General features: G+C 43.7%; 56 protein-coding genes (1 of these 56 running past the window's edge). 36 read left to right on the forward strand and 20 right to left on the reverse strand.

Going from position 1 to position 57671, the window contains the following annotated elements; translation table 11 throughout:
* On the reverse strand, positions 1 to 566 hold a 566-nt coding region (gene folE, locus PQR79_RS11360), incomplete at its 3' end, for a GTP cyclohydrolase I FolE (RefSeq protein ID WP_274408498.1).
* 18 nt (positions 567 to 584) lie between these two features.
* Positions 585 to 947, reverse strand: a complete 363-nt coding sequence (gene folX, locus PQR79_RS11365; protein ID WP_238106627.1) for a dihydroneopterin triphosphate 2'-epimerase — start codon at positions 945 to 947, stop codon at positions 585 to 587.
* Between the two features lie 168 nt (positions 948 to 1115).
* On the opposite strand from folX, the gene PQR79_RS11370 reads away from it, so the two are divergent.
* Both PQR79_RS11370 and PQR79_RS11375 read left to right on the forward strand, forming a co-directional pair.
* Positions 1116 to 1505 (forward strand): thiol-disulfide oxidoreductase DCC family protein, encoded by a 390-nt coding sequence (locus PQR79_RS11370; RefSeq protein WP_238106626.1) that lies wholly within the window; start codon positions 1116 to 1118, stop codon positions 1503 to 1505.
* An 11-nt stretch (positions 1506 to 1516) separates the two neighbouring features.
* On the forward strand, positions 1517 to 2359 hold the full coding sequence (locus PQR79_RS11375; protein ID WP_238106625.1) for an SDR family NAD(P)-dependent oxidoreductase: 843 nt from the start codon (positions 1517 to 1519) through the stop codon (positions 2357 to 2359).
* 67 nt (positions 2360 to 2426) lie between these two features.
* Here PQR79_RS11375 and mdh read toward each other — a convergent pair whose 3' ends face one another.
* A complete protein-coding gene (mdh, locus tag PQR79_RS11380; protein WP_238106623.1) occupies positions 2427 to 3362 on the reverse strand; it encodes a malate dehydrogenase in 936 nt (311 codons plus the stop codon).
* 484 nt (positions 3363 to 3846) lie between these two features.
* On the opposite strand from mdh, the gene PQR79_RS11385 reads away from it, so the two are divergent.
* Positions 3847 to 4296, forward strand: a complete 450-nt coding sequence (locus PQR79_RS11385) for a GNAT family N-acetyltransferase (RefSeq protein ID WP_238106622.1) — start codon at positions 3847 to 3849, stop codon at positions 4294 to 4296.
* 99 nt (positions 4297 to 4395) lie between these two features.
* Here PQR79_RS11385 and PQR79_RS11390 read toward each other — a convergent pair whose 3' ends face one another.
* The gene (locus PQR79_RS11390; RefSeq protein WP_238106621.1) at positions 4396 to 5532 is read right to left on the reverse strand and encodes an endonuclease/exonuclease/phosphatase family protein; all 1137 of its coding nucleotides are present in this window, start codon (positions 5530 to 5532) and stop codon (positions 4396 to 4398) included.
* Positions 5533 to 5808: 276 nt separating this feature from the next.
* On the opposite strand from PQR79_RS11390, the gene PQR79_RS11395 reads away from it, so the two are divergent.
* From PQR79_RS11395 to PQR79_RS11405, 3 genes are read left to right on the forward strand one after another with little or no spacing between them, the layout of a single operon-like run.
* Positions 5809 to 6390: a CIA30 family protein gene (locus PQR79_RS11395; RefSeq protein ID WP_238106620.1), complete on the forward strand. Its 582-nt coding sequence runs from the start codon at positions 5809 to 5811 to the stop codon at positions 6388 to 6390.
* A 31-nt stretch (positions 6391 to 6421) separates the two neighbouring features.
* The gene (locus PQR79_RS11400; RefSeq protein WP_238106619.1) at positions 6422 to 7009 is read left to right on the forward strand and encodes an HAD family hydrolase; all 588 of its coding nucleotides are present in this window, start codon (positions 6422 to 6424) and stop codon (positions 7007 to 7009) included.
* Positions 7010 to 7055: 46 nt separating this feature from the next.
* Positions 7056 to 7271, forward strand: a complete 216-nt coding sequence (locus PQR79_RS11405; RefSeq protein WP_238106618.1) for a TIGR02450 family Trp-rich protein — start codon at positions 7056 to 7058, stop codon at positions 7269 to 7271.
* 75 nt (positions 7272 to 7346) lie between these two features.
* Here the strand turns inward: PQR79_RS11405 and PQR79_RS11410 are convergent, their stop codons facing one another.
* From PQR79_RS11410 to slyA, 4 genes are all read right to left on the reverse strand, one after another.
* Positions 7347 to 8231, reverse strand: coding sequence for a tetratricopeptide repeat protein (locus PQR79_RS11410; protein WP_274408499.1), 885 nt, complete (start codon positions 8229 to 8231; stop codon positions 7347 to 7349).
* 158 nt (positions 8232 to 8389) lie between these two features.
* Positions 8390 to 9421: a DUF2955 domain-containing protein gene (locus tag PQR79_RS11415; protein WP_238106616.1), complete on the reverse strand. Its 1032-nt coding sequence runs from the start codon at positions 9419 to 9421 to the stop codon at positions 8390 to 8392.
* A gap of 96 nt (positions 9422 to 9517) precedes the next feature.
* Positions 9518 to 10576 carry an HlyD family secretion protein gene (locus PQR79_RS11420; RefSeq protein ID WP_238106615.1) on the reverse strand — a complete coding sequence of 353 codons (1059 nt, stop codon included), beginning with the start codon at positions 10574 to 10576 and terminating at the stop codon, positions 9518 to 9520.
* A 30-nt stretch (positions 10577 to 10606) separates the two neighbouring features.
* On the reverse strand, positions 10607 to 11071 hold the full coding sequence (gene slyA / locus PQR79_RS11425; protein WP_238106614.1) for a transcriptional regulator SlyA: 465 nt from the start codon (positions 11069 to 11071) through the stop codon (positions 10607 to 10609).
* Between the two features lie 297 nt (positions 11072 to 11368).
* Here slyA and PQR79_RS11430 point away from each other — a divergent pair, with 297 nt between their 5' ends.
* The 3 genes from PQR79_RS11430 (at position 11369) to PQR79_RS11440 (ending at position 16446) form a co-directional block, all read left to right on the forward strand.
* Positions 11369 to 13651 carry a nitric-oxide reductase large subunit gene (locus tag PQR79_RS11430; protein ID WP_238106611.1) on the forward strand — a complete coding sequence of 761 codons (2283 nt, stop codon included), beginning with the start codon at positions 11369 to 11371 and terminating at the stop codon, positions 13649 to 13651.
* Between the two features lie 193 nt (positions 13652 to 13844).
* Positions 13845 to 15395, forward strand: a complete 1551-nt coding sequence (gene norR, locus PQR79_RS11435) for a nitric oxide reductase transcriptional regulator NorR (RefSeq protein WP_238106610.1) — start codon at positions 13845 to 13847, stop codon at positions 15393 to 15395.
* A 133-nt stretch (positions 15396 to 15528) separates the two neighbouring features.
* Positions 15529 to 16446: a L,D-transpeptidase family protein gene (locus PQR79_RS11440; RefSeq protein WP_238107194.1), complete on the forward strand. Its 918-nt coding sequence runs from the start codon at positions 15529 to 15531 to the stop codon at positions 16444 to 16446.
* 56 nt (positions 16447 to 16502) lie between these two features.
* Here the strand turns inward: PQR79_RS11440 and PQR79_RS11445 are convergent, their stop codons facing one another.
* Positions 16503 to 17282, reverse strand: coding sequence for a bactofilin family protein (locus tag PQR79_RS11445; RefSeq protein ID WP_274408500.1), 780 nt, complete (start codon positions 17280 to 17282; stop codon positions 16503 to 16505).
* A 344-nt stretch (positions 17283 to 17626) separates the two neighbouring features.
* Between PQR79_RS11445 and zapE the strand changes: the two genes are divergently transcribed.
* A complete protein-coding gene (gene zapE / locus PQR79_RS11450; protein WP_438270818.1) occupies positions 17627 to 18814 on the forward strand; it encodes a cell division protein ZapE in 1188 nt (395 codons plus the stop codon).
* On the opposite strand, the gene PQR79_RS11455 is transcribed toward zapE, so the two are convergent.
* Complete coding sequence (locus PQR79_RS11455; protein ID WP_238106608.1) at positions 18807 to 19112, reverse strand: DUF3081 domain-containing protein; 306 nt, start codon at positions 19110 to 19112, stop codon at positions 18807 to 18809. The genes zapE and PQR79_RS11455 overlap by 8 nt on opposite strands.
* Before the next feature lie 149 nt (positions 19113 to 19261).
* Between PQR79_RS11455 and PQR79_RS11460 the strand changes: the two genes are divergently transcribed.
* Positions 19262 to 20215, forward strand: a complete 954-nt coding sequence (locus PQR79_RS11460) for a sodium-dependent bicarbonate transport family permease (RefSeq protein ID WP_238106607.1) — start codon at positions 19262 to 19264, stop codon at positions 20213 to 20215.
* A 61-nt stretch (positions 20216 to 20276) separates the two neighbouring features.
* On the opposite strand, the gene PQR79_RS11465 is transcribed toward PQR79_RS11460, so the two are convergent.
* Positions 20277 to 21245, reverse strand: a complete 969-nt coding sequence (locus tag PQR79_RS11465) for a GGDEF domain-containing protein (protein ID WP_238106606.1) — start codon at positions 21243 to 21245, stop codon at positions 20277 to 20279.
* Positions 21246 to 21319: 74 nt separating this feature from the next.
* The gene (glnE, locus tag PQR79_RS11470) at positions 21320 to 24175 is read right to left on the reverse strand and encodes a bifunctional [glutamate--ammonia ligase]-adenylyl-L-tyrosine phosphorylase/[glutamate--ammonia-ligase] adenylyltransferase (protein WP_238107192.1); all 2856 of its coding nucleotides are present in this window, start codon (positions 24173 to 24175) and stop codon (positions 21320 to 21322) included.
* 158 nt (positions 24176 to 24333) lie between these two features.
* On the opposite strand from glnE, the gene PQR79_RS11475 reads away from it, so the two are divergent.
* From PQR79_RS11475 to PQR79_RS11510, 8 genes are all read left to right on the forward strand, one after another.
* Positions 24334 to 25302, forward strand: a complete 969-nt coding sequence (locus tag PQR79_RS11475; protein WP_238106605.1) for a hypothetical protein — start codon at positions 24334 to 24336, stop codon at positions 25300 to 25302.
* Between the two features lie 13 nt (positions 25303 to 25315).
* Complete coding sequence (locus PQR79_RS11480) at positions 25316 to 26215, forward strand: DUF350 domain-containing protein (protein ID WP_238106604.1); 900 nt, start codon at positions 25316 to 25318, stop codon at positions 26213 to 26215.
* Positions 26216 to 26218: 3 nt separating this feature from the next.
* Positions 26219 to 27979 carry a polyamine aminopropyltransferase gene (locus PQR79_RS11485; protein WP_238106603.1) on the forward strand — a complete coding sequence of 587 codons (1761 nt, stop codon included), beginning with the start codon at positions 26219 to 26221 and terminating at the stop codon, positions 27977 to 27979.
* 79 nt (positions 27980 to 28058) lie between these two features.
* The gene (locus tag PQR79_RS11490; RefSeq protein WP_188920223.1) at positions 28059 to 28472 is read left to right on the forward strand and encodes a YjfI family protein; all 414 of its coding nucleotides are present in this window, start codon (positions 28059 to 28061) and stop codon (positions 28470 to 28472) included.
* 10 nt (positions 28473 to 28482) lie between these two features.
* Positions 28483 to 29172, forward strand: a complete 690-nt coding sequence (locus tag PQR79_RS11495) for a PspA/IM30 family protein (protein ID WP_238106602.1) — start codon at positions 28483 to 28485, stop codon at positions 29170 to 29172.
* Positions 29173 to 29177: 5 nt separating this feature from the next.
* Positions 29178 to 29831: a hypothetical protein gene (locus PQR79_RS11500; protein ID WP_238106601.1), complete on the forward strand. Its 654-nt coding sequence runs from the start codon at positions 29178 to 29180 to the stop codon at positions 29829 to 29831.
* A 23-nt stretch (positions 29832 to 29854) separates the two neighbouring features.
* On the forward strand, positions 29855 to 30190 hold the full coding sequence (locus PQR79_RS11505; RefSeq protein WP_188920229.1) for a hypothetical protein: 336 nt from the start codon (positions 29855 to 29857) through the stop codon (positions 30188 to 30190).
* 109 nt (positions 30191 to 30299) lie between these two features.
* Positions 30300 to 31127 (forward strand): potassium channel family protein, encoded by an 828-nt coding sequence (locus tag PQR79_RS11510; RefSeq protein ID WP_238106600.1) that lies wholly within the window; start codon positions 30300 to 30302, stop codon positions 31125 to 31127.
* Positions 31128 to 31222: 95 nt separating this feature from the next.
* Here PQR79_RS11510 and mrcB read toward each other — a convergent pair whose 3' ends face one another.
* The 3 genes from mrcB to PQR79_RS11525 form a co-directional block, all read right to left on the reverse strand.
* Positions 31223 to 33520 carry a penicillin-binding protein 1B gene (gene mrcB / locus PQR79_RS11515; protein ID WP_238106599.1) on the reverse strand — a complete coding sequence of 766 codons (2298 nt, stop codon included), beginning with the start codon at positions 33518 to 33520 and terminating at the stop codon, positions 31223 to 31225.
* 60 nt (positions 33521 to 33580) lie between these two features.
* Positions 33581 to 36145 carry an ATP-dependent helicase HrpB gene (gene hrpB, locus PQR79_RS11520; RefSeq protein WP_238106598.1) on the reverse strand — a complete coding sequence of 855 codons (2565 nt, stop codon included), beginning with the start codon at positions 36143 to 36145 and terminating at the stop codon, positions 33581 to 33583.
* A gap of 66 nt (positions 36146 to 36211) precedes the next feature.
* The gene (locus PQR79_RS11525) at positions 36212 to 38527 is read right to left on the reverse strand and encodes a putative bifunctional diguanylate cyclase/phosphodiesterase (protein WP_238106597.1); all 2316 of its coding nucleotides are present in this window, start codon (positions 38525 to 38527) and stop codon (positions 36212 to 36214) included.
* Positions 38528 to 38713: 186 nt separating this feature from the next.
* Between PQR79_RS11525 and PQR79_RS11530 the strand changes: the two genes are divergently transcribed.
* Positions 38714 to 38905 (forward strand): hypothetical protein, encoded by a 192-nt coding sequence (locus PQR79_RS11530; RefSeq protein WP_274408501.1) that lies wholly within the window; start codon positions 38714 to 38716, stop codon positions 38903 to 38905.
* 372 nt (positions 38906 to 39277) lie between these two features.
* Here the strand turns inward: PQR79_RS11530 and pepB are convergent, their stop codons facing one another.
* Positions 39278 to 40555: an aminopeptidase PepB gene (gene pepB / locus PQR79_RS11535; RefSeq protein ID WP_238106596.1), complete on the reverse strand. Its 1278-nt coding sequence runs from the start codon at positions 40553 to 40555 to the stop codon at positions 39278 to 39280.
* Between the two features lie 159 nt (positions 40556 to 40714).
* Here pepB and sfsA point away from each other — a divergent pair, with 159 nt between their 5' ends.
* The 8 genes from sfsA to PQR79_RS11575 all read left to right on the forward strand — a co-directional run bounded on the left by sfsA (position 40715) and on the right by PQR79_RS11575 (position 47971).
* The gene (sfsA, locus tag PQR79_RS11540) at positions 40715 to 41419 is read left to right on the forward strand and encodes a DNA/RNA nuclease SfsA (protein ID WP_238106595.1); all 705 of its coding nucleotides are present in this window, start codon (positions 40715 to 40717) and stop codon (positions 41417 to 41419) included.
* Between the two features lie 138 nt (positions 41420 to 41557).
* The gene (dksA, locus tag PQR79_RS11545; protein WP_238106594.1) at positions 41558 to 41998 is read left to right on the forward strand and encodes an RNA polymerase-binding protein DksA; all 441 of its coding nucleotides are present in this window, start codon (positions 41558 to 41560) and stop codon (positions 41996 to 41998) included.
* A gap of 127 nt (positions 41999 to 42125) precedes the next feature.
* Positions 42126 to 43013, forward strand: a complete 888-nt coding sequence (gluQRS, locus tag PQR79_RS11550; protein WP_238106593.1) for a tRNA glutamyl-Q(34) synthetase GluQRS — start codon at positions 42126 to 42128, stop codon at positions 43011 to 43013.
* A gap of 235 nt (positions 43014 to 43248) precedes the next feature.
* Positions 43249 to 44559 (forward strand): polynucleotide adenylyltransferase PcnB, encoded by a 1311-nt coding sequence (locus PQR79_RS11555; protein WP_238107191.1) that lies wholly within the window; start codon positions 43249 to 43251, stop codon positions 44557 to 44559.
* Positions 44560 to 44561: 2 nt separating this feature from the next.
* The gene (folK, locus tag PQR79_RS11560; RefSeq protein ID WP_238106592.1) at positions 44562 to 45047 is read left to right on the forward strand and encodes a 2-amino-4-hydroxy-6-hydroxymethyldihydropteridine diphosphokinase; all 486 of its coding nucleotides are present in this window, start codon (positions 44562 to 44564) and stop codon (positions 45045 to 45047) included.
* A 66-nt stretch (positions 45048 to 45113) separates the two neighbouring features.
* Positions 45114 to 45908, forward strand: coding sequence for a 3-methyl-2-oxobutanoate hydroxymethyltransferase (gene panB, locus PQR79_RS11565; protein ID WP_238106591.1), 795 nt, complete (start codon positions 45114 to 45116; stop codon positions 45906 to 45908).
* Between the two features lie 77 nt (positions 45909 to 45985).
* Complete coding sequence (gene panC, locus PQR79_RS11570; RefSeq protein WP_238106590.1) at positions 45986 to 46840, forward strand: pantoate--beta-alanine ligase; 855 nt, start codon at positions 45986 to 45988, stop codon at positions 46838 to 46840.
* Positions 46841 to 47452: 612 nt separating this feature from the next.
* Positions 47453 to 47971 carry a DUF4124 domain-containing protein gene (locus PQR79_RS11575; RefSeq protein ID WP_238106589.1) on the forward strand — a complete coding sequence of 173 codons (519 nt, stop codon included), beginning with the start codon at positions 47453 to 47455 and terminating at the stop codon, positions 47969 to 47971.
* 19 nt (positions 47972 to 47990) lie between these two features.
* On the opposite strand, the gene PQR79_RS11580 is transcribed toward PQR79_RS11575, so the two are convergent.
* The gene (locus tag PQR79_RS11580; protein ID WP_188920256.1) at positions 47991 to 48188 is read right to left on the reverse strand and encodes a YheV family putative zinc ribbon protein; all 198 of its coding nucleotides are present in this window, start codon (positions 48186 to 48188) and stop codon (positions 47991 to 47993) included.
* A gap of 148 nt (positions 48189 to 48336) precedes the next feature.
* Here PQR79_RS11580 and PQR79_RS11585 point away from each other — a divergent pair, with 148 nt between their 5' ends.
* Positions 48337 to 50253 (forward strand): ABC transporter ATP-binding protein, encoded by a 1917-nt coding sequence (locus PQR79_RS11585; protein ID WP_238106588.1) that lies wholly within the window; start codon positions 48337 to 48339, stop codon positions 50251 to 50253.
* Between the two features lie 33 nt (positions 50254 to 50286).
* Positions 50287 to 50733: a TIGR02444 family protein gene (locus PQR79_RS11590; protein WP_238106587.1), complete on the forward strand. Its 447-nt coding sequence runs from the start codon at positions 50287 to 50289 to the stop codon at positions 50731 to 50733.
* Between the two features lie 16 nt (positions 50734 to 50749).
* Here PQR79_RS11590 and PQR79_RS11595 read toward each other — a convergent pair whose 3' ends face one another.
* Complete coding sequence (locus tag PQR79_RS11595; protein WP_238106586.1) at positions 50750 to 52336, reverse strand: GMC family oxidoreductase; 1587 nt, start codon at positions 52334 to 52336, stop codon at positions 50750 to 50752.
* Positions 52337 to 52361: 25 nt separating this feature from the next.
* Positions 52362 to 52874, reverse strand: coding sequence for a TAT leader-containing periplasmic protein (locus PQR79_RS11600; protein WP_238106585.1), 513 nt, complete (start codon positions 52872 to 52874; stop codon positions 52362 to 52364).
* Between the two features lie 112 nt (positions 52875 to 52986).
* Between PQR79_RS11600 and PQR79_RS11605 the strand changes: the two genes are divergently transcribed.
* The 3 genes from PQR79_RS11605 to PQR79_RS11615 all read left to right on the forward strand — a co-directional run bounded on the left by PQR79_RS11605 (position 52987) and on the right by PQR79_RS11615 (position 55287).
* The gene (locus tag PQR79_RS11605) at positions 52987 to 54000 is read left to right on the forward strand and encodes a hydrolase (protein ID WP_238106584.1); all 1014 of its coding nucleotides are present in this window, start codon (positions 52987 to 52989) and stop codon (positions 53998 to 54000) included.
* A 2-nt stretch (positions 54001 to 54002) separates the two neighbouring features.
* Entirely contained in the window at positions 54003 to 54260 is a 258-nt protein-coding gene (locus tag PQR79_RS11610) for a YheU family protein (RefSeq protein WP_238106583.1), read from the forward strand.
* Positions 54261 to 54390: 130 nt separating this feature from the next.
* The gene (locus PQR79_RS11615) at positions 54391 to 55287 is read left to right on the forward strand and encodes a phosphoribulokinase (protein ID WP_238106582.1); all 897 of its coding nucleotides are present in this window, start codon (positions 54391 to 54393) and stop codon (positions 55285 to 55287) included.
* A gap of 182 nt (positions 55288 to 55469) precedes the next feature.
* Here the strand turns inward: PQR79_RS11615 and PQR79_RS11620 are convergent, their stop codons facing one another.
* A complete protein-coding gene (locus PQR79_RS11620) occupies positions 55470 to 56249 on the reverse strand; it encodes a tetratricopeptide repeat protein (protein WP_372940894.1) in 780 nt (259 codons plus the stop codon).
* Between the two features lie 310 nt (positions 56250 to 56559).
* On the opposite strand from PQR79_RS11620, the gene crp reads away from it, so the two are divergent.
* From crp to PQR79_RS11635, 3 genes are all read left to right on the forward strand, one after another.
* Positions 56560 to 57195, forward strand: a complete 636-nt coding sequence (gene crp, locus PQR79_RS11625) for a cAMP-activated global transcriptional regulator CRP (RefSeq protein ID WP_130598440.1) — start codon at positions 56560 to 56562, stop codon at positions 57193 to 57195.
* Positions 57196 to 57297: 102 nt separating this feature from the next.
* Complete coding sequence (locus tag PQR79_RS11630; protein ID WP_238106581.1) at positions 57298 to 57648, forward strand: PepSY domain-containing protein; 351 nt, start codon at positions 57298 to 57300, stop codon at positions 57646 to 57648.
* Positions 57629 to 57671: the start of a response regulator transcription factor gene (locus PQR79_RS11635; RefSeq protein WP_188920281.1), read on the forward strand. 632 nt of this gene lie beyond the right edge of the window; the window shows 43 of its 675 coding nt (coding positions 1–43); its start codon is at positions 57629 to 57631; its stop codon lies beyond the right edge, outside the window. The genes PQR79_RS11630 and PQR79_RS11635 overlap by 20 nt, the downstream gene beginning before the upstream one ends.

A 57671-nucleotide genomic window follows, 5' to 3' on the forward strand; every position in this document is an offset into this window, starting at 1 on the left:
ACGCAATAATGGGTCGCATTGATGCTCACTGCAACGTCGTCGGTTTCGAGCAAGGTTTGCAGCGCCACTAAAATTTGTTGCGTGAGGCGCTCTTGCACCTGCGGCCGCTGAGCAAAAAAGCGCACTATACGGTTAATTTTAGATAAGCCGATAATGTTGCCTTTAGGGATGTATGCCACTTTGGCTAACCCATCGATGGTAATAAAATGATGCTCGCAGGTACTCACCACACTGATGTTGCTAATTTTAACCATTTCTTCGACACCCATTTTGTTGTCAATTTGGGTGATTTTAGGAAAGTTAGCGTAATCAAGGCCGGAGAAAATCTCATTGACGTACATTTTTGCAATACGGTGCGGCGTTTCGGCTAAGCTGTCGTCGGTTAAATCAAGCCCAAGGGTTGAGACAACTTCGGTCATTAAACCTTTAATGCGCTGATATTTTTGCTCGCTGGTCATCTCACTTGGGATAAGAGGCGTTTCAAGACCATGGGCAAGCAACGCTTGTTGAACTTTTAGTGCCTCGGCAGACAATTCTGCGCGAGTTATGTCATTAATGGTGGTCATAATAACATCCTTAATAAATTAGGCTTGATACTCTAAAGACAAAGAAACAGAGTCGGCAAAACGCAATGCATGGGGTTTATCGATAGTGACTCGGGCTAAGGTTACGCTAGGGTGCTCACGACAAATGTCGAGCACGTCAGCCACCAGTTTTTCAAGTAATAAGAAACGACCTTCTTCGACATGCTGGATCACTTTTTTGGTGATCACTTTGTAGTTTAGCGCATCTGCGACATCGTCGGTTTGAAACGATCGATCTGCTGGGTAGTGGATCTCTATGTTGATCACCACATCCTGTTGCTTTTCGCGCTCTTCTTGATTAAACCCAATAAAGGTACGTAAACGTAAGTTGGTGACGTTAATAATAGCTTGGCTTAATGGCATGATTTAGCCCTAGTGGATTGTTTTTAAGCTATACGCCAAGATGAAATAAAAAGATCATAAATCTAAAACGATCATGCCGATCGCTAAAGGCCACTAACAAAAAGGTAAACTAGTTTGCGAGCTAATGCGTAGAATAGTCATAGCAACGCTAATGGCATGAGGTAAATAATGGAACTGACAATATTTTACGATGGCACCTGTCCGCTGTGCCTTAACGAAATGAAGCAATTAAAGCGTCACGACAGCTTAAACCGCATCGCCCTTGAAGACATTAACGCTGCAGATATTAATCAGCGTTTTCCTGACTTAGATGTAGCGCAAGCCAATACCCTATTACATGGCCTGCAAGCCGATGGCACTTGGCTATATGGTTTAGATGTTACCGCTAAGGCGTGGGGATTAACCGGTAAACACGGTTGGGTAAAACTGCTACGTCTGCCCGTGATTAAACCTGTGGCAGACCTCGCCTATTTGGCTTTTGCCCGTAATCGCTACCGGATATCGTATTTACTGACCGGTAAAAAGCGCTGCGACACAGGCAGCTGTAACATTAAATAAGAGCAAAGCGCATGAGCGATTCAACCTCAACAGAAACCATGATCGTCATTGGGGCGTCATCCTTTATTGCTAAGGCCTTTATTGAGCAAGCCTGTCATCAACACGCGCAACAGCAGCTAAACTTACCTGTCGCAGTGCCGTTACAAATCATCACAATTAGCCGTCAGGCTAGCATTAAATTGCCAGAACTCATGGGCAGTGAACTAACGGGAAGTGTTAGCCACCAGCACTTTAGCTGCGATTATCAACAAAGTTCAATAACGCAATGTGTAACCGATATTGCGGCCATTGCAGGAAAAGTCACACGCATAGTGATGTGTAATGGCGTTTTGCACAGTAAAAACCAACACCTCACAACAGCAGATCCTGACCTAATGCCAGAAAAACGCATAGAAGACATTGATGCTCACTCGTTAGAGCAACTGTTTTATGCCAACAGTATTGTGCCCATGCTATGGCTCAGCGCCCTCACCCCATTGTTGTCGCAGCCACGAAATAAAGTAAGCAGCCAACAAAAATGTGTCATCAGTATATTGAGTGCCAGAGTGGGCAGTATTTCAGATAATCGCATCGGCGGTTGGTATGGCTATCGCGCCTCAAAAGCAGCATTAAACATGCTCATTAAAACCACGGCAGTAGAATATGCTAGACGCCTTAAACGCGTGAAGCTGATTGCGTTTCACCCCGGCACCACCGACACGCCATTATCAAAACCTTTTCAAGCCAATGTGCCTCAAGGCAAACTCTTTACCCCAGCCTTTGTCGCCAGCCAACTTCACCAAATTATGGACCACAGTGAACCCGATGGCGAAGCCAGCTACCTCGACTGGCAAGGCAAGCCGATTAACTGGTAATTTTTGGGTTAGCAAAAAAAAACGCGAAGCCATTAGCTTCGCGCTTTTTATCGCATTGCTTTGTTAATTACTTAACAAATTCAACGCCTAATTTAATGTCACCTTTAAGGGTATCTAGCATTGCATCGCGAGCGTTAGCTTCAAATGCGCTGATTTCACCGTAAGGTAATACTTTTTCTACGCCGTTTTTACCAAGTAATACTGGCTGAGCGAAGAATTCAGCGTGCTCGCTGCCGCCGTCAACATAGGCACATTCAATCACGTTGGCTTCGCCTTGTAGACCACGTACCAATGATAAACCAAAGCGACATGCAGCTTGGCCCATTGATAATGTTGCGCTGCCGCCACCGGCTTTAGCTTCAACAACTTCAGTACCCGCGTTTTGAATACGAGTGGTCATTGCTGCAACTTCTTCATCAGAGAAAGTCACGCCTTCAACTTGAGAAAGTAATGGCAGAATCGTCACACCGCTGTGGCCGCCGATAACGTTAACTTTAACGTCAGCAACGTTTAAGCCTTTAAGCTCAGCAATAAAGGTTTCGCTACGGATTACGTCTAGAGTTGTGATACCGAATAAACGGTTTTTGTCGTACACACCAGCATTTTTTAATACTTCAGCAGCAATGGCTACTGTGGTGTTAACTGGGTTCGTAATAATACCCACTAATGCTTTAGGGCAAGTTACAGCCACTTTTTCCATTAGGTTACGCACGATGCCAGCGTTGATGTTGAATAGATCTGAACGATCCATACCAGGCTTACGCGCTACACCAGCAGACATTAATACGACGTCAGCATCAACTAATGCAGCAGTTGGATCTTCACCAGCAAAACCTTTTACTTCTACGTCTGTTGGGATGTGACTTAAGTCAACCGCAACACCCGGAGTAACAGGAGCTATGTCATATAGAGACAACTTTGAACCCGCAGGCAGTTGAGTTTTTAACAGTAAAGCTAGCGCCTGGCCGATACCACCAGCAGCACCTAATACAGCAACTTTCATAATTATCTCCATCAATTTATGCAGTTTGTGACATTGATCTAAATTGTCGTGGCGTCACATTACTGCATCGTCACAATAATTTCAATTATACGTTAGTGGACAGTGGTAAATAAGTGAGCGCTAATAAGGTTTAAGCGAAAGCGTGTGCATGAATAATATTCAAGATTAGCCTCACAGCAGAGTGAAATCCCTTATCTATACTTTCGCTTTTATTGACTACAACCAGTCATTTTTTGTGTATAAATATGCACCAACTGTTCGATTTAGGCTTAAAACAAAGGCACGGTAAGCCATTGTTGCCCGCGCAGTGTTTACTTTCTCAAGCCATCAACCCCATTACCGCTGATTTTATCCCATGAGTTTGGTCACAGGCTCTTACGAAGCAGTGTGATATTGGCGTACACTAAAGCTGCCGCGAGCGAATAAATAAAAATTCAATAACAATCACGGCATTCCTCAATATCCAATTATTTGCGAGAGTTTCATGATAATAAGAGCTGGCCAACACGCCGATTTACACGCCTTGGTTCATTTTAATCAAGCCATGGCAATGGAAACCGAAAACCTGACCCTAGATACCAAAAAGCTCACTCAAGGGGTTGAGGGGCTGTTAACTCACCCTGAACGCGGAGTTTATTTAGTCGCTGAAATAGATGGTGAAATTGTCGGGTCGCTGATGGTCACTTACGAGTGGAGCGACTGGCGCGCCAGTAATTATTACTGGATCCAAAGCGTGTATGTTCGACCACAAAATCGTCGCCAAGGCATTTATGGCAAGCTCTATCAAGCAGTTAAAGATTTTGCCGCGGCCAATGGGGGGACCGCCAGTTTTAGATTATACGTTGAACATGACAACGCCGTTGCTCAAAAAACTTACGCAGCATTGGGCATGCAACAAAGCCATTATTTGATGTATGAAGAAAACACCAAATAGGCGCGATTACGTCAATAACCCACTATATCTCACCTGCAAAAATCGCATCAGTAAAGCCAATACTTTGCTGATGTTTATTTAGGCTAAGGTTATCTAGGCTTAGGTTCTAACAGCAAAGCGCATCATAACGGGAGCATGGTCAGTACTGTCGCTGTCGCGTTCATAATCTGGGCGAACAAGATGCCTGTCGAAGGTTTGGTAATCAATAATATGCGCCAAATTTTGCTGTTGAGCCGGGTTGAACTCACTCGACACTAAAATGTAATCGAGCACAGAACCTGTGTTGCCATAATAGTGCGTAGCTTGTCTTACTGCATGGGGTTCATCATCAAGCAATGAGGCTGATTCAAACTCATCTTGCGCCAAAGTGGCATTACATTTAGTTGCCGCAATAAACAATTCATAACTGTCGTACAAGCTGCTTTGATGTAATTCTGCCATTAACGAGGTTTCACCGAGCTTGGCTAATTGCGGGTCTTCAATGTCACTGCGAAACACGCGTAATTGATGATTAAATGCTGCTAACAGCTCGCTGCCTAGGGTGTCATTAAAATCTCCCATTAACATAAACGGCTGCTGGCTTTGTTGGCGGCGCATTAACATTTGATGACACAACAATGCTGACTCACTGCCACGTTGTAAACTCGAGGCCCACCGCCCCAACACCTGGCGTGCAACAAAGTCTGGCCCGCCTTGCAAACCGCTTTCACTCATATCATCACGGCTTACACCACTGCGTTTTGATTTAAGGTGAATAACATAACAATCGCACGGCCCAAATACCGGTAATTGAATGGTGGCACGAAGCGGTTTGCGGCTAAAAGCAAAGGTATCGGCTAAACCTAATTGAGTAATCCATTGCGGATCGGGGCTGACATTAACTGAATCCACAATCGGGTATTTTGATGCAATGGCCACTACAGGGCTGCGATAAACATAGTCGCTAATCACTTCTGGTTCATCTAACGCCACAAAATACTCATAGCCTAATGATTGGGTCAGTTTAGCTAATGCATCTGGGCTAAACACCTCTTGAAAACCAATAATATCGGGCTGACTTTGATTAATAAAATCACTTAACCAGGCACACTTTTTTTGCCATTGCTTGTCGCTGTAGATGTTTTCAAAATCATAAAACGCATACGGTGGCTCAATAAAATTAAATAAGTTAATGCTCACCACAGTAAAGCTCAGCTCTGATGTGGTAATCAATGTTCCGTCGTTTACGTTTAACATATGATAATCCTAATAAAACCTAACATTAGGGTACTGACAAGCCTTTGATTTGTCGAATAGCAATCACGTTATTTACATTAAAAGATCGCAATTGATCCTAAACGCTAACCCGTGCGTAATACATTAATAGCAACAGGTTACACAGCTTTTGTATAACACTGCCAACACAATGCAATCATCCTCCGTAAGACCCTTTGGCTTATCTTATCGATAGGCCATTTTTTTACGGTTTATGTTTTGGATGTTTAATTTTATTTGCGAAAGAGGATAATGGTGATGAAAAAACAAAAAATAACCACCAGCATTTATACTACCGCCAGTGTATTACTTTTAATGTGCAACCCCGTTTGGAGCGCAAGTGAGGCCAAAATGTTATTACACTTTATCGATTCACATCACTTTCCTCAATGGAATATCAATAATGACACCGTAATGGGTGGGGTTTCACAAAGTCACATAACCCAGCACCCACAGCAAGCACTGCTATTTAACGGCACAGTGTCATTGGCCAATAATGGCGGGTTTGCATCGACCGAGTCGCGAATTATTAAAGACATACCTGCTGCATCAGCGATAACTGTTACGGTTAAAGGTGATGGTAAAACTTACCAACTTCGATTAAAAACTCCGGCATTATCTTATGGAGAAGCCTATGTTGCTAACTTCACCACACAAGCAGATACCATCACTCAGCATCGCTTTACAGCAAGTGATTTTAGCGTGAGTTTTCGTGGTCGTAACGTCGCTAATGCGCCTGCATTAACTTTTGCAGATATTGATAGAATGGGTTTTTTAGTTGCACAAAAACAACAAGGTCCATTTGCAATTGAGTTACACTCTGTTGAGTTTGAACGCTAAATTACTCACCAGAGAACATTAAGGCTAGCCATTGAAATTACCCGTAAACATTAAAGGCATCATTTTCGATTTAGACGGCACCCTAGTTGAATCGAGTTTAGATTTTGAGTTAATACGCCAACAAATCGGCTGCCCAGAAGGCATCGACCTGCTCAAATACGTTGATGAATTAGGCTGTCAAAGCAGCCAGGCTCGGGCCAATAACATTATTATTGAGCATGAATACCAAGACGCAATAGCCGCTAAGCCCATTAAGGGGATGGCCGAATTAATTAGCGCCATTGATGCAGCAAAAGTACCAACTGCCATTGTCACCCGCAACAGTCTTGCGGCCAGCACAATGAAAGTGAAGCAAAATGCCATCGCGATTGAGCAGGTGTTAACCCGAGAAGACTACCCGGCAAAACCTGCACCCGATGCATTATTAGCTATCGCTAATCAATGGCAAATAGCACCCGAGTACATTATGTATGTTGGTGATTATTTATATGACATTCAAGCGGCTAATAATGCCGGCATGATTGCCTGTTTAATTACACACGGTGTTGAAAAGCGCTATCAAGACCTTGCAGACATTGTTATCGATGAGCTCAATCAATTACTGCCATTTATCCAGTAAGCTGGTGCTAACATCGTCGTCAATAACCTTTAAAGGTGAGAAAACAATGAATCCAATTCACCCTAAAAAATTACTTCACAGCAAATGGACCAAAGTTGAGGTGGTTAATAAGCTTAAGCACTTTAGCGTAATTAAAGTGGAATATGATGAGCAACAGAATGTGATTGAATGCATTATTCGCGCAGAAATGAATGCCGCAGAATTTGCTATCGAATGGCGCAATTTAAAAGATCCGCAGCAGTGGAAAATAGGCTGGCAATAAAAAAGTGACTCACATTGAGTCACTTTTTGGGTTACCCCCTAAAGCCTACATAGTCAATATTGGCATATTTAACCATTATTTAATGATAAATATAGAACCTTCCATTCTAAAGGGAATCGTTTCTAGCCCCCAATCAGATAGCATAACATCGCCTATGCGCAAGGTATCGCCTTCGCTACTACAGCCCCACATTTTAGCGCATGTTTGCCCTGGAATATTTGAGCCAGTGCCTTTTGATGTGTCTGGGATCATATGATTCAATTGAGCAATGTGAGAACCAAACATATCCTCAAACGTATCCATTGTGACATCCAGCGTTTCCATTTCACCTTCAGGGAAAACAACCGCCGCAGTTTGCTCTACAGAAGTGCTTTGCTCTTGTTTTAACGTCACAACATCTTGCGCAACCAAACCATATAATGCCGTTAGTGGTAAATCTTTAGTGGTCTCGTGCAAATAGAGAGTCTGGCCATAATGTCTTGCGGCATAGTTGTTTTGTTCGTAGGCAAGAGAAAGGTATTTATCAGCTTTGGCCATGTCTTCACCTACCATACCACCACCTAAATACAACTTACCTAGTAGGTATGATGATTGAGAGTGACCCATTCTTGAGGCGTACTCTAAATAATCAATGCCTTCTTCAACATCTTTTAAATGCGTATCTTGCAAATACAATACCCCAGCTTTGTATTTAGCATCTAATACGTATTTACCTGCGCGGCGATACCACTTTAACGCCATGTCTAAGTTTTTATCCGTGCCATATCCGGCATAATAAAACTCTCCTAACATTGCCATCGCAGATGAGTGACCTCGCTTGGTCAAAATGCGGTAGGCTTTAAAGTATTCAACGCATTCCGCCGTTTGGCATTCAGGCAACTGACTGGCCTCAGTTTTGTATGGCATAAAAATGAGCAGGCTAGCGATTAAGCTAAAAATAATTGTTTTATAGTGCATCATTGCTAATTCCATTTAGTGAACAATTTTATACTATTAGCGCCAAAGCTTGTGTTGTCCATAGTATAAAAGGGTTAAAAAACAACCTGAGCAGAATGAAATGCAACAATAAATTAACACATCCCAGTATTTATCTGGGTTTGCTTATATTTAAAAATATCCTAATTATTTACAAATCGCGTCGCTTCAAACCGATTTAAACACCAGTGCATGAGAAAACACAGTAATAAAGTGCCCACAATGGCAACGAGAATGCTACTTATACGGTACAGCGCACTAAAAACGAAATCATTATTTGGCGTAAGGTACTGGCCAAATAATATGCCTAAGGTGGTCATGGCACCAAAACCAACCCCAGAACCACTGGCCTCTTTAACATGCACTTGGCTAAATAGCATTAAGCCTATCCACAAAAGTGGTATCACGAAAAGAAGCATACCAGACCAATCATAAAGCACAGCTTGACCAACTAGACCAAATGTCACACCAAATAAGGTCCCTATGGCGCGTTTTCTGGCATAGCCAAGCGCGCCGTTCCAATGCATGGGAAATAACAGTAATAAGGTTGTGGCTTGGGCAGACATTGAATCTTGCAAATTAAACACCTGAAATACAATAAATGACGCAGTAGCAATAGAGGCACCCAATAATGCTTCATGGCGCATACGATTAGGCACTTTGACGACACTGGCCATTGGTGGTCTTGGTTCAACGTCTGGCCATAATATTGTCATCGCATAGGCAATAATCACTGAAGTTAACGTTGCCCAAAAGTTGCTAAAAATAAGGTTATTGATGTCTGTGTTTGGGTAACTCGCAAAATGCAACATAATGCTTAAGCTAATCACGCCATTGGCTCCAAACAAAAATAAACTGCCACGCGACATAGCAGCAAAACGATATAAGAATAACAAAAATACGATGGGTAATATTACCCCAGGATGGCCACCAAATAAGCCACCAATAATACCAACCTCAAGCCCCGCCATAACTGACGACGCCAATAATTGCCGCATGGCATGTGCATTCATTACTGGCACTAAACCAAGCAGTAACATAGGGGTAACGGTAAAGAACACCCCATAATTTAGGTCGAATAGTTTGCAAATAGCAAACCCCAGCGTGGCACCGGTGGCAATGCGTAAGCATTGGCGTAAATCATTGCTTGTTAATGGGTTATGGCGTAATAACATCAGCGTACCTACAAGATACATCGTGACATACAATAGGCTTGTCGCAACGTTAGTTGCCCAATATGGCAAGTCACAATATCGATATTTGGGTCGAGATTAATAAATATAGTGCAACATACTAATCAATTTGATTTGTACTTTGGCTAAAAAACCTAACAACCCATTATTGGGTACCAGTTGTACAGTGGCACGAGCCCCTGCTGGTAAGGTATTCATCACTTGATGATCGAGAGCAAGGTGCAAACGTAATCGCTGGGCATCTCGCACCCAGCGCGCCGACGCTTCAGGTGTGGCTAAGCGGCCATTTGCATCAAACTGTCCTGCACTCACCCCTGCATCAACATTACTCACTTTGGCTAAATATAAACGTCCCGGCTGGCCATCGAAGGTAATGTATGCACTTGATTGGGACTCTAATCCTCTTAGGCTTTTTTCCCTAAAGTCAGCAATAATATCGACCTTTTCAGATACCACTGCGAGTAAGGGCTGACCAACGGTGGCAAAACTGCCCACTTCTAATTGTAAATTAGTGACCACACCATTTTGATCAGCACGCACCTGGGTATACGACAGATTTAGCTCGGCTTGCGCTAAACGATTTTGAGCCTGACGTACTTTTAAGTTATCCACACCATCAGGCCCACGACTGACAATTAACTGACTTAAACGAGCTTTTGCGGCGATAAGATTAGCGTCTGCGGTGGCGGCATCACTTTGTGCTTGGTCAACTAACTGTTGCGATACACCTCGGCTAGCATAAAGCGCGTCAAGCCGCTTGGCTTCACTGCGTTTTTGTTGGGCATTACTTTGATTAGCTATGACATCTGCTTGTGCAGCCAATATTTCAGCATCAAGTTCTGCATTATCTTGCTTGGCTTGCTCTAGCGCTAAATAGGCTTGCTCAACGGCTAACTCATATGGCGCAGACTCAATACGAAATAAAACATCGCCTTTAGCAACAACTTGGTTATTAGTCACGGCTATCGTGGCAATTTTACCGCTGACTTGCGGCGTCACTTTGGTCACCATTCGTGTCGCCATTGCTTGAGGTGTCATTGGCATCACGGCATCGGCAAACATAAAGTAACCAAACACGAGTACAAATAGGAATATGGATATTTTTACGAGTCGCGCAAATTGTTGATCTGGAGTCATATACTTTCTCATTACTGCTTACCCATGCTATTACGCAGAGGTTTTATCTAATGTTGCTAGGGCGTTTTCACTGATTTGACTAATAATGCTTTCAAAGTCATTGAGTTGTTGTTGGCTTATACCCGCTAATAAATTTCGTCGCACGTGCATAATTTTGCTTTCCATCTGCTTAAGCATCTCAATTCCACCTGGGGTTAAACTGACAATGCGTGCGCGCTTATCTTTTTCACAGCAACGACGTTGCACATACCCTTGCTCTTCTAAATGGTTTAGGGTGCGCATTAACGATGGCAATTCAATTTCTAACGCATCTGCAAGCACCTTTTGACTGACGTTGTCACCGAGACGCAATAGCTTCCACAATGCTGTCCAGCGTGGATGAGTAAGGCCAAGCGGGATCAACTCTGCATCGGCAGCCGTCCGCCACAAGCGGTGTAATCGACCTAAATTTTCAGCAAGCGACAACTCTTTTAATTTTTCTAATTCAGTAGACATGATTAGCGCTCATTTAGTTAGCGTGCTAACCATTATAACTAGTTAGCACGCTAAGTAAATAGTGTTTTGAGATAAGTTGCATCATCAAAACTAACGCATTAACTCATAAGGCGAGTGTCATGTTGACAGTGAACAGTCTTAATGACACCCACCGCCACTGTCTTTATGACAGCACCATGTGTGTTAACGAACAAATAAAACAAATAGAATCATAATCTTGTGTAAATTTAAAAAGTTGGCACGTCTTGTGTAATGTCAAGTCATCTGTATCAAAATGACTTTGCGCTAAGAGGACTTATGAGCAAAAACAAACTCACCGGCATTGCACTGCTAATCGTGCTAGTGGCTTCTTTTACTGTGTTACTCAGTTTAGGCAGCGGCATATATCGAGAAAAACCACCTATCCCAACGGCTTTTACTGACACTAATGGTCAGCCTATTTTTACTCAACACGATATTGAACAAGGCCAATTGGTCTGGCGTTCAATGGGCGGACATCAATTAGGATCGATATGGGGTCATGGCTCATATGTGGCACCAGACTGGACTGCAGACTGGTTACACCGTGAAGCGCAAGCCTGGTTATCAATTACCGCAAAGCAGCGATTTAATCGCGAGTTTGCTGATCTTGATACCGAGCAACAAGCGGGATTAGAAAAAGCCCTTAGGAATGACATTCGTCATAATACTGTGATTGAAGGTGCTGAAGACAAGACCTATGTTGCGCTTTCAATGACGCGTATCGCGGCGATAAACGAAGTCACCCAACACTACCTTTCGTTATTTGGGGACGACCCAGAATTAAGCTCATTGCGTGAACAATACGCCATGAAAGAAGGCACGATTACCGATGTCAAACATCGTGAATTATTAAACGCTTTCCTCTTTTGGGGTGCATGGGCCGCAGTAACTGAGCGCCCTGGTTATGATTACACCTACACCAACAACTGGCCGTACGACCCACAAATAGGTAATTTACCAACGTCAGACAATATCGTGTGGTCAATATTAAGTGTTATCACCCTGATTTTAGGCGTGGGAATGTTGATTTGGCATCACGCCAGCTGCAAAGAAGCGTCATTACCTGAACCTGCGAAAGAAGATCCGCTGTTTCACACTAAACCGACCGCATCGCAAAAAGCGGTAGGCAAATACTTCATTACCGCTATTGGTTTATTTTTACTGCAAATATTATTGGGCGGTGTCACTGCGCATTACGCAGTAGAAGGCCAAGAGTTTTATGGCATCGCCATCTCTGAAATCTTACCTTATTCGGTTACACGTACCTGGCATACGCAACTGGCCGTATTTTGGATTGCCACCGCATGGCTAGGTACTGGTCTTTATATTGCCCCCGCATTATCTGGCTATGAACCTAAATATCAGCGTCTTGGTGTTAATGTATTGTGGGTGGCTTTAGTCATTGTCGTGCTGGGCTCCATGGCAGGTGAATGGTTAGGCGTACAACAATACTTTAACCTGGACATGAACTTCTTATTTGGTCACCAAGGTTATGAATACATTGATTTAGGCCGTGTGTGGCAAATCCTGTTACTGGGTGGTTTATTGATTTGGTTGGCACTGGTTACCGCGTCTATGCGTCCGGCGTTAAAAGTCAGTAGCGACATGCAACCGGTTATTTGGGTGCTGTATGCCTCGTGTGTTGCCATAGGTTTGTTTTATGGTGCTGGCCTATTTATGGGCAAACACTCAAACCTTGCGATTGCAGAATACTGGCGCTGGTGGGTCGTACATTTATGGGTAGAAGGATTCTTTGAAACCTTTGCCACCTCGGTGATTGCCTTGATGTTAGTTCGCTTAGGCTTAATTCGTGCTCGCAGTGCCAATGGTGCAGTATTGTTCTCTACGGTTATCTTTTTAACGGGTGGCTTAATCGGTACCCTGCACCACCTATACTTTACTGGCACTCAAACCTCAGTCATTGCATGGGGGGCAATATTCTCAGCACTGGAAGTTGTACCATTAGCACTTATTGGTTTTGAAGCGATGGAAACCTACCGCTTACGTAAAGCAAGCCCTTGGATGGAGCGTTATCACTGGGCAATTATGTTCTTTGTTGCCACCTCATTTTGGAACTTAGTCGGTGCTGGAGTATTAGGGTTCTTAATCAACCCACCTATTTCGCTGTACTTTATTCAAGGGTTAAACACGACTGCAACTCATGCCCACGCTGCATTTATGGGGGTATACGGTATGTTAGGCATGGGGCTGATGTTGTTCTGTTTACGTGGATTAACGGGCAATATGCAATGGAACCATAAATACCTTAAAGGGGCATTTTGGACATTAAACATTGGCTTAGCGGCTATGGTATTTATGTCGTTGTTGCCAGTGGGTATAGTGCAGTTCTTTGCCGCTATCGACCATGGTTACTGGTATGCTCGCTCACCTGCAGTGATCCACAGCGAGCTGGTTGAAAACCTCGTGTGGATGAGAATGTTCGGCGACATTATCTTTAGTGTAGGCGGATTATTGATGGCAGCGTTCTTATTCGACCTTATTAAAAAAGCCATTCGTAGCAAGAGTGCTAAAGCGAAGCAAACCGTCGCAATGGCTTAACAGTGGGTTAAAGCAATTAAGATAACTCAACTCACAAAAGGGCCGTAATGGTCCTTTTGTGGTCCTAGGGTCTGTTGAACTTTCAAGGTTGTTTTTGCAGCGAAGATCAACAGACCCTAGTGACACCTTAACACTTGTTGTTATAATCACACTTGTCATAATGACAACCACTTAGTTTCTATTGGAGTTGGTCATGGCGTTAAGTCAAACAGATCTCACCCGTATCGCCCTTGATATCACCGCCAATTTATCAACTCGCGATCGCTTTTCACGTTTACTCACTACGCTCAGAGACACCCTAGATTGCGACGCTGCTGCGCTGCTGTCATTCCAGGGCCATCAATTTACGCCACTCGCTATCGATGGACTTAGCGCAGATGTACTTGGCAGGCGCTTTATTGTCAATGAGCATCCTAGACTTGAGGCCATTGCGCGAGCCGGTGATGTGGTGCGCTTTCCTGCCGACAGTCAATTGCCCGACCCTTATGATGGTTTAATCCCTAATGTGGATGGCGATTTAAAAGTGCATGCCTGTGTTGGGCTCCCCTTATTTGCTAACGAACAACTGATTGGGGCATTAACCATCGATGCGCTCGACCCCAATAAATTTGACCAATTCACCAATAATGAATTACGCAGCATTAGCGCCATTACCGCCGCCTCTCTCAATAGTGCCTTATTGATAGACAAACTCGAAAAGCAAGCCAATAACTTTACCATTACCAGCAGTAAACCTACTGGGCAACTTGATACCGCAACAGAGATCATTGGCCAAGATGACAGCTTCATGGCCTTGCTCAATGAGGTGAATGTGGTTGCCGCAACCGAGTTAAACGTACTGATTTTAGGTGAAACGGGAACAGGTAAAGAACTCATCGCTAAAACCGTGCACCAACACTCCCCTCGCGCCGATAAACCATTGGTGTATTTAAACTGCGCCGCATTGGCAGAGTCAGTTGCCGAAAGCGAATTATTTGGCCATGTAAAAGGGGCCTTTACCGGCGCAATTAGCCACCGTAGTGGTAAGTTTGAAGTGGCTGACAAAGGCACGTTATTTTTAGATGAAATAGGTGAATTGCCGCTTAATTTACAAGCGAAATTACTGCGAGTATTGCAGTACGGTGACTTGCAAAAGGTGGGCGATGATCGCAGCTTAAAAGTAGATGTACGGATTATTGCCGCCACCAATAAAGACTTAAAAAGTGAAGTGCTGGCAGGCCGCTTTAGGGCCGATTTATATCATCGTTTAAGTGTGTTTCCCATTGTGGTGCCAGCATTAAGAGAACGCTCTCGAGACATTCATTTATTGGCCGGCTTTTTTATTGAACGCTATCGCCAACAATTACAGTTGCCTCATTTAGGATTAAGTCGCGACGCTCTGGCGTTACTCAACCATTACGATTGGCCCGGTAACATTCGTGAACTTGAACATGCCATTCATCGCGCAGCAGTATTAGCAAAATCAGCTGGGGTTCGCGATGGCATGTGCACCATACAACCGCATCATTTTGAATTTGCGACATCAACAGAAGATATCGCAGCAGACCAGAAAAAAACGGCAGTTAAACAATCAGTAACATCTTTTGCACAAATGAGTTTACGCGACGCAACCGACCAATTTCAAGGCCAGTTTATTCAACAAGTACTAGGCCAACACGAGGGAAACTGGGCCGCCACAGCACGCAGTCTACAGCTTGATTCTGGCAACTTACACCGCCTAGCAAAACGCCTGAAATTAAAATGAGTCAACAGCAAAAAATCAGTTGAAATATTAGACGTAATAAGTGAGGATGCGCGCTATTCAATAGTCAAGCTTTGAAAGATATTGTAGTCTGACTTTTATAACGTCTATTTTTAGGAATGATAACCCCCTTATGATGAATTCGTTACGCACTGCATTCGTTGCCGCGTCTGCAATAATGTTAAGCTTTTCAAGCGCTGCTGTTGAATATCGTTTACCCACTAATGGCAGTAAATTAGTAGGCGAAAACCAGTATTATGTGGTGCCACAAGAAGGTAAACTCACACTAGAGCAAATCGCAGCCGAATTTCAATTAGGCTTAACTAATCTTATCGAAGCAAACCCTGGTGTTGATCCCTTTTTACCTAAACCGGGCAGTACTTTGATTATTCCGCACCAATTAATTCTGCCAGACACTAAGCATGAAGGCATTGTGATTAATTCTGCTGAAATGCGCTTATATTATTATCCAAAGGGTAAAAATATCGTTGAGGTGTTGCCGATTGGTATTGGCCAAATAGGCCGTGATACACCAGAAAACTGGGTGACCAAGGTACATCGCAAGCGAGAAAGACCAACCTGGACACCAACAGCAAATACCCGCCGTATTTATGCAGCCAACGGCATTACTTTACCCGCTGTATGGCCTGCAGGCCCAGACAACCCAATGGGGTTATATGCTCTGTATGTTGGTAACTTGTTTGCCATACACGGCACTAACGCCACCTTTGGTATTGGCTTACGTGTGAGTTCAGGGTGTATCCGGTTACGCGATGACGACATTCAGCACTTGTTTGAAACTGTGCCAGTAGGCACCCGTGTTGAATTTTTAAACAAACCCATTAAAGCGACTGCAGAGCCTGATGGCAGCCGCTATATTGAAGTGCACGAGCCGTTATCGAAAACTCAAGAAGAGTTCGACTCAAAAGAACCAGTGTCATTAACTCTAGACAAAGAGTTGACCCGTTTTCTTGCGCATCCAGAAACCGACTCTACCGTGTTAAAACGTTTACTCGAAAAGCGTACTGGTATGCCAACCCGCATTAACCCGTAAACACATCTGATACTAAAAAATGGCCAGGTTAACTCAGTTAATCTGGCCATTTTTTATCACGGTTTATTGGATGTTGTCGGCAGCGATAACTCGGCCTCACTGTCTTCAAAGTGTTGATCATCACTGTGCAAGGTGTCGCCAAGATCTTGGCTGGTTTGTTCTAATGCCTGTAAGTCTTCCATTGCGGTATTGATATCTGACTGGCCTGCGCTGATTAATTCTTCTTGTTGTTCAACAAACACACTTTGCTGATCAACATCTTGTAATAGTAACGTGGCATTTTTCGCAATGTCGCTCTCTGATACATCGGCGTTCACACTTGCTTGTAAAGGCTGTTCCTGATCACTTTTCAAAACCGAACTAATAGTAGGCTGCAGTAAAACGCCGCCAATAATCACAGCTGCAGCAACGGCAGCATAGGTTAACTTACGTAAAGGTGTTTTCGTCTGACTGTCGTGCATCATTGGCATGTTGACTGTTGATGATGTAGCTTGTGGCAAAACAGACTCGTCAGGGCCTTTACTACGCATACCGATAAATTGACCACCGTCATAAATCTCCATTTGATGGCTAGACACCTCACCATCGACCACGCCTGAACTGACAATGATCAGTTTATTACAGTGTAATTTACCTTTAAAGACGCCCGATACACGCATCTCTTGGCAATAGACCTCACCCTCAACTTCACCACCCACTGCGATATTAATTTGGCTGCTTGAACTAATTGTGCCAACTGTCTTACCGGCAATCATCGCAGGGCCTTGAATGGTCATGTCACCCTCGAGTGACATGTCAGCACCAATGTAGGTTATCCCCTTATTGTTATTATTCACTTGCGGTCCTTATTAGGATTACATACCGACCACATTAATTATCTAACTCACTCAGATAGTTAATATAATTTGTATAAATTGTTACAGGTAATGACAAATCTTAAAGTAAATGGGCTACACAATAAAGCTTACTATTCATGCTATAGTACTTAGATCAATAAATAGCCCGAATTGTTATGCCAACGACTGCTCCTAAGCATGAGCCTAAACACTCACGAAAATACACTCCCAATAAAGTGCAGAATCATTCGCAAAAACAATTACTAAACCCAAAAATAGCCATGTATTCAGCTGTAGATGCTCTCGTGCCACTCGCAAACCTAAAACCCTCGCCATCAAAGCCAATGTCACCATTACAAGCTTACCAACAAACGATAAACGCTAGTTCACAACACATTGAAAACAAGGTGATAACCGCAGATCCTGCCCAGCAAGAAGCCTTATTAGCATTAGATACGCTATACCAGCAATTTATTCATTCATCCTCCATCAATAAAGGCTTATACCTGTGGGGAGATGTGGGTCGAGGCAAAACATTTTTAATGGATTTATTGTGTCAGTGCATATGCCAACACCCTAAACAGGTACAAAACACTGTGTTGCGACTGCATTTTCATCGTTTTATGGCCATGCTCCACCAGCAGCTTAACCAAACTTCAGGGATCCGTGACCCACTCACCCATATTGCTAAGCAAATCGCGACACAGTATCAAGTAATCTGTTTCGATGAGTTTTTTGTCTCAGACATTGGGGATGCCATTTTGCTGGCGAGGTTATTTGAAACCTTGTTCCAATCGGGAGTCACTTTAGTCGCCACCTCTAATATTCCTGTCATGGACTTATACAAAAACGGTTTACAAAGAGATAGGTTTTTACCCACTATTGGCTTGTTGCAGAAATACACGCAAGAAATCCACCTTAACGGAGAAATAGATCACCGTCTCAGTAATAAAACTCGGCCACAAAGCCCCCCAAAACCAGCATGGCTTGAGCTACCGTCAACACTAAATCCCAAGGACATGTTTGATCAGTTATCCCAGCAAAGCGCCGATCAACACAGCCTTATTGGCCCCAAAAGTAAACACATATTGCGAATTTGCCAGCGCGACATCGCCATACAAACTCAACATGGATCTTTTGCTTGGTTTGAGTTTAGCGCGCTATGCCAAGGGCCAAGATCGGCGTTAGATTACATTGAGCTTGCCAGCCAGTTTAGTCATATTTTAGTCAGCGATGTGCCACTGCTTGGTGGGCAAGTACGCACTTGGATTAGGGCGAGAGGCACTGAAGATGGGGTGCAGGCAACGACAACAGGAGAGCGACAATTGGCTTATGCCAGTGAAGATGATCCTGCTCGACGTTTTATTAGTTTAGTTGACGAAATGTATGATCAAAAAGTCATTTTGATCATACATAGTCAATGGGCATTAGAAGACCTTTACCCCTCTGGTGCGCTGACATTTGAATTTAGGCGTACTTACAGTCGCCTCATAGAAATGCAACAATGGGCTTTAAACGCAACAATCAAATAGCTTTGGCAACCTGGTAACTTTCAACGTCAGTAAAACGGCGTAAAAAATTGTCTAAAGCATCGTTTGTTGGGTAGTCAAATTGGTATTTATTGTGAAAAAACACCGTTAAACTCACTTGAGCGTCAGACAATACAATGGTGTAACCATCGTGATCGGTTTGGGCATTGATGCCACACAAATGGTAACCATCACCATAGATACTGTTACTACCCTCATGGCTGGTTACGCGTTTTTCACCGTATTGGGTGACTTTGTTAAACACCTTGAGCGCACGTTGAATATCAATTTCATTTTTCATAATAATCATCCGCTGGACAACACACACTCTACAATACGCCTGCAATATTAATACTGTCCAATATTGTTATAAATAAAGTTAAAACATTTCCCTTTACCCGTACAACAAGGCAGAATCGCGGTACTTCATAACAGACAGAACCCGATACTATGCCTGATATTGTGATTGCTTTTTTTGCCCTCGGTTTAATCGCAGGGTTAATTAAATCAGATTTAAAAGTTCCCAAAGCCACCTACGAAACCTTGTCTATTTTACTGATGCTGACCCTTGGCCTTAAAGGTGGTATGGCACTACACGGTGAAACAGCCAATCTAGCGATATCTGAATTGCTCGCTGTCATTGCTTTAGGTTTTATTACCCCACTGAGCTTGTATCCGCTGCTGCGAAAGTTTATTAAATTACCGCAAAAAGAAGCCATTAGTATTGCCGCTCATTATGGTTCGGTGAGTGCGGGTACCTTTGCAGTCGTGATGGCTATGGTTGATCAATCGCAATGGCCTTTACGTCCTGAGACCACGTTATATTTAGTGCTACTTGAGCTGCCCGCCATTATTATCATGTTGTGGCTACACCGTTACCTGCAAGCCAAAACGGCTGGCAATGAAGTGCATTCCTCTGCTGGCAGTATTTTGCATGAAGCACTCACAAGCCGTGGCGTAGTATTATTGTGTGGTGGTGTGGTTATCGGTTGGATATATGGCACGTCGGGCATGGCGCCGTTAACGCCGATGCTGCTCGCAGGGTTTAAAACCTTATTAGCATTGTTTTTATTAGAAATGGGCATCAGCACCGCTAAAGTGTGCTTCCCTATTCCATACAAACAATGGCGATTACTGATTTTTGCTGCGCTGATACCTTTTGTACTGGCGTGGGTCGGTATTGGTTTAGGTGTAGCGCTAGACTTACCCTCAGGCAGTGTTTTAGTGTTAGCCGGCCTCAGTGCCAGTGCGTCATATATTGCAGCGCCTGCAGCGATAAAAGCCGCGATTCCAGATGCGAATATTGGCTTGGCGATGCTGGCGTCGTTAGGTATTACATTTCCTATTAACGTGCTAATCGGTTTGCCGATTTATCAGTTATGGATTGAAAAATTGCTGATGTAACTTTGCGCTTTATTGTTGAATAATGAATTAAAAAGCAACCGCAATGATGTCGTTGCTTTTTTTAATCCCTTTTATGGTGTTTTGCTTTTTCAACAAACATTGCTTTGTCGGCCAAGGTTAAATACTCACAAAGATCGACATTTTGCTTTGCATTCCGGCTCACAACACCTTGGCTATAGGCCAGTTGATAAGGCTTATTAGATTGTTGATTATACTGGGCAATTAAATCACTAAAACGTTTGAGCACAGCATCAACACTGGTTTCCTCTCTCTGGCTTAACAACACCACAAATTCGTCCCCCCCAAACCGAGCGATAACATCTGACTCTCTAAAACATTCAATTAATAATCCTGCAAATGTGGTGAGCGCAACATCACCTTCTTCATGACCATAATCATCATTGATCGCTTTAAAATAATCTAAATCAAAAAAAACCAAGCTGGTACTAAGTAATAACCTATCGCTATTGGCAATGGTTTTTGCTGCCAGTAATTCAAAGCCGCGACGATTGGTGATGCCGGTTAATGGGTCGAGGGTGTTTTGTTGAATCGATATCAACTCAGCTTCAACAAGCTTACCTAGGTCTTCTAAGGCTTGGATATCTTGTTTATTAAAGGTTCTGGGCTTATTGTCAATAATGCATAAGGTGCCAATCCGCATGCCATTAGGCATGGTCAACGGAAACCCAGCATAAAAGCGGATATTGGGCGTGGCGAGCACTAATGGATTGTCGAAAAAGCGTGAGTCTTGCAGTGCATCGGGCACCACCATAACATCTGCCTGATTAATCGCATGGGCACAAAATGAAATATCGCGGCTGGTTTCACATACATCGAGGCCTTGTACTGATTTAAACCATTGCCGATCACTGTCAATTAAGCTCACGATGCTGATCGATACTGAAAACAAACGTCTGGCTAAGCGAGTAATACGATCAAAGCGCTCTTCTGTTTCAGTGTCTAACACATTCAAGCCTCGAAGTGTTTCGAGGCGTGTGTGCTCATTTTCGGGTATCGGTGCAAGTAGCATTAACGCGACCTTTAAGTTGATTAGTCTGATTTAATCAAAGCAGTAAAGTGCTTAAAGTTCAACTTACAACCGAATTAAGCTTGTAAAATCTCGTTATAAATTTCAATGACAGCGTCTGTTTTTGGTGCCACCAAATCTACCGATATTTTCCCTGGTAATTGTTGCAATGTCAGTTCATGGTTTTCATCGCGCAGCCAGCAATACGTTTGCGTCAGGTGCTGTGCATGCATTACGGGTAGTAACTCTAGGTCTGCAAGCACTTCAAAAATTCGTACATTATCAGACCAAATGGTTAAGTCATGGTGTTGATGAGCGTGAGCGAGGACTAAGTATTGGGCAATAAACTCAATGTCGGCAATGCCGCCAGCGCTTTGCTTAAGATCAAACTGTCCTGGTTCGACTTGCAGTAAATGATCACGCATTTTAGTGCGCATATCGCGAACTGATTTTGCAAGTTCGCTTTGATCGCGCGCTTGTTGCAATATTTGCCCGCGTAAATCACTAAATCGCCCTGCTAGAGTGTAGTCACCAAAAACAAAACGCGCCCTAACTAATGCTTGATGCTCCCAGGTCCAAGCTTCGGTTAATTGATATTGACCAAACTGTTCAATCTCGCTCACCAACAACCCTGAGGCACCAGATGGACGCAAACGCATATCGACTTCGTATAGCTCACCCGATGTAGTGCGAGTTGCAAATAAATGCACAATACGCTGAGCTAATTTTAAATAAAAATGGCTACTATCAATTGAGCGCGGCCCATTAGTACAGCCTGCGCCGCTATGACCATGTAAAAAAACTAAATCTAAATCGGAACCATAACCCAGCTCCAAACCGCCTAATTTGCCATAACCAATCACCGCAAAACCCATATTACTTGGGCTAGTCCCTTCAGGAACGCCATGGCGCTCAGACACTTGATGCCAGGCTTGCAACACCACTTGTTCAATAATGGCTTCTGCTAAAAAGGTTAAATGATCGCTTACCTGCATGACAGGCAATACCCCGGTGACATCCGCTGCAGCAATTTTCAGCTGTTGCGACAACTTAAATTGTCGTAACGCTTCCATTTGCTGCTCCATGTCATCCTCTGGCACGCGCAGTAAATATTGGCGTAACTCGCTTGGGTAATCATCAATAGAGGTGATGTCATATAACTGCGATGGGTCAATTAGCTCATCAAGCAACATCGGGAAGTTAGCCAGTTCTCGTGCAATCCATGGGCTGGCACAACATAAACTCACCAATTGTTGCCTTGCGCCTGGGTTTTCACATAACAACTCTAGGTAGGTTGTGCGGGTTAAGATTTTATCTAACACGTTAGAGACAGGTTTAAAGGCGGCACTAGGCATAGATTGATTAAACAATTCTTCAAGCAACTTGGGCATGAGTTTATCTAAAGTTTCACGGCCACGAGGACCAATAGAGCGTTTAGACACGGTTTGACGCCAATCGCTTAGCATGGGCCACAGTGTTTCGTCTTCAATCTGTTGTTCTTGCAGCAGAGCTAACGCGTCTTCATCTTGCTGAATATTCCAAAAGAGCGATGACCAATGATCGTTATAGTCATGATTATCACTGCCGCCTACGGTGGCATTAAAGTGCTCATGAATGGTGGCCATTGCATTATCGATTTGCTCGCGCAGCTGTGCCTCATCGTCAAGTTCTAGTGGTATACACAGTCGTTGCCAGTCAAGGGCATTACTAGGCAGTGTTTGCGTTTGTTTATCATCAATGGCTTGAAGAAGATTTTCCACTCTGCGCAGTAAAATGTAACTGTGCTTTAACTCATCAACGGCTAAATATTCTAACTGCCCCAAACTGTACAAAGTATCAATGGCGCCGAATAAGCTTTGTTGACGTAACGCGGGTTCACGGCCGCCACGAATTAACTGGAAGCTTTGCACCACGAATTCCACTTCACGGATCCCGCCGGCACCGAGCTTAATATTATCGGTTAATTGTCTGCGCCTCACTTCTTGGGCAATTAATTGTTTCATTTTGCGTAGCGATTCGATTGCCGAGAAGTCAATATAACGGCGATACACAAATGGGCGGAGCAAGTCATGCAGTTCGTCACAATAACCACTCCAAGGGCCTAATACCCGAGCTTTGACCATGGCATAGCGTTCCCAGTCGCGGCCTTGCTCCTGATAATAATCTTCTAAACCGCTAAAGCTAACGACCAGCGGTCCACTTTCACCATAAGGACGCAGGCGCATATCAACACGAAATACAAAACCGTCAACCGTCACTTGATCAAGAATATTAACGAGGCGTTGCCCCATGCGAATAAAAAATTGCTGATTAGCTTGCGCACGGCGACCGCCGACCGTCTCACCATGCTCAGGAAAAGTAAAGATTAAATCGATGTCAGATGAAAAATTTAGCTCACGGCCACCCAGTTTACCCATGCCTAAAATTAATAATGGTTGTGGCTTACCATCCGCACTGGTTGGCGTGCCAAATTGCTTGCACATGTCTTGATAAACCCAATCCCGACCAGCAATAACAAGTGCTTCAGCCAATGATGACAAGTCAAGCAGTGACTCTTCTATTGGGGTGTAATTTAAAAAATCGCGCCACGCTATGCGTACCATTTGCAAATTTCGATAACGACGTAAGACTGATTTAGCTTGTTCCTCTTGGGTTATCTCTTCTAATTGAGCATGCAACTCTATGTCAAATTGGCTGCGGTCAATGTCATCTAATAGGCCTGCAAACAGTTGTACTATCCATTCAGGACGACGACACAATTGATCAGCAATGTAGTCACTTAAAGCAAACACCGACATTAATTCTTGTTGTTGCTCTTTTGACAATTCGGTTGTCGCTTCAGGCCAAACTTCACAAAGTCTTAACCAGTAACGATCTGCGGTTTCGACTAGCGCAGCAGATAACGTCTTGTTACTTTGGTTTTGCATGGCAATAAATATCCCTAAAGAAAATGAATGTTGGACATATTATGTCGTGAATGCTATATCTAATGATCTGTCTATTGATGCAGATTAATATCATTGACATCAAGATTACTATAACCTGTGTCATATTGAATTAGCACATGAAAAATCTACATTTTGGAGAAAACATGGTAGGTCACCTCCCCCGTGTACTCACATTGATAACCGTGATGATCGTCGCACTGACACTCAGTGCTTGTGGCGACGACAGACCGGAGCAAATTGCTAAGTACCAGCAATTAACGCAGCAGCGTCTTGAATTGCTTTCAACATCACTTAAAGACGATCAATTACGCAATGCCAATTTATTGAAGCAATACACCAGTATTTTAGCTAAGCGTCAGCCTGATTTAGCCCCTTTATTAAATGAATTAGCCAAAGATGCTGACACCGAAGGGCCAATGTTTCAGTCACTAACGCGTCGTTATAAAGAGTTGAGCAATAGCGCAAACTTTGTTGATTTAGACCAACAACTGGCCGAAGCTCAAAACGTATATCAGGCCGCTGACACCAGCTTATACAACGACATGCTATCGGATCCGGTTAACGTCGTCGCCGATATGTCTAAAGGCCAATTAGCCCGAGTCAATGCCATTAGCCGTGAAGCAGAGGCCTTAGCAAACGGTACTGACGCCACAGAGCCAGGCAGCCAATTAGTGGGTAATCCAGCTTATGGTAGCTGGCAAACTGGCTCAAACGGCATGTCTTTTTGGGCTTGGTATGGCATGTACGCGATGTTTTCTAACTTCACACGACCCATTTATTACGATAACTGGTCAAGTCGTCGTGGTTACAGTTACTATAACGACGTTGGCCGTTATCGCTATACCTCGCCAAAACAGGCCACTTCACAAGCCAAAACATTCGAACAAACCAAAAAGCGTTTTGATAGCCAAGGCAAACGATTTGATAGCCCATATGCTAAAACTCGTACAGGCTCGACCACCCTGTCGCGTCAAAGTACCAGTGCGCCGAAACCCAGCAGCACAACTCGCACGGCAAGTACTAGCAGTAAGTTTCGTTCAAATTATTCTAAAGACAGCAGTTTCCGCAACTCAAGCAGCCGCACTAGTCGCGGTGTTAGCCGTGGTAAATAGGTAAGGACTCCCCATGACATTTTTTCAAGAATATGGCTTAACTCAATCGCTGGCGATCATCTTAGCCATCGACTTAAGTATCGCGATTGTGTTGCTGGCATTAATGCGCTATTTGCAAGGTTGGAGCATTAAAGTTAATAGCAGCGCCGAACTGGCTGAGCGTGATAATTTTGCCTTTGGTATTAGTACCGCAGGGGCCATTGCCGCGTTAGGTATTGTACTGACTGGCGCGATTACCGGCGAGGCCGCACCATCGTATTTAACCGAGGCCATTGGCATGTCGGCTTATGGTTTATTTGGTTTAGTGCTGATTAAACTTGGACGCTTTTTACATGACAAAATCGCCTTAAATGAATTTGCCAAAAATACCGAAATTTTAAAAGGAAACGTGTCTGTTGCCGTAGTTGATGCTGCTGCAGCCATTGCGACAGCCATTATTATTCGCGCCGTATTGATGTGGGCAGAAGACATCACCGTAAACACCTTTATTGCGATTTTTAGCGCATTTTTAATTTCACAGTTAATGCTTGTACTGCTGACTCGTCTACGTGAAAAACGCTACGCTAAGCGTAATCAAGAAGCCTCAATGCAACAGGCCTTAGCACAAGGTCAAACCGCTTTGGCACTGCGCCACAGCGGTTATATGATTGCCATGGCATTAAGCTTTAATGCCGCCAGCCATTTCATTATTTATCAACCTACAGGTTATGTCACCAACATCATTGGTTGGTTTGTGTTCTCGTTGATTATGCTAGTGGCCTTATCATTACTCATTGCTTTAGTGAAAAAGCTGGTTTTAGCCGGCATTAACTTAGCTGAAGAAGTTGAAAAGCAGCAAAACATTGGGATTGCAGCGGTCGAAATGGCCATTAGTATTGCTGTCGCACTGATTTTAACGGCGTTAATGGCGTAATTTATGGCAACCCCTTTGCTTGATCCTAGCCCCCTCCCTGTTGCGCAAGGGGGCAAAGAGCAAAGCCCTCTCATAGCACGTAATGTGTCGTGGTTTGATGATGCCCTATTGCTGGGTATTATGGCTGCGCTTGCGGGTTGCGGCCTGATTTATGAATACCTTTTGTCACACTATGCTGGGCGAATTTTAGGTGCGCTAGAAGCGGCCATTTACACCATGATCGGCTTAATGATTGTGTCGATGGGTGTGGGCGCGTTTGCTGCCCGTAAAATAAAATGCGCCTTTACCGGCTTTGCTATGCTCGAACTCACCGTGGCATTGTGTGGCTCATTTGCCATTATCATTACCGCTGCAGTCATTGGCTTTGGTCAGCAATTGCCACTCACCATTGCCAATACCCTTGGCTTACCACCAGATCATTTACCTAATGGCGGCTTTATTGCCAGCTTGCAAACCTTAAGCGAATACCTACCTTACGTTTGGGGTGTGTTGCTGGGGTTAATGATTGGCATGGAAATCCCCTTGATTGCGCGAGTACGGCAATCGTTATCTGATGCCCATTTACTGCACAATGCTGGCACCATTTATGGTGCTGATTACATTGGCGCTGGTGTCGGTGCCGCCATTTGGGTCGGCTTTATGTTGGCAATTGATATTCAACTCGCGGCGGCATTAACCGCCAGCGTAAACCTATTAGCAGGGCTTGCGTTTATTTGGCGTTTTTGGATGCAAATTCGTCATGTAAAATTATTGTTAGTTGGCCATATCATTGCCAGCGTTGTTATTGGTTTACTGGCGGTAAAAGGCCCTAGCTGGGAGCAACATTTTAATAACCTGTTGTACAAAGACAAAGTGGTTTATGCTAAAGCCACTCGTTTTCAACAACTTAACTTTACTGAGCGGCTTCGCGGCGGTGGCCTTGCGCCCGTGTACAACTTGTACATCAATGGCCGTTTACAGTTTTCAAGTAGCGATGAACACATTTACCACAGCTTTTTAGTGCATCCAACATTGGCGGCCAGTGCCCGTCACGACAAGGTATTAATTATTGGTGGTGGCGACGGCCTTGGGCTCAAACAAGTGCTCAAATGGCAGCCTAAAGCGGTCACCTTAATGGACCTCGATCAGGACTTATTAACGCTATTTAAAAATCCCCCCGCTGACATGCCGACAGCTCTTAGCCGTGCATTATTAGCGCTTAATGGTGATGCGCTCAACGATCCTCGTTTAACCTTAATGGTCGACGACGCGTTTAATGGCGTTGATAAGTTACTCAGTAACGGTCAATTGTTTGATGCCATTATTGTTGACTTGCCCGATCCAAGTCACCCAGATTTAAATAAACTGTACTCTGATTTATTTTACCGAAAGCTCAACGAATTACTCAGTGCAGACGGTGTCATTACCGTGCAATCAACCTCGCCTTATCATGCGCCTAACGCCTTTATTTCTGTAGGTAAAACCCTCAGTACAGCCGGCTTTAACGTCAAACAATATCATCATAATGTGCCAAGTTTTGGTGAATGGGGCTGGAGTATTGGCAGTAAGATGGGCAAAAATCCACAACAAAGATTAGCGGCCATCAATGAGATCCCAGTACAAGAAGACTGGTTAACACCAGGACTTATCCATGCATCATTTGAATTTCCAAAACATTTTTACGACGATATAGACAAGATCAAGGTAAACAATATTGGTTCTTTACAGTTGTATCATTACCACTTAGCAGCTTGGTCAGAGAACGAAGTAATTAATCTTTTTTAATTGGATCAGATAGCGCTTGACATATTATGTCTGAGTGTTATCTTTACTCACAGACATAATATGTCAATTAAGGACGAATATGAACATACATACTATTGCGAGTCACCTAAACGGACTATGCGACCAAAGCCAAACCGGCTTTCAGTTTGACTGCTATCCCATTGATGGTGATGTTGAAGTATTACAAGTTAATGTTGTAGGCCGTGAAGAAATTCCGGTGTTTGTATCAGTAACTGACAACCAAATATTGTGTATCAGTTATCTGTGGGGCGAAAACGAAGTTAACCAAGCTCGCCGCGCAGAAATGTTTGAGACCATGTTAGAACTCAACATTCCAATGCCATTATCTTCATTTGCCAAAATTGATGATAAGTACGTGGTTTATGGTGCGTTATCTGTGCAATCAAGCATGGAAGAAATTGAACAAGAATTAGCAGTACTGTCAGACAACTGTCTGGAAGTCATCGACGAACTCGTCGAATTTTTAAACTAAGGAGCCAACAATGGGCATTCTAAACAAGATTCTTACAGCGTTTCGTGGTGGTGCAACTGAAGTTGGCCAGACTATCGTTGACGCTAACTCAACCCGTATTTTTGAACAAGAAATCCGTGATGCAGAAAAGCATTTAACTAAAGCTAAGCGTGAGCTGACTGACGTGATGGCCAAAGAGATGCAAGCTAGCCGTGAAATCGATCGTCTAAAACGCAGCATTGCTGAACACGAAGGTTATGCCACCCAAGCGTTAGACAAAGGCAATGAAACATTAGCCATCGAAGTCGCAGAAAAAATTGCTCAGCTAGACCAAGAACTTGCAGAGCAACAAACGGCCAACGATAGCTTTAGCGCTCATGCGGTACGTTTAAAAGATTTAGTGAAAAAGACCGAACGTCAATTGTCTGATTATCAACGTCAATTAACCATGGTTAAAACCACTGAAAGCGTACAAAAAGCCACCGCAACCATTACTGACTCATTTGCATCTAGTAACTCTAAGTTACTTAATGCTAAAGATTCTTTGGAGCGTATCAAGGCGCGTCAGCAACAGTTTGATGACCGCTTAAAGGCAGCAGAAACCTTAGCAGACGAAAACAGCGACAAGTCTTTACACGCAAAATTGGCTGAAGCGGGTATTGGTGAGCAAAAGTCGAACGCCAATGCAGTTTTAGACCGCATTAAAGCACGTAAAGGTTAAGGGTTATGGGATTTCTTAGCGGCCTTTTTGGCAAAAAAGAAGCCCCGAAGCGTCAGCTTGACCACCCAAATAAACTGCTCAAGGGTGATATGTTAACCCTTGATGACAGTTTTGCTTTGCCCGCGCAACTGCGCGGGCAACAGCTAAAGGTTGAAGCCATTCATACCTATGAATATCAGCGCTCGCAGCTTTGTGAATTCTTATTACGTGGCCATAGTGGCACCGCAATCTTTATGTCTTACATTCAAGAAGACGAGTCTTACCTGAGTATTTCAATTAAAATCAATCGTGCCGATGTGGAGCAGATATTTGACCTTGATGCCTTTGCTGAAATCTTTGAAGAACCCGGCAAAGCCACTCTGTTGACAAAAGCCTTATCTGCCGAGCTTGAGACTGAGTTTGGTCAATGGTTAAGCGATGAATACCATCAAGTTGAATTTGCAGGATTTGGTTATTTCCATCGTCAAGATTATCGTGGTTTAACCCCACCACAAGACGACAATGGCAACCGAGGTGAAGGTTTTGAAGGCTATACTCTAGTCAATAATCAAGACACTCATGCTGTTGATATTGAAGTATACGAAGGCGGCGACACCGAAGTCATGTTGACCTTATATCGCCCACTAACCGATATTAGAGACTACTGGCCGGCAAGCTGATACAAGTAGGAGATAACGTTGTTATGAGCTCAGGTAAACCGTTACCGGACAAATGGCTTAAAAACCAACAAGCTGCAAAAGCCACGCAAGTGGCTTTTGATCTAGATGAAAAGTTTCAATACTCTATCCGTAAAGCCGCTTTAGATAAAGGTGTAAGCCCGTCTGATCAAATACGCACCATCCTCGGATTATCGGTCTCTAAACGGCCTAAACGCCCTAGGCTCACCGTATCATTAAGTGGTGAAGACTATGTGTTATTAGCACAAAAGTACGGTTTAGACAGCGACGCACAATTAGAGATCAAAAAACGTGTGCTTGATGATTTAGTTCACTTTGTCGATAAAACTTCATCAACTTAATCTTTTATTCGTTTTGTCGATTAAAACAACGCACTAGGGTCGCGCCTTGTGCGTTTTTTGTTATGATAACGTTTATATTGTTACTCTCAATGAATCAAAGCAGGCATTCATGTTTGAATCTAAACGTTGGACACTCAAAAATGTCGATGGTCCCAGTCCATTTGAGTTAGCCATGATGGTGTTGTCATTGGTGTCAGTGGTTATTGTCCTAACCATTACCTTTGGCCGTTTAGATACCGAAACCAATAAAGTGCTGCTGTATATCGACAGCAGTATTTGTGTGATTTTTTTAAGTAAGTTTTTTTATGGCTTATTCAAAGCACGCAATAAAACCTACTACCTGCGCCACCACTGGATAGATTTTGTTGCCAGTATTCCAGCCATTGAAGCACTGCGGTTTGCACGTATATTTCAAATCTTGCGGGTGATCCGTTTGATTCGCATGAGCCGCTCACTGCTGATTCCGTTACTGCGACAACGCAAACAAACCACATTAGCCAGTTTATTAGTGGCCATGGTGTTAATTTTAGCCACCGCTTCAGTGCTCATTTTATTGGTTGAAAGCGCCGAACCGAATGCCAATATTCAAACCGCAGAACAAGCCATTTGGTGGGCATTGGTGACCATCTCAACAGTGGGTTATGGCGATTTTTATCCGGTGAGTACCATAGGTCATGTGATTGGTGGATTAGTGATTGTCAGTGGCGTGAGCTTTTTCGGGGTTATTTCTGGTTATATGGCATCGGTGTTTGTCGCCCCTGATGAAACTGAGCGTCAAGAAGAGCAAGAGGCAAAAGAAGCCCACAAAGAACAAATCAATAGCAAGCTTGAAGCAGCGCTTGAACAAATGCAGCAAAATCAATTACAGATGGAAAAAAATCAACAAGAGATGCTTGCTGAAATTACCAAGCTAAGGCAACAACTCGATAAGCCCTAGCAAGATCATTGCAGCGCTGCAGATATACAAAAACATACAAAAAAAAGCCCAACGTCAACACGACCTTGGGCTTTTGATTAATGGCAAACAACTTGCTAGCCACCCACCAGCTTTTGCCACCAAGATAATGGCTCACCGCAATTAGCCGCCGGGCGATAGCTGGCTTCTCGCGCAGGTAAACTAACAATGTTGTCGCAGTTACCTTGTTTAGCCATGCCAGTGGTACGATCGAAGTAGCCGTTAACCACCCCGTTAACCGGGGTCATACGTAAGCTCATTGGTGGACGCTGTTGTAAAAATGCCTGATACACCGCCATGGCGCCACTACTGCCATACAAACCGGTTTTACTATTGTTGTCTTGTCCAACCCAAATAGCCGCTACGTTACGCTCATCAAAGCCTGCAAACCAAGAATCACGACCATCATTGCTGGTACCGGTTTTACCTGCTAAACGCACACCCGGGAAAGCCGCACCTAATCGCTTAGCGGTGCCAGAACGCACCACATGATTCATTGCATATTGCACGAGATAATCTGTTGCTGGGTCAATGGCTTGTGAACTCGGAACGCGGCTAACATCTAACGCTTTGTTCTGGCTGTCTAACACCGCTGTGATTGAAGTAAGCTTGCGATAACGCCCTTCGTCAGCCAAGGTTTGATAAACTTGCGCTACCATCAATGGTGAGCCATTAACAGCGCCTAATAGCATTGATGGATAAGGCGAAACAGATTCACTCCAGCCCGCTTTTTCTAAGGTATTAACCACGTTACCAACACCAACCGCTAAACCGACATTGACCGTTGGTACGTTCATAGAGTCTTTAATTGCAGTCAGTAAGGGCACTTGCCCACTGAACTTTTTATCAACGTTTTTTGGCGACCATGTCTTACCTTGTTCGTTTTTCAAGGTAATCGGTTTGTCATCAATCGGGGTGGCTAAAGAAAACGTATCGCTTTGATTTAATGCAGTGGCATACACAAAGGGTTTAATGAGCGAGCCAATAGGACGACGAATTTCGACCGCGCGGTTAAAGCCTTCATAACCGGGGACTTTATCACCGACCATTGCCGCGATACCGCCACTGTATTTGTCGGTAACCACCATGCCCACTTGGATATCTTTAGCCCGTTTATCCAATGATGCCATGGTAGAGGATACCGCCTTTTCAGCCGCTTCTTGGGCCATAGGGTCAAGGGTGGTATAGACTTTGATTCCTGATTGTTGCAACAAAGAGTCACCATAACGGTCGCGTAACTCTTGTTTTACGACAGCAAAAAATGCCGGTAATTTTTGGTGCACTGACTTTTGGGCACTGCGTAACCCCAGCGGCGACTCTGCTGCAGCTTTGTATTGGGCGACGGTCAGCTTGTCATTTTCCATCAATAAACGCAGTACCAAATCACGACGCTCTTGCGCCCGCTCTGGATAACGCCAAGGATTATAGTAAGACGGCCCTTTAATGACTGCCACTAAAAACGCTTGTTGCGACACGGTTAACTCGCCTACCGGGCGGCCAAAGTAAAACTGCGAAGCCAGTCCCATACCGTGTACACCACGCGCCTTGTCTTGCCCCATATACACTTCATTTAGGTAAGCTTCTAAAATTTCATCTTTGCTGTAGCGAAAATCAATAATCAACGCCATCAAGGCTTCACGCACTTTACGCACAATAGAGCGCTCGCTGCTTAAAAAGAAGTTTTTGGCTAATTGCTGAGTGAGTGTTGAACCGCCTTGCACCGTTCGTCCAGCAGTAATGTTAACCATTGCCGCACGAGCAATGGCTAACGGATTAACACCGTAATGATCATAAAAACTGCGGTCTTCAACTAAAATAAGGGCATCGACTATACTCGATGGTATTTCAGGTGTTGGCACAAACAATCTGTCTTCGCCATCGCCTGCAATAATTCGGTCAAGTAATACTGGCTCTAAATGAAACACGGCTAATTCGCGTTTATCAGACATGCGCTTTACCGAGCTGACACCGTTTGAGTCAAAGCTTATCATCACTCGTTGTTCAGCTTGATTCCCCTCAGGGTGCAAAAACGGACGACGCCATAATTCAATCTTTGTGCTTGATGCTGAAAACTCACCCACTTGGCGAGGATTAGCCACTTTGCGGTAGCCCAATAATTTAAGCTCGGCCATTAATTGTGGGTGGTTAACCGCAGCACCTGGATATAACGCCATTGGGCGGCTAAAAACTTGCGCAGGCAAATGCCATTTTTGCCCTTCAAATTTTTGGGCAATAATTTGGTCTAGATAAATGGCGTAAAACGTGACGACAGCAAGGCCAACAAGCGACAGTTTCCAGGTGAATGACCAAAGTGGACGCCACCATGATGTAGTCGATTTTTTAGCGTTAGTTTTTTTAGGCTTTTTCTTTGTCATAAATCTTCATTCGTTAATTTTGCACTGTAATCGATTCGCCTTAACTCATATGCGGTTTACTTATAAACCGGGCGTTTTCTTTTTAGTAAATTTGGTCGCTACGGTATTCACTGGGTCGTCGGGCCATAAATGGCGAGGATAACGACCACGCATTTCTTTTTTAACCTCAGCATACGGTCCTTGCCAAAAACTGGCTAAATCTGCAGTCACCGCTAACGGACGTTGCGCCGGAGACAATAACTCCATGGTCACGATCATTTTGCCGTGCAAAATACTCGGGCTTTGCGCTAAACCTAATGCTTCTTGTAAACGCACACTTAATAAAGCTCGGCCTTGCTCTGCATCGCTATGGTAAAAATCACCATTGGCGTCTAGCGGCATTTGGTATCTTATTGGTGCTCTGGTACCTGTAGCCATAGGCCAATGTGTTGGCACTAATTGATCAAGTAACGTTTGTTGTTGCCAACTCAATCGGTTTTTCACTAACCCATAAGCATCGACTTTAGCTAACGCGGCTAGCGAGTTAACCTGCTCAATATATGGCCCTAACCAGTCAGCTAAGGTGGCCATTAAATGAGTATCAGTCAAGCAGGGCCAATCATGTTCTGGGGCATAATATCGCGCTAATTCTACCCGGTATTGTAACTGGATTAATGCTGCATCACGATTAAGGATTGTTAACCCTTTTACACGAACTTGTTCTAATAATGCAGCTGTAATGTCAGCACGTTGCGGCGTAATGCCAGTATCGACTTTAATGATAATCTGGCCGATTTTAGTGTGTTTTTCGGCAAAAAATCGTCCCTTGGCTTCATCCCAGCCGCCTTGCACCTGGCGGGTGACTAGATCACTCAATTCATCCTCAAACGATCGCTCATCAAGTCGGGCAGCTAAATACACTTGTCCAGCATTACGGCCTTGAGTTTCTTGAAAGTCAGCAACCACTAACCAAGGCTCGTGTGCAAGGCTGTCATCCGCAGCAATCACCACGCCAGTACCATTACTCAATAAAAAACCATCTTGACCACGCGCTTTAGCAATACGATCGGGGTAAGCAAGTGCTAACAAATAACTGATATCACGGGTTGATGCTTGGCTTATGGCATCTTGTAACTGACCCGAAACCGCCAATGACAGTTGCCATTGACGCACTTGCTGATTAATTTGCCCACGCAAAGCTTCGGTTAAGTAATGATGAATGTCGGCGCCTTTTTTGGGTAAGCCGCGGGCTTCAATAATTCCCGCCAATATACAGGCCAATACGCACAGTTGCGGGCGAGATTGATCACTGGCAACCTGTTTAGCTTTGAGCAGCATATGAGCTAAGCGCGGATGACAACCTAAGGCATAAGCTTGGTGGCCTAGTGTAGTTAATTTTCGCTGTGGGTCAGTTAACGCTAATTGCTGTAACAGCTGCCATGCGACTTGCTCATGAATGGCTGGCGGTGAGGTGAGTAGTGATAATTCGGTGAATGTTTTTGCGCCCCAGCTGGCACAATCTAATGCCATTGAGGTAAGCTCGCTGAGGCTAATTTCTGGCTCGTCAACCTTACGCAAACGTCCATGCTCTTCCTTGCTCCATAAGCGCACGCAATAACCCGACGCCAAACGCCCTGCCCGGCCACTTCGTTGCACCGCTGACGCTTGGCTAATACGCCTAAGCCCTAAACGCGTCACACCAGTTTTAGGATTAAAACTGGCTTCACGGCGATAACCACTGTCGATAACAATCGTTATCCCCTCAATGGTTAAACTGGACTCTGCCACGTTAGTCGCCAATACAATTTTACGCTTGCCAGGTTCGGTTAACCCAATAGCACGATCTTGCTCTGCTGGACTTAAGTCACCATACAAAGGGCAAATAAGCCATGTTGAGTCTAAGCGTTCATTAAGCAAACGAGCCAGTTTATTGATTTCACCTTTACCGGGTAAAAATGCTAAAACACTGCCTAGTTGATATTCAGCTAAGCTGGCATCATTAACAGTATCGTTAATCACCCTTGCCATATGCATTAACCACGACTGCTGCGCGGGGCAAGGCTGATATTGATGCTGTACATCAAAGCTGCGCCCTTGGCTGCTAATTTGCCGTGCATCGGGCATTAAGTTGCTCAGCGGTAAGCCAGATAATGTGGCCGACATGGCAATAATGGTTAAGTCATCACGTAATGATTGCTGCACCTCAAGCGCAAGAGCAAGACCGAGATCGGTAGGTAAATGACGTTCGTGGATTTCATCAAAAATGATCACCGCAACTCCAGTAAGCTCAGGATCGTGCTGGATCATCCGGGTTAAAATACCTTCTGTGACAATTTCGAGTCGGGTATGTTGACTCACTTTAGTGTCACCACGGACCCGATAACCCACATCCTGTCCAACCGATTGTCCTAATTGCTTAGCAATAAATTGCGCCACATTGCGCGCCGCCACACGCCTTGGTTCAAGCATGAGTATTTTGCCATTAATTTCTGGCCAGGCTAACATGGCTAACGGCAAGGCAGTTGATTTGCCCGCGCCTGTTGGCGCCTCAAGAATGAGTTGTGATTGCTCATTAAATGCACTGCGAATGTCTGCTAACACGGCATGGATTGGCAATGTGACAGATGAAGGGTGTGATAAGGTCAACGGCATTTACTTTTTTATCGCGATTTGCGACGTATTTTATACTATTACGTCGCAAGGATACATTCACTAATCGGTCAGTCCCAATGCCTGTCTTTCTTCTGTGGTGACAATACTGATCGAATCGGTTAACCAAGGGGTGCGAATACCACTGGTTAATTCGGCCAGTCGGGTCGGTTTATTAATGGCGTAGCCCTGAGCGTAATCGACACCGATATTTCTTAAATACTCGCCAATATCAGTATTTTCAACAAATTCGGCAATCACTTCAAAGTTCATGTCTTTACCCAACTGGCATATGGCCGCCACAATGGCTTTATCGCTACGATTACTGCATAAATTCACCACAAATTGACCGTCAATTTTAACGTAATCGACATTAAGGCATTTTAAATATGCAAAACTTGAAAAGCCTGAGCCAAAATCATCTAGAGCCAATTTACAACCAAAAGGTTTAAGCAAATCAATTAAGCCTGTGGCTTGATCTAACTGACTGACCGCGGCGGTTTCAGTAATTTCAAAACACAATTTATCCACTAACTCTGGCTCAACCATCAAACGCATTTCGAGCCAACTCATGAACTTTTGGTCAGCTAATGACATTGCAGACAAGTTAACGGACACCATAGATAGTTGTCGCCAAATCTCAAGATTGTCACTGCCCCACTTGAGCAAATTATCGATAACCCAACTATCGACTCGCGAGGCTAAATTGTAACGCTCTGCTGCGGGTAAAAATATCCCTGGCGACACATAGGTGCCGTCGCTTTGCACCATGCGCAGCAGGATTTCCATGTGAATGCCGTTTTCTTTTTTATCAAGCGGTTCAATCAATTGATAAAACAACTCAAATTGATTTAAAGCTAGTGCACCCGTAATGTCCACCGAGGCCAACATTTGGTTATACATGGTATGCATTTGCGGATCGTCTGGATTATAGAAATGCCAACGATTTCGGCCTTCTTCTTTTGCTAAACGGCAAGCTGCATCTGCTTTACTCATCACGCCATAAATATCTGGATCATCATAATCTACCTGAGCAAGGCCAATACTGGCACTGACATTATGCTTAATGCCTTTCCATGTAAACTCATGCCCAAACAGCTGCTGGCAAATACGTTTTGCCACCAATTGCGCCGAGGTCGCGTCTGAATAGTGCATTAACAAACCAAACTCATCACCACCTAAACGTGCAACGACATCACCTTTACGCAGTAATTGTTTGAGCCGAGTAGCCACTTGTTGCAGTAACAGATCGCCAGCTTGGTGACCGCTAAGATCGTTAACAACTTGAAATTGATCAAGATCGAGAAACGCAATACAGGCAGGCACATGATCATCGTCTTTTTGCAGTTCATCAAGCATGTTTTCGAACTGCAATCGGTTAGGTAACCCGGTAAGCACATCATGATTAGAATGAAACGACAGCTCATCGGCTAGTCGGTAACGTTCAGTCACATCTTCAACAATCAAGAGTAATTGTTGCTGGCGATTTAGTGCATGACAAAAACTGAATTTGTACCAATGATTTTTAATGCCATTTTTCAGCGGGATCTCACACCAAGCCTGACGCAGAATCCCTTCCCTCACGATATGCAATGTATCGTTAAGTAGCGGGTGGTCTTCAGGGCGTAAAAGGTCAAATAAATTATCATTCACCTTAATCGATAGTGTGCTCTGCCAGACATCATTAAGCAGAACCACATTGTTATGTAAATCAACTAATGAAGATGCCATAGGCAATAATTGAAATAACTCTTGGTATTGCTTATCTTTGCTATCAAGCACCACAGCTAAACGGCGTAACTCCAGCGATGACGCTAACTGATAAGCGGTGTCATCAAGGAATTTATTTATAAATGCTTCTGGATCGCTCTGTTGTTCAGCAATCGTTGTTTTATCTGCCACACACAAGGTGGCTAATACAACCTTAACATTACCGACACGGGTTACAGGGCTTATAACAAACCGCTTACAGTCAATTTTTAGTGAGGAAAACGTTTGCTGTAAATCCTCAAAAATTAATGGCGGTGTGGTAGAGGCGCTCTTATTATCGGTTGCGGAATAATTGATGGGATGGGGATGAGTCAGCAGGGTTTCACACAATTGACGATTGTTATTGATGCTTTGATTAAACAACACCTGAACATCTGGCGAGTGGCTAAAATAGCTCACACATTGTTGCTCTGTCGTATCAATAATATCACTGTCTACGGCAAACACTTTATCAAACTGGCTAGTGATAACAAAGGCGGCACTACATTCTAGTCGAGTACAAACTAGTTTAAGAGCACTATTGAGCAGTTCTAACACCGAAGTATTATTCCCTTCAATAGGTCCATTGGTGAATACTCTTTTCAATAGTTGCTGGGTGCTATCTGCCATTCATCAACTCAGTCAAGGTTTGCAATTCAATTTGCTCAGGGATAAAAACGTGCGCTATTTTATCGTGAAGTTTCAATTAAAGTGTAGTTTAGACGTTCAACAATAACGATGTTAGTTTTGTATCAAACTGTATTAGTAATCTATTCACGTTTGAGTTTCAACCTATTACTAATTAAGGTGGCGCTTATGCACATTGCCTCACCGCAAAGATTATTTGTTTGTTTTAGTTTAGCCAAACCGCAAATAAAGCAAACATCCTTGACACAGCTTGAACTTGCGCGTGCCCTAAACACTAAAGCTCGGCCGGTTAACCAGCATAATTTACGCATGACACTCGGTTTTTTGGAGAAAGTAGATCCGACCAGTTACCTTACATGAATTGATGCAGTAGATGCCGTATCGAAAATACACTTTAGCCAAATTTTACCTTCCTTGGCATGTTGGCCCGATAATCTGCTTAACTGGCCAAAAAACGCAACCAATAACCACCATGTCACATGCGAACACTGAGATAGCCCAAAAAATATACACCCTATGTGAGTGTATTGCGCCATGTTAGCACGCAGCCATTCACTAAATTGCGATGCACAACAAAATTACCACTCGAACCAACACATTTACATTTGTCGCAATCGGGCAATCATTCTCACCAAGTTAACGAATTAATGTTAAGCATCTTGGCCCTTAGCACAGTAAAAAGCCGCAGATAATGAAAAATCATCACCTGCGGCTAAGTATCACTGCACGGCTTTACTCGTCTTTTAATAGCTCAGCAATGGTCAGTACGCCATGTGTCGTTGCTCCCGCTGCCCACAATGCTGAAGCTGATGACTCAAATGCAGCAGCTAAATCAACGTGTAGCCAATTTGCTTCAGGTGACACAAAACGCCACAAAAAACCAGCAGCATTTGATGCACCGCCAGCTCCACCACCTTTTACAGGACGACTGTTTGCCGTGTCTGCATAGGCCGATGGACACATATCTTTATGCCAAGGGTCTAACGGTAAAGGCCATACGTTTTCAGACACTGCAGCAGCACGTTTTTGCGCAAGTTGAAGTGTGGCCGTTTGCGGTGAGAAAATTGCATTGTAGTTAGAACCTACAGCCATAACTGCGGCGCCAGTCAGAGTGGCTGCATCAATAATTAATGGTGCGCCAGTATCTGATGCAGCCTGCAGTCCATCGGCTAACACTAAACGGCCTTCGGCGTCAGTATTCACAATTTCAACCGTGGTGCCATTTTTATAGGTCAAGATATCGCCTAACTTAAATGCTCGACCACTCACTAAGTTTTCAGCGCAGCATAAAAACAGTTTCACTCGCTTGTTTAAACCGGCTTTCATCGCCAAGCCTAATGCCGCTGTAACGGTTGCCGCCCCGCCCATGTCGCATTTCATGGCCAGCATGCCTTCTGATGATTTTAGGCTATAACCGCCTGAGTCAAAGGTAATCCCTTTACCGACCAAGGCCACAGAAACAGGCGCGTCTGCTGCAAGCGGATTAAAATCAAGCTCAAGCAATGCCGGTGGACGCTCACTGCCACGACCCACAGCGTGGATACCCACCCATTTTTTTTCTAACAGTTCTTGGCCTTCAACAATATTAAAGCTAATTTTGTCACCACCAATGTCTTTTAACCAGGCAGCTGCTTGGGTTGCTAACCCTACAGGCGATAAATCTTCAGGGGTATCGTTAATGAGTTTACGGGCAAATTGTGCCGCTTCAGCACGCTGAGTCAAAGTCGCTTGATCAGTATCACTGCCACACCACAGCACTTGATAGCCCGCTTTTGCAGTAGCAAAACCTTGCGCAAATGCCCACTGAGTGTGAACACTCCACAAATCACCGACTAACTGCACAGCATTGACGCCTTGATTACGTATTTTCCGTGCTGCCATCTGAACTTGACGCAACTCGTCTGTGTCAGATAAATGAATCAAAGCTTGAGCACCTTGATATGTCACATCAGCCTTGCCCCAATGGGCTGCGGGAGCTTCTGTGGTGAGCGTTACTGTCATAATGTCCATAATGATTCCTTGTTGTACGCCAAACGGCGCAAATACTCTAGGGGCTACCTAGCTAACATAATACGAGCTAATGGCAGTAGTGTAGACAAAACATAATCGATAAACCAAGCTAAAATTTGTTAGCATTGTTGTAAATCAACTCATGGCATATTGATACGCATGCAATTTGAACCCAAATTAGAAACAGGTGTTTTACTCAAACGTTATAAACGCTTTTTGGCCGACGTAGCCTTACCCGATGGACAAGTCATCACGATTCATTGTCCTAACACGGGGTCAATGAAAAATTGTTTATTTCCGGGAGAGCCAGTTTGGTTTTCAACCTCCGATAACCCCAAACGTAAATACCCTCACACATGGGAACTAATGCAGACAGATCAACAACATCTCATCGGCATCAATACCGGACGCGCTAACGCCCTCGCAGAAGAAGCCATCAATCAACATGTTATTACAGAACTTCAAGGCTATGACACGTTAAAACGCGAAGTAAAATATGGTAGTGAAAATAGCAGAATCGATATCTTGCTCACTAGCCAAACCTTACCAGAGTGCTATATTGAAGTGAAGAGTTGTACATTGCTAGAAGACCAAGTGGGCTATTTTCCTGATGCCGTCACAACGCGGGGACAAAAGCATCTACGCGAACTAATCCATATGGTCACAATGGGCCACCGAGCAGTATTATTGTTTGTGGTACAGCACAGTGGCATATCGACCGTAAAACCCGCGCGACATATTGACCCACAATACGCAGACTTACTTGAACAAGCCGTTGCTAAGGGTGTTGAAGTGTTAGCATATAAAGCTGAGCTTTCACCACAAGGGAGTCAATTAATTCAACCTTGTAATGTGATGTTCTGAACAAAAAACACTGAAATACTGAGTAAAAAATTTGCCTAGCTATACAGATTCTGCTATAGATAGCGGCCGTAAAAATAAGACATAGCGGCCGATAAATTAAGACGCCCTTAAAACGCAAATGATTACAGGAGATGCGTTATGCCTGAAGGCACTAAAACACTTGGCGTACTCGCTATTGCTGGTGTAGATCCTTACCAGGAGTCAGCTGGTGAAGAGTATATGAATACCAAGCAACGTGGTCACTTTAAACTGATCCTCGAAGCATGGCGTAACCAATTGCGTGAAGAAGTCGACCGTACGTTAACTCACATGCAAGATGAAGCTGCAAACTTCCCAGATCCTGTTGACCGTGCAGCACAAGAAGAGTTCAGCTTAGAACTACGTGCTCGCGACAGAGAACGTAAGCTGATCAAGAAGATTGAAAAGACATTACAGAAAATTGAAGAAGACGATTTCGGTTTCTGTGACTCTTGTGGTATCGAAATTGGTATCCGTCGTCTTGAAGCACGCCCTACAGCCGATCAGTGTATCGATTGTAAGACGCTAGCTGAGATTAAAGAAAAACAAATGGCGGGTTAACCCGTGTTTTATCAGGGCGAGATCATCTCGCCCTCTTGTTTGCTTTAATCAAAAAATAAACCGCGTAGTAGCGTAACCACAAATGGATTACGCCTATGCGAATTTTTCGACTAAAAAATTCATCCTCATGAGCACACCTGAGTACATTGGACGTTTTGCACCCTCTCCCTCTGGGCCATTACACTTTGGTTCTCTGATTGCTGCCTTAGGCAGTTACCTTCGTGCACACAGTCAACAAGGCCAATGGCTTGTTCGTATTGAAGATATAGACCCCCCCCGTGAAATCCCAGGTGCCAGTGACGATATTTTGCGTACACTTGATGCCTATGGTCTACATTGGCATGGCACAGTGTTATGCCAGCATCAACGTCATGACGCTTACCAACAGCAAATAGATGAGTTAATCCGTCATGATCAGGCCTACTTTTGTCAGTGCACTCGCAAAATGATTCAAGCACATGGAGGCATATATGACGGCCGCTGCGGTTTATGTCAGCCACGCCTAACTGAAGGGGCTATTCGTATCCGCAATCACGCCAGAACCAATAGTTTTAATGACTTAGTCCAAGGAAAAGTCACGGTAGACGAGCGCTTTGCCGCAGAAGATTTTATCATTAAACGCAGTGACGGCTTATATGCCTATCAATTAGCCGTAGTGTTAGATGACGCTTATCAAGGTATTACCGAAGTCGTTAGAGGGTGCGATTTACTTGAAGCCAGCTGCCGGCAAATCAGTTTATTTTCAATATTAGGCTTAGGTGCGCCACAATGGTTACATTTACCATTAGCGTGTGCTCAAAAAGGCTTTAAATTATCTAAACAAAACCATGCCCCTGCAATAAACACAAAGCTGCCACAAGCCAGTATCTCTGCAGCATTAAGCTTTTTAGGCCAGCCAGAAGTCGATGTAGATTCAGTCGAGGTGATGCTACAACAGGCGGTGGCACAATTTAGCCTAGATGGGATCCCAAAACACAAAGAAATCGTATTAGCAGCAACAAACCTGGCAACTTAGTTAATAAATGCAATCGTGGTTTGTATATAAGCGGTTTTAGCCACGTTGCACATATACTCATTGCATCACATTTAATGTATTATACCCGCCAGATTTTTATTCAATTTATTCGAGTATCACGAGGTGTATTATTTTTCGCCGTATTAGCCAATTCTGTAAACAGCTATTTGAAGACAACAAAGTAGCTCCAGCACTTGAAGAACCCATTCAAGAAGATGGCTTACGTCTGGATATTATCTCCAGAGATGGTCACTCAATTTCACGTCGCCAAATTAGTGAAAACGCACTAAAGGTGCTTTATCGTCTAAACAAATCTGGCTACAAAGCCTATTTGGTCGGTGGAGGCGTGCGCGATATCCTACTTGGTCTACAGCCAAAAGATTTTGACGTGGTGACCAATGCCACCCCTGAAGACATTAAAAAGCTGTTCAGAAACTGCCGATTAGTTGGACGTAGATTTAGACTGGCTCACATTGTATTTGGTCGCGATGTAATCGAGGTCGCAACGTTTCGTGGCCACCATGGTGAAACGGACGATAAAATATCCAAATCAAACGCTGAAGGTCGCTTGTTGCGCGACAATGTTTACGGCGAAATTGACGAAGATGCAGAACGTCGTGATTTTACCATCAATGCACTTTATTACGATATCAGTGACTATTCTATTCGCAGTTATGGCGGCGGTATTAGCGATCTTCACTCTCGTACTATAAAACTCATCGGCGATCCGGAAACCCGTTATCGTGAAGACCCTGTGCGTATGCTACGTGCCGTTCGCTTTGCAACCAAACTGGATATGCAAATCGACGCAACTACTGCGGAACCAATCAATGCATTAGCGCCATTATTAAGCGACATACCTGCGGCGCGTATGTACGAAGAAGTGCTCAAACTTTTCTTTGCCGGTAAAGCACAAGCCAATTATCAAATGATGCAAGATTTTGGATTGTTTGCGCCATTGTTCCCGCAAGTGAGCGCGTTAATCAGCGAATCTCCAAAAGGCCATACAGCCAAAATGCTTGATGCTATTATGCGCAATACCGATTTACGCGTAAGCCAAGATAAACCTGTCACACCCGCTTTCTTTTATGCGGCCATTTTATGGTATCCGTTGAAGCAGCGTGCGGATGATATTGCCATTGAAAGCGGATTAACCCATTACGATGCACACGTAGCCGCTATGGGTGATGTCATGGAGCAACAATGTCGTACCATTAGTATTCCACGCCGCTTTAGTACACCGGCCAAAGATATTTGGCAGTTACAATTACGCCTTGAGCGCAGCCAAGGCACACGTGCCTTTAAACTACTAGAAAACCCTAAGTTTAGAGCCGCGTACGACCTACTGTTATTAAGAGGCGAAGCGGAAGCAGGCAACACAGCTAAAATTGCAGCTTGGTGGAAATCTTTTGTCGAGGCAGACGAAAATGAGCGGGGTGATATCGCCAAAAGCGTCAATAAAAGCAGTAACAGCCGCAACCGTAATGCGCCGCAGCGTAAACGTCGTCGTAAACCTGCGGCTCAACCTAAGCCAACAGCTGAGTAGCCATGGCAGTACAAGTTTATGTGGCGTTAGGGGCAAATTTAGCCAATCCTACACAACAATTAGATGATGCCGTTAACGCGCTAACATCATTAGCAGAAAACAGCTCACTGATTGTGTCTAGTTATTATGGCTCAGCGCCGATGGGAGATGTTGTACAACCTGACTACGTTAATGCTGTGGCAGGTTTTATGACATCATTATCTCCCATCGACTTACTCGATGCATTACAACACATAGAACAACAACAAGGACGCGTAAGGCTTCAACATTGGGGGCCACGGACTCTCGATTTAGACTTACTCCTTTACGGGCAACAGCAAATATCATTGCCACGACTCACTGTGCCACATTACGGCATGAAACAACGCAGCTTTGTATTAATACCCTTAGCAGACATTGCGCCTACCCTCACACTACCCTGTAATACGAGCCTTGAAAGCCTGATTAGTGTGACAATGCGCGATGAATTGCAAAAGCTTATCGAGTAGAGTTGATCTTAACCGGCAGCAGATTAAGCTCAGCTTTTTAGTATTTCAATTTTTAAAGAGTCTACTATGTCAAAAGTCACCAGTTCGACCCTAATCAAGTTCAAACAAGAAGGCAAAAAGTTCACCGCACTAACAGCCTATGACGCCAGTTTTGCCGGCGCATTTGACAGCGAAGGTGTTGATGTATTACTGGTGGGCGACTCACTGGGCATGGTACTACAAGGACATGACGATACACTTCCAGTTACGGTTGCGGATATCGCTTATCACACAGCTTGTGTTAAACGCGGTATTTCACGCTCGCTATTAATAGCCGACATGCCTTTTATGAGCTATAGCACCCCACAACAAACCATGGAAAATGCTGCGTTGCTAATGCAAGCTGGCGCTAACATGGTGAAAGTTGAAGGCGGTCACTGGTTACTTGAAAGCGTAAAAATGCTCACAGAACGCGGTATTCCAGTATGTGCACATTTAGGATTAACACCACAATCAGTACATGTATTTGGTGGCTTTAAAGTACAAGGCCGTGATGCCGAAAATGCCCAACGTATTCTTGATGAAGCGAAAGCACTGCAAGCCGCTGGTGCGCAATTATTAGTGGTTGAATGTATCCCACCACAATTAGCTAAAGCCATTACCGAAGCCCTTACTATTCCTGTGATTGGCATTGGCGCAGGTGCTGATACCGACGGACAAATCCTCGTGATGCACGATGTTTTAGGTATTTCGAGCGGCTATATTCCACGTTTTTCTAAAAACTACCTCAAACAAACTGGTGAGATCCGTTCAGCCATTCGAGCCTACATCGACGAGGTTTCTGCTGGCACTTTCCCTGCTGAAGAACACACATTTAATTAGCCAAAAACTCACCCGCTTGCGCCGCTGAATGACAAGGCCGCGCAAGCGCGTTTATTTTAGTAAGGTTCGACAATAACATGATTACTACCGCTGCCATTTCAACCATTCGCGAACATGTCAAAGCTTGGCACACCAAAGGCGAAACCGTTGCTTTTGTCCCCACCATGGGCAATTTACATCAAGGTCACATCACCCTTGTTAATGAAGCTAAAACCCGTGCAGATCACGTGGTAGTGTCTATTTTTGTCAATCCAATGCAATTTGGTCCTAAAGAAGATTTAGACGGTTATCCTCGCACGCTCGAACAAGACAGCGAAAAGCTAATCGCAGCCGGTGCCGAATTATTATTTACTCCCACGCCAGAGCTTATTTACCCTAGAGGTTTAGCTCAACAAACCTTTATCGAAGTACCAGACATTGGCGATGAATTGTGCGGTGCAAGTCGCCCAGGACATTTTCGAGGGGTGGCGACCATTGTCGCCAAACTGTTTAATATTGTTCAGCCAGACATGGCGTTGTTTGGACGTAAAGATTTCCAGCAATTAATGATTATTAAAACCATGGTTGAAGACTTATCAATGCCAATCGAAGTCATTGGCATTGATACCATTCGCGAGGCATCTGGCCTCGCAATGAGTTCACGTAATGGCTATCTCACTGCCGATGAAAAACACCGTGCCGCAACATTGAAGCGTACTATCGATGACGTGATAAATGCCGTACAGCACGGTCAAGATCACCGCCAAGCCATCGCCCAAGCCGAGCAACAACTTAAGGCTGCCGGCTTTACCCCAGATTACTTTGAGCTCAGAAGCGCTGACACCCTCAGACAAGCCAATGAAAATGACAACCACTTAGTGGTCATTGCTGCCGCATACTTAGGTAAAGCGCGTTTGATTGATAATGTGTCATTTTCTCGCCACCCTAAATAACAATCATTGTTAAATAGACGAGCATTTTCGCTAAGTTAATAAAATAAAAAACAAAGATTATTCGTTTATATAAAAAATCCATTGTCAAAAAACTGGTTTTATCGATAAAATTGAGCCATATTTAATCAATCCAGCGTCATGGAGAAACCATTGTCGTTGGGTGATTACGTGAATACGATTGATATGTAGTCAATATCCGGTAGCCCGAATGGCGAATGTCTTACTTTAGTAAAGTAAAACTATGTTAACCTGATCAATTGTTAAGTTGATTAACATTGCTCCGCAGACAGTTAAAATATGGAACGATACCGGCAAGAGTGAACACGGTGAAAGGGTTTGTGAGTCGACACGGTAGTCAACGAGCTAAGTCCAGTGATGGTGGTATCAATATCGTAAGCACCAAACTCAGGTATTAATACCAATCAGGATAAACAAGTGATCAGATATTACGTAGGAAAAATCGCTTAGAACAAGGCAGAAATTGCCGCGAGGTAGTTGTTCTACCTTCAAAATTTCTAACGACGTTATAAGCGATGTTAACCAGTAAGCATGATCACATTTTTGTGCTGATTGGTATAAGTCAAAAAGTACAGCAAAAGGATGTGTGGCCGCATGGCGAAAAGACTGTTATTCATTTTGTTGGCTTTGAGTGTGTTTAACGCTCAAGCTAATACTATTTACAAATGCATGAAAGACGACAAAGTCGTGTTCAGTCAAACCGTATGTCCGCAAGAATTCCGCCAGCACAAAATTGAATACCAATTAGGTATTACTACCGAAATCGACTCTGACAAACGTGAAATTAAAGAAGATCCGCTAAAAGCTTTACTTAACAAACAAACCATTTCTAAAGAAAAACTACTGCAACTGCTTGATGGTGAGATTTATCGCTTAAAGCAAGAAAACAGCTATTTTGAAATTTTACGCGCCAGCGAAATTCAAAAACTAGATCGTAAACGTTACTGGCAAACTAAGCCAAAAGAAGACCCAAGTTACGGTTTAGAGTTGCAAGAAATTACCGATCGCTTTAATGATTTAACCAAAAATAATCTCAATGTAATCAGGGTATTGAATCAGCATAAATTGAAAATATCTGCTGAAACGCCCCCTGATGAATATATGAGTAATTAAACTTAGCGATCAACGCCCATTAATCTGGCTTAAACACCCCAATCATACTGCCGCTGGCTTTTTTCGGCACTTCAATATCGGTTTGTAAGGCGCGGTAATCACAATCTGTGCATTCTACGGTTTCAATACCATTTTCTTTAAACAACAAAATACTGTCTTGTGCACCACATTTAGGGCATTTCGCCCCAGCAACAAAGCGCTTTTTGATTTTAGTCATGATTTTCTCTACGTCAATTTACCTATCAAAGTATATACGGCTATTTTGCCTTATTCACCCACATGAGTCCCGCGATTGTGGGAAATAAATTGCAGATGCGATATCATCTACGCCATTATTCTATTGTTAAATATTCAAGTTGTAATTAATGATCAACATTAGCCAAGCTCAATTAGTTCGCGGCAGTAAAACCCTTCTCGATGAAACCTCACTGACTATCTACCCTGGTCACAAAGTCGGATTGGTCGGTGCAAACGGCACCGGTAAATCATCATTGCTTGCATTAATATTGGGCCATTTACATCTTGATAAAGGCGACTTTAGCTTACCTGCTGGCTGGCAAATTGCCACTGTCGCCCAGGAAACTCCAGCACTTGATGTATCAGCTCTTGAGTATGTGCTTGATGGCGATGTGGAGTATCGTCAACTCGAAGCTCAACTCAACCAAGCTCAGCATGACAACGACGGCAATGCCATAGCCCTTATCCACGGAAAAATTGATGCCATTGGCGGTTATGCCATTCGCGCACGAGCTGGGGCATTATTAGCCGGCTTAGGCTTTTGTGAAGCAGAACAAAGTCACCCAGTAAAAAGCTTCTCTGGTGGTTGGCGTATGCGCCTTAACTTAGCTCAAGCTCTGTTGTGTCGTTCAGATTTACTACTGCTCGATGAGCCAACCAACCACTTAGACTTAGATACCATGTACTGGCTTGAAGGTTGGATTAAATCGTATCAAGGCACGCTAATTCTTATCAGCCACGACCGGGACTTTATTGATGGCATTGTTGATGAAATTGTGCATGTTGAAAACCATAAATTAAATTTCTACAAAGGTAATTACAGCGCTTTTGAACGTGTACGTGCTGAACGCATGGCACAACAACAAGTTGCCTTTGAACGCCAACAAAAAGAGCGTTCACACATGCAATCGTTTGTTGATCGCTTTCGTTACAAAGCCAGTAAAGCGAAACAAGCCCAAAGCCGCTTAAAAGCGCTAGAGCGTATGGCAGAGTTATTACCATCACAGGTTGATAATCCTTTTCAAATGGCGTTTAGAGAGCCTGAAGCATTGCCTAATCCATTGGTAGTCATGGATAAAGTATCGATTGGTTATGGCGAAAAAACCATCCTAAAACAAGTACAGCTTAATCTAGTGCCTGGTGCTCGTATCGGTTTATTGGGTCGAAATGGCGCAGGTAAATCAACGCTGATCAAATTACTTTCAGGCCAACTGCAAGCCCAAACAGGTAAGTATCAGCCCAACCCAGGGTTAAATATCGGTTATTTTGCTCAGCATCAAATTGAGTTTTTAAGCTTAGATGATTCACCCTTACAGCACTTAGTTCGCTTGGCGCCGGCCAGTACGCGCGAGCAAGAGTTACGTAACTTTTTAGGGGGATTCGGATTTAACGGTGACATGGCGTTAGCCCCAGTAAGACCGTTTTCTGGTGGCGAAAAAGCGCGTCTAGTACTGGCATTGTTAGTTTGGCAACGCCCTAACCTGCTGTTACTCGATGAGCCCACCAACCACTTAGATCTCGAGATGCGTCATGCATTAACCATGGCGTTACAAAGTTTTGAAGGTGCCATGGTGATTGTATCCCATGACCGTCACTTATTACGTCTTAGTTGCAGTGATTACTACTTAGTTGACCAAGGTGTAGTGAAGTCTTTTGAAGGCGATTTAGATGATTATCATCAATGGTTACTCGATGCAGCCAAAGCAGCACAAGCTAACAATAAGAGCGAGGCACAAACGCCCGCAGGCGATCAAATCGATAAAAAGCAACAAAAGCGCATTGAAGCAGAGCTGAGACAAAAAACCTCACCGCTTAAAAAGCAACAAGCCAAGTTAGAAACTCAACAACAAAAGATTTCACAACGATTAGCTGAATTAGAGACAGAATTGGCCGATGGCAGCTTATACGAAGCGGCAAATAAAGCCAAAATGACTCAAGTGCTTAACGAGCGCACCAGCCTGACACAGGAAATGGACGAAAGCGAAATGAATTGGATCGAGCTGCAAGAACAAATTGAAGAGATTGAACAAGCTGTTCAACAATAACCTTGTTTTTCCTTAAACACCTTAGGAAATCTCATGCAAACGACACTCAAACGCCCAATATTCACTCATGCATTATGGCATCAATGCGAACAGGTTTACAGCCAAAACCCAAGTGCCTATATCCAACTGCAAGATAGTTATCAGGTTAACGTTAACGTCTTACTCTTGGCACAATATCTTGATCAAAAAGCCTTTTTGTTGTCAGCAGAGCAATGGCAAAGCATGTTGGCTGTTATCGAAAAATGGGAAGATTCAGTATTGATGCCTTACCGTAAATTACGCCGTATTGCCAAAAGGCATTTGGCAGAAGATGAATACCAAAAAATGCTCGACGTTGAATTAATTATGGAACGTAAATCGCAACAGCTATTATTACAAAAGCTTCACATATTAGAGGGCAAACCTTTAACGAGCCCAAGAGTGAACAATAATGTAAATGCTTACTTGGGGATTTATGGATTAGATGGCAGTTTACTCTAATCCATAAATCATACGTTTATTTTGGGATTAACCTTTGCGCTAGCGAAGTCGCATTACGCGCAACAATACCATAAATAGATAACTGTGGGTTGGCCCCAAGGCTTGTCGGAAATACAGAACCATCCATCACAGACAAGTTTTCTAAATAATGTGAATGACCATAACTGTCGACCATCGCTTGGGTTTTATCTTCACCCATGGCACAGCCGCCCATCACATGCGCTGAGGCGACAATGGTTTTGATTAACCCTAAATCAAGCTGGTTAATACCTTGTTTAGCATCATTCCAAGAGTCAAAGAAACTGAGACCATCATGCATTGGCAGGACTTTTTTGGCTCCCGCTGCAAATTGTAATTCTGCCATTGATAAAAAGGCACGCTTTGCGCCACGCCAAAATCCTTCGGTTAACGGATAATCAACAACAAAACTGTCATCGGTTAACCGCACTTGTCCACCAGGGCTTTGTTCATTAAAGCCGTCACGGATCAGCGCTATGGTCACCTGCATTTGATTAAAGTTTGCCATTAATTGCGCATGGCTTACCCCATAACCAATCGTTTTAGAGGCTATCAATACCGGATGCACTGGCGCAACTTCTAACTTGTATCCTAATTCGCCTGCGGCACCGTCTTGCCAAACAAACTCATCAGAATAAATCGATTGTGGCGCACCACTATGGCCATTAATTTGTTCAGAAAACATCGCGCCAGATAATAAAGAGGGGTGCAAAAAGGTTTTACCGAGTTGCTTGTGAGGATCTGGGGTGTTTGAGCGCATTAAAATGGTTGGCGTGTGAATTGCGCCAGCACTCAAAATATAATGTTTGGCAGTGAAAGTTATGGTTAACGCTGTCGGTTTAAACCCTTCGGTCATTGCTTGGGCGGTGAGCCCAACAACCTTGTCCCCTTTGTGCTCAAGTTTAACAACTTTGGCCCGTGAAATTAACGTCGCACCGTTATCTAACGCACTTGGGATTGTTGTTAACAACATAGATTGCTTAGCATTAACCGGACAGCCCATGCCACAATACCCAGTATTCCAACAACCTTTGACGTTGCGTTTAATCACGGTATATTCCCAACCGAGCTTCTCACATCCCTGGCGAAGTGCAGCGTTATTGCGGTTTGCTTCATATTGCCATTGTTCTATATTGAGCCGCTGCTCCATCTTTTCAAACCAAGGCTGTAATTCAGTGGCCGATAGCCCTTTAACAGATTTAGCTTGTTGCCAAAAATCTAAGGTTGGTTCAGGGGTACGAATTGACGTTGTCCAATTGATGGTTGTTGAGCCACCCACTGTGCGTCCCTGAAAAATGCCAATGCCTTTATCAGCCGTTTTTAATGCTGCAGCCTGTTGATATAAATTAGGATAAGCATGGCGCTCCTCCATATCAAAGTGCGTCGACGATTTAAGCGCGCCACCTTCAATCATAATGACCTTAAGGCCCGCTTGCGATAAAATTTCAGCCGCAGTACCGCCACCAGCCCCCGTGCCCACAATCACGACATCGGCCTCAAAATGACGGTTTTTCTCTAAAGTACTAGCATCAATATGGTGCCAACCTGAACTTAACCCAGAGATAATAGGATCAATAATAGCCACGAGAATACTCCTTTACACCGAGGGGTTAGTTTAAATGACTCACTAAAAAAGTCGGTTTGGCATAACGCAAGTTACCCCAATGTTCAGGACAAGCATAATAACTTGCCATAATCAGCTCACGCAGGCCTGCATAAGCAGTATTGAGCATATCGAGAAAACTGTTACGCCAAAACTCAAGCATATCAATAAGCTGTTTTGGCTCGCGGCCTAATAATGGTGCCATGCTACCGCTAAGTAACAACAAGCCAAAGCGCCCTTCAAGCAGCTCTAATAACTCCATTAACTCATCTTGTTGTGCTTGAGGTAAATGGTCGATCGACTGCACGATTGCATCCAGTGTGCGATTGATAGCCATTTCTCGGTGATTGGCTACCTCAGGTAAGCTGCCATCGAGAAAAATAGGAATAAATACACTAAAAAGCACACGGTGATGAACATCATCGGAAGCGGTGGTTAATGTCGGCGAATACAGATTTACGCCTAATGCAAGTGCAGCTGTCCCTGCAAAAGCACCGGTAATAAAGGTACGTCGCTTCATTTACTTCCCCTTAGCATTATTGTTGTCAGTAATTTTTATATGTTAAAGTGGCATTAGTAACATTTAAACACACGTTTAAATATTCACAAACTATTGTAGAAAAAATCCCTTTATGAAACCGTTATTCTCTCCGCCATGGTGGGCTGCAAGCCCGCATTTACAAACGATTTTACCGTTTATTTTCAAAGTGGCCAAACCAGCAACGTTTAGGCAAAGACAAGAGTTGCCTGATGGTGATTTCATCGATTTAGATTGGCTAGGACAAGCTCAAAACGGTGAGCCTATTGTAGTCATTATTCATGGTCTTGAAGGTAACACAGAGTCACATTATGCACGCAGAATACTTATCGAAGCGAAAAAAGCCAAAATCGCAGCGGTAGTACATCATCACCGAGGGTGCTCAGGTGAACCCAATCGTCTGGCCCGCAGTTATCATAGTGGTGATGTTGACGACTTAGCGTATACGTTGTCGCAATTAAAACAGTATTATCCTGATTCGCCACTTTACGCTGTAGGTTACAGCCTAGGTGGTAACGTGCTAGCTAAATACCAAGGTACCCAGCAGCAACATAGTTTACTTGACCGAGCGGTGGTGGTGTCTGCGCCGCTAACACTAGGTGCCTGCGCCAAACGCTTAGAAAGTGGATTTTCGACTGTTTATCAGCGCTTTTTAATTAAACGTTTACAACGTAAAATGCTCGACAAAATCAACACTGCAGATCTCACTGAGCAAATGCCCATTACCAAAAAGCAACTTAAAATGCTCAATACATTTTACCTGTTTGATGACAAAGTGACAGCGCCTTTACACGGGTTTTCGGGAGCCAATGACTATTATCAAAAATCAAGTGGAATTAACTACTTAAAACATATCACCAAGCCGACGTTAATTATCCATGCTCAAGATGATCCGTTTATGACTGACGATGTGATCCCAAGCAAAGATCAATTATCGCCCATGGTAGAATATGAGCTACATCAATTTGGTGGACATGTTGGTTTTGTGGAAGGTGGTTGGCCCTGGAAACCGAAATTCTATTTAGAAGATCGGATTATCAACTTTTTAATAACCAGTAACGATAATCCATTTGCGAAACACATGACCCAAGAAGCACACAAGGAATAACCATGCTGGTGCCATACGACGCGTTATTATCATTACCCCAAGCCACACTGCAAGCAATGATAAAAGAATATTTACTGTCGCAGCTTGAAGATGGCAGCTTTAGTGATGTGGACGAGCAGCAACTGACTCAAGCCACTGAACGCTGCAAGCTGGCATTAAAAAAAGGCGAGTTAGTGGTAGAGTATAGCGAGGACGATGAATCTATTGCGATCCGTCAACGAGAGCATATTTCAGCGAAAGCGTATGATCAGAGTGCATGATTAAGCATATTTTTTATATAAATATGAATATTACTCGTATTATCAGCTGTAGAATTGACCCACAGGTGATGATTACCGTATAACTAGTGACTCGATTTTCTTTGGTGAATCACAAACGTAGGCAAACAATATGTCAGCAAAACACCCTATTATTGCTGTAACCGGTTCATCTGGTGCTGGCACAACCACTACAACCACAGCCTTTACCCACATATTTAGGCAGTTAGGTATTAACGCAGCATTTGTTGAAGGCGACAGTTTTCATCATTTCACTCGCGCAGAAATGGAAGTATTAATCCGTAAGTCGCAAGCTGAGAATCGTAATATCAGTTATTTTGGCCCTGAAGCCAACAACTTCAAAAAACTCGAAGAATGCTTTATTAGCTACGGCGAAACCGGCAACGGTCAGACCCGGAGTTACTTGCATACCTTTGATGAAGCGGTACCTTTTAACCAAATGCCAGGCACTTTCACTCAATGGCGTGATCTCCCAGAAAACACCGACATGTTGTATTACGAAGGACTACATGGCGGAGTGGTAACTGATGATGCCGACGTAGCAAAACATGTCGACCTATTGATTGGTATGGTGCCGATTGTTAACTTGGAATGGATTCAAAAAATTATTCGAGACACCACCGAGCGTGGGCACAGTCGTGAAAAAGTCATGGGATCGATTGTACGGAGTATGGATGATTATATTAATCACATGACGCCACAATTCTCACGTACTCACATCAATTTCCAACGAGTCCCAACCGTTGATACCTCAAACCCCTTCAGCGCTAAAGACATCCCAAGCTTAGATGAAAGTTTTGTGGTGATCCGTTTTCGTGGCATAAATAACGTTGATTTCCCATATTATCTTAATATGATCCAAGGCTCGTTTATGTCGCGAGTGAATACCTTAGTGGTACCAGGTGGCAAAATGTCACTGGCAATGGAATTGATCTTAACGCCATTAATTAAAGACTTATTAGATAAACGGATAGAATTGCAAAACATCAATGATATCAAGCCCGATTAAGCTTGTTTTAAGTGAGTCGCACTAAAATTGACTTATCGTTGATTTCAAGCGAAATAACGGCAGTTGATGTGCTTGGGCGCTAATTCCCCCTTTTTCTGTTAGCGTGTTAAGCACATCAGCGAATTGACATGACCTCGCGTTCTTTTTTCTCTTGCTGTACGCAAACCTACAGGCATCAATGATTACATCAACGGAATGATTTCTCGATAAGCTTGGTTATTTTGATATTGCTTTAAGCGCAAAATGAATTCATCACTGCGGGCAATTTCAGGGTTATTTTTAAGCGCATCAATCGCCTTTTTCTGAGTGTCTATAGCGGCATTAAAGTCGCCGATTTCGGCATACCCTGCAGCTAAATTATCTAATACCGTAGGATCATTTTGATTCTTTTCTAGCAGTTTTAGTGACATCGATATTGCTCGCGAACCGTCACGGTATTCAGCTTCAGGACATGTCGCCAAAATCCAAGCCACATTTCCTAGCGATATCGCATCACCGGCGGCATTAAATTGTCCCATTGCCTTACCACAATTGCGTATCACGCCATCACCGCCAGCCGAATAAATAAACCCTAAACGGAAATGCGCCCATTTATCCCCTTGCTCAGCCATGGATAAATACCACTTCTCGGCTAACGCTAAGTCACGTGGAAATAATTTACCCTCAAACGCTAAATCAGCCACCGTTTGCTGAGCTTTGATATGATTTTGCGCTGCCGCCTGGGTAGCCCAGGTTAACCCTGCTTCGGCATCTTGGCTCACAAATCGCCCAGAAAGGTACATTAATCCCAATAAAAATTGCGCGTCAGCATCACCTTGCTTGGCTTTAATTTGAATATGCACCAATTTACTGGCAGCCTGAGACTCCGCAGTCGGCGGAACATAGAATGCTTGAGTCGGTAAGCTCACTGCGCTAAACGCCAGTAGGCATGCTGCAGTCCCTATTTGGCTCAATTTTTTCACGCACACCTCTACAACAATGGGTAATATGAATAACAGTATCTAACTCGCTTAATCAATTCAATAGACTATGCTTGAAGCAAATAATTCAATAGACTTGAACAATCCGCTGAATAGAATAAGATAAGGCAAATAAAATAAAAAGCTGACGTTGATCACAAACAAAAGAAAATTAATCAATTGTTTAACAAGTTAATATACACTACTGACATTTCTAAATACGATCTCTATCAAGGTTTTTACAACACTAATAGTGTAAAATGCTTAATTAGATATTACTTACTTTCATTTTTAATCAATCGAGGAACATCGTATGGCTCTGATTGGTAAGCCAAAACCTGACCCAACACTAGAATGGTTTCTTTCACATTGTCACATTCATAAATACCCAGCAAAGAGCACATTAATCCATGCGGGTGAAGACTCTGACACCTTATATTACATCGTTAAAGGTTCTGTCGCTGTATTGATCAAAGATGAAGAAGGTAAAGAAATGATCCTTTCTTACCTTAACCAAGGTGACTTCATCGGCGAACTAGGTCTATTTGAAGAACAAGCAGAACGTACCGCTTGGGTCCGCGCCAAACAAGCTTGTGAAATTGCCGAAATTTCGTATAAGAAATTTAAGCAATTGATTCAAGTTAACCCAGAAATCTTAATGAAGCTTTCTGCGCAAATGGCGTATCGCTTACAAAGCACCAGTCAAAAAGTGGGCGACTTAGCCTTCTTAGACGTTGCAGGTCGCATTGCACAAACATTATTGCACCTTGCAAAACAACCCGATGCAATGACTCATCCTGACGGCATGCAAATTAAAATCACCCGTCAAGAAATTGGTCAAATCGTGGGTTGTTCACGTGAGACTGTTGGCCGTATTTTAAAAATGCTTGAAGAACAAAACTTAATCCAAGCACACGGTAAAACCATCGTGGTTTACGGTACTCGCTAAGGTTAGTTAAGTTTTAATCATATCGACTTCAGCTTGATTTAAGCCAAGATATTTAAAGTGGTGTTCATACTCTGAACGCCACTTTTTTATTTGGGAGCGAACATGAATATCTTGTTCATCGCCACTATCAACAGCTTAATGGCCATCACCGCTAATCAACAACATATTCCTGTTAACGAATTCCCTCTCGATCACGATAAAGTCCAAAAGTTAGTAACATCTGGTAATATACGTCCATTAGATGATTATTTAGTTTGGGTAGCACAGTATTGTGATGGTCAATTGGTGGATGCACAACTGTTCCAACACCAAAATAAATGGCGTTATGATTTACAATTTAAACTTGCCCAAGGACATGTCATTAACCTGCAACTAGACGCAGTAAATGGCATGCAAAACCCGTTGCCTCAATTACCGAGCGAATGTACCAAACATGAAACTGCTACTCGTTGAAGATAATCCATTACTCGTTGCCG

The sequence above is a fragment of the Shewanella metallivivens genome (genome assembly GCF_028750675.1).
Lineage (GTDB): Bacteria > Pseudomonadota > Gammaproteobacteria > Enterobacterales > Shewanellaceae > Shewanella > Shewanella metallivivens.

Bases quoted from the DNA above. Each gene is read 5' to 3' on its own strand.
- folK (WP_238106592.1), top strand. From the start codon at position 44,562: ATGGCAGTACAAGTTTATGTGGCGTTAGGGGCAAATTTAGCCAATCCT.
- PQR79_RS11485 (WP_238106603.1), top strand. From the start codon at position 26,219: ATGGCAACCCCTTTGCTTGATCCTAGCCCCCTCCCTGTTGCGCAAGGG.
- PQR79_RS11455 (WP_238106608.1), bottom strand. From the start codon at position 19,112: ATGAAAAATGAAATTGATATTCAACGTGCGCTCAAGGTGTTTAACAAA.
- crp (WP_130598440.1), top strand. From the start codon at position 56,560: ATGGCTCTGATTGGTAAGCCAAAACCTGACCCAACACTAGAATGGTTT.
- PQR79_RS11510 (WP_238106600.1), top strand. From the start codon at position 30,300: ATGTTTGAATCTAAACGTTGGACACTCAAAAATGTCGATGGTCCCAGT.
- PQR79_RS11480 (WP_238106604.1), top strand. From the start codon at position 25,316: ATGACATTTTTTCAAGAATATGGCTTAACTCAATCGCTGGCGATCATC.
- PQR79_RS11430 (WP_238106611.1), top strand. From the start codon at position 11,369: ATGAGCAAAAACAAACTCACCGGCATTGCACTGCTAATCGTGCTAGTG.
- PQR79_RS11370 (WP_238106626.1), top strand. From the start codon at position 1,116: ATGGAACTGACAATATTTTACGATGGCACCTGTCCGCTGTGCCTTAAC.
- PQR79_RS11375 (WP_238106625.1), top strand. From the start codon at position 1,517: ATGAGCGATTCAACCTCAACAGAAACCATGATCGTCATTGGGGCGTCA.
- dksA (WP_238106594.1), top strand. From the start codon at position 41,558: ATGCCTGAAGGCACTAAAACACTTGGCGTACTCGCTATTGCTGGTGTA.
- slyA (WP_238106614.1), bottom strand. From the start codon at position 11,071: ATGTCTACTGAATTAGAAAAATTAAAAGAGTTGTCGCTTGCTGAAAAT.
- norR (WP_238106610.1), top strand. From the start codon at position 13,845: ATGGCGTTAAGTCAAACAGATCTCACCCGTATCGCCCTTGATATCACC.
- mrcB (WP_238106599.1), bottom strand. From the start codon at position 33,520: ATGACAAAGAAAAAGCCTAAAAAAACTAACGCTAAAAAATCGACTACA.
- panB (WP_238106591.1), top strand. From the start codon at position 45,114: ATGTCAAAAGTCACCAGTTCGACCCTAATCAAGTTCAAACAAGAAGGC.
- PQR79_RS11440 (WP_238107194.1), top strand. From the start codon at position 15,529: ATGAATTCGTTACGCACTGCATTCGTTGCCGCGTCTGCAATAATGTTA.
- PQR79_RS11525 (WP_238106597.1), bottom strand. From the start codon at position 38,527: ATGGCAGATAGCACCCAGCAACTATTGAAAAGAGTATTCACCAATGGA.
- PQR79_RS11475 (WP_238106605.1), top strand. From the start codon at position 24,334: ATGGTAGGTCACCTCCCCCGTGTACTCACATTGATAACCGTGATGATC.
- folX (WP_238106627.1), bottom strand. From the start codon at position 947: ATGCCATTAAGCCAAGCTATTATTAACGTCACCAACTTACGTTTACGT.
- PQR79_RS11530 (WP_274408501.1), top strand. From the start codon at position 38,714: ATGCACATTGCCTCACCGCAAAGATTATTTGTTTGTTTTAGTTTAGCC.
- panC (WP_238106590.1), top strand. From the start codon at position 45,986: ATGATTACTACCGCTGCCATTTCAACCATTCGCGAACATGTCAAAGCT.
- mdh (WP_238106623.1), bottom strand. From the start codon at position 3,362: ATGAAAGTTGCTGTATTAGGTGCTGCTGGTGGTATCGGCCAGGCGCTA.
- PQR79_RS11615 (WP_238106582.1), top strand. From the start codon at position 54,391: ATGTCAGCAAAACACCCTATTATTGCTGTAACCGGTTCATCTGGTGCT.
- PQR79_RS11585 (WP_238106588.1), top strand. From the start codon at position 48,337: ATGATCAACATTAGCCAAGCTCAATTAGTTCGCGGCAGTAAAACCCTT.
- PQR79_RS11630 (WP_238106581.1), top strand. From the start codon at position 57,298: ATGAATATCTTGTTCATCGCCACTATCAACAGCTTAATGGCCATCACC.
- PQR79_RS11590 (WP_238106587.1), top strand. From the start codon at position 50,287: ATGCAAACGACACTCAAACGCCCAATATTCACTCATGCATTATGGCAT.
- PQR79_RS11465 (WP_238106606.1), bottom strand. From the start codon at position 21,245: ATGCTACTTGCACCGATACCCGAAAATGAGCACACACGCCTCGAAACA.
- sfsA (WP_238106595.1), top strand. From the start codon at position 40,715: ATGCAATTTGAACCCAAATTAGAAACAGGTGTTTTACTCAAACGTTAT.
- PQR79_RS11605 (WP_238106584.1), top strand. From the start codon at position 52,987: ATGAAACCGTTATTCTCTCCGCCATGGTGGGCTGCAAGCCCGCATTTA.
- PQR79_RS11575 (WP_238106589.1), top strand. From the start codon at position 47,453: ATGGCGAAAAGACTGTTATTCATTTTGTTGGCTTTGAGTGTGTTTAAC.
- PQR79_RS11460 (WP_238106607.1), top strand. From the start codon at position 19,262: ATGCCTGATATTGTGATTGCTTTTTTTGCCCTCGGTTTAATCGCAGGG.
- PQR79_RS11490 (WP_188920223.1), top strand. From the start codon at position 28,059: ATGAACATACATACTATTGCGAGTCACCTAAACGGACTATGCGACCAA.
- PQR79_RS11600 (WP_238106585.1), bottom strand. From the start codon at position 52,874: ATGAAGCGACGTACCTTTATTACCGGTGCTTTTGCAGGGACAGCTGCA.
- PQR79_RS11390 (WP_238106621.1), bottom strand. From the start codon at position 5,532: ATGTTAAACGTAAACGACGGAACATTGATTACCACATCAGAGCTGAGC.
- PQR79_RS11495 (WP_238106602.1), top strand. From the start codon at position 28,483: ATGGGCATTCTAAACAAGATTCTTACAGCGTTTCGTGGTGGTGCAACT.
- PQR79_RS11500 (WP_238106601.1), top strand. From the start codon at position 29,178: ATGGGATTTCTTAGCGGCCTTTTTGGCAAAAAAGAAGCCCCGAAGCGT.
- PQR79_RS11420 (WP_238106615.1), bottom strand. From the start codon at position 10,576: ATGACTCCAGATCAACAATTTGCGCGACTCGTAAAAATATCCATATTC.
- gluQRS (WP_238106593.1), top strand. From the start codon at position 42,126: ATGAGCACACCTGAGTACATTGGACGTTTTGCACCCTCTCCCTCTGGG.
- PQR79_RS11415 (WP_238106616.1), bottom strand. From the start codon at position 9,421: ATGTTATTACGCCATAACCCATTAACAAGCAATGATTTACGCCAATGC.
- pepB (WP_238106596.1), bottom strand. From the start codon at position 40,555: ATGGACATTATGACAGTAACGCTCACCACAGAAGCTCCCGCAGCCCAT.
- PQR79_RS11385 (WP_238106622.1), top strand. From the start codon at position 3,847: ATGATAATAAGAGCTGGCCAACACGCCGATTTACACGCCTTGGTTCAT.
- zapE (WP_438270818.1), top strand. From the start codon at position 17,627: ATGTCACCATTACAAGCTTACCAACAAACGATAAACGCTAGTTCACAA.
- PQR79_RS11410 (WP_274408499.1), bottom strand. From the start codon at position 8,231: ATGATGCACTATAAAACAATTATTTTTAGCTTAATCGCTAGCCTGCTC.
- PQR79_RS11395 (WP_238106620.1), top strand. From the start codon at position 5,809: ATGAAAAAACAAAAAATAACCACCAGCATTTATACTACCGCCAGTGTA.
- PQR79_RS11405 (WP_238106618.1), top strand. From the start codon at position 7,056: ATGAATCCAATTCACCCTAAAAAATTACTTCACAGCAAATGGACCAAA.
- PQR79_RS11505 (WP_188920229.1), top strand. From the start codon at position 29,855: ATGAGCTCAGGTAAACCGTTACCGGACAAATGGCTTAAAAACCAACAA.
- PQR79_RS11580 (WP_188920256.1), bottom strand. From the start codon at position 48,188: ATGACTAAAATCAAAAAGCGCTTTGTTGCTGGGGCGAAATGCCCTAAA.
- PQR79_RS11610 (WP_238106583.1), top strand. From the start codon at position 54,003: ATGCTGGTGCCATACGACGCGTTATTATCATTACCCCAAGCCACACTG.